Annotated in this window: 54 protein-coding genes and 1 other RNA gene (1 of these 55 running past the window's edge); 35 read left to right on the top strand and 20 right to left on the bottom strand. The window is 60.9% G+C overall.

Annotated elements, in window-relative coordinates; genetic code table 11:
• A protein-coding gene (locus AC1DTN_RS24390) for a serine hydrolase domain-containing protein (RefSeq protein ID WP_477922966.1) crosses the window boundary here: on the top strand, positions 1–1199 show its 3' portion. The gene continues 205 nt to the left of window position 1, outside the view; 1199 of the gene's 1404 nt are visible here — the last part of the coding sequence; its start codon lies off the left edge, out of view; its stop codon occupies positions 1197–1199.
• Positions 1200–1226: 27 nt separating this feature from the next.
• Here AC1DTN_RS24390 and AC1DTN_RS24385 read toward each other — a convergent pair whose 3' ends face one another.
• The 3 genes from AC1DTN_RS24385 to AC1DTN_RS24375 all read right to left on the bottom strand — a co-directional run bounded on the left by AC1DTN_RS24385 (position 1227) and on the right by AC1DTN_RS24375 (position 4216).
• Positions 1227–2195 (bottom strand): transglycosylase SLT domain-containing protein, encoded by a 969-nt coding sequence (locus AC1DTN_RS24385; RefSeq protein WP_439015944.1) that lies wholly within the window; start codon positions 2193–2195, stop codon positions 1227–1229.
• A gap of 116 nt (positions 2196–2311) precedes the next feature.
• On the bottom strand, positions 2312–2947 hold the full coding sequence (locus AC1DTN_RS24380) for a LysE family translocator (protein ID WP_439015943.1): 636 nt from the start codon (positions 2945–2947) through the stop codon (positions 2312–2314).
• 57 nt (positions 2948–3004) lie between these two features.
• Complete coding sequence (locus tag AC1DTN_RS24375) at positions 3005–4216, bottom strand: pyrophosphate--fructose-6-phosphate 1-phosphotransferase (protein ID WP_439015942.1); 1212 nt, start codon at positions 4214–4216, stop codon at positions 3005–3007.
• 468 nt (positions 4217–4684) lie between these two features.
• Here AC1DTN_RS24375 and AC1DTN_RS24370 point away from each other — a divergent pair, with 468 nt between their 5' ends.
• The 17 genes from AC1DTN_RS24370 to murB all read left to right on the top strand — a co-directional run bounded on the left by AC1DTN_RS24370 (position 4685) and on the right by murB (position 22992).
• Positions 4685–5392 (top strand): TerB family tellurite resistance protein, encoded by a 708-nt coding sequence (locus AC1DTN_RS24370; protein WP_113322237.1) that lies wholly within the window; start codon positions 4685–4687, stop codon positions 5390–5392.
• The gene (locus AC1DTN_RS24365; protein ID WP_113322236.1) at positions 5389–6150 is read left to right on the top strand and encodes an N-acetylmuramoyl-L-alanine amidase; all 762 of its coding nucleotides are present in this window, start codon (positions 5389–5391) and stop codon (positions 6148–6150) included. The genes AC1DTN_RS24370 and AC1DTN_RS24365 overlap by 4 nt, the downstream gene beginning before the upstream one ends.
• Before the next feature lie 263 nt (positions 6151–6413).
• Entirely contained in the window at positions 6414–7031 is a 618-nt protein-coding gene (locus AC1DTN_RS24360) for a lytic transglycosylase domain-containing protein (RefSeq protein WP_439015941.1), read from the top strand.
• Between the two features lie 81 nt (positions 7032–7112).
• The gene (locus AC1DTN_RS24355; protein ID WP_439015940.1) at positions 7113–8288 is read left to right on the top strand and encodes an NAD(P)/FAD-dependent oxidoreductase; all 1176 of its coding nucleotides are present in this window, start codon (positions 7113–7115) and stop codon (positions 8286–8288) included.
• A gap of 58 nt (positions 8289–8346) precedes the next feature.
• Positions 8347–8740, top strand: an RNA gene (rnpB, locus tag AC1DTN_RS24350) — RNase P RNA component class A.
• A 430-nt stretch (positions 8741–9170) separates the two neighbouring features.
• Positions 9171–9608: a division/cell wall cluster transcriptional repressor MraZ gene (gene mraZ / locus AC1DTN_RS24345; RefSeq protein WP_439015939.1), complete on the top strand. Its 438-nt coding sequence runs from the start codon at positions 9171–9173 to the stop codon at positions 9606–9608.
• Positions 9609–9625: 17 nt separating this feature from the next.
• Positions 9626–10651 carry a 16S rRNA (cytosine(1402)-N(4))-methyltransferase RsmH gene (gene rsmH / locus AC1DTN_RS24340; protein WP_113322232.1) on the top strand — a complete coding sequence of 342 codons (1026 nt, stop codon included), beginning with the start codon at positions 9626–9628 and terminating at the stop codon, positions 10649–10651.
• A gap of 1 nt (position 10652) precedes the next feature.
• Positions 10653–11078, top strand: a complete 426-nt coding sequence (ftsL, locus tag AC1DTN_RS24335; RefSeq protein ID WP_113322231.1) for a cell division protein FtsL — start codon at positions 10653–10655, stop codon at positions 11076–11078.
• Complete coding sequence (locus tag AC1DTN_RS24330) at positions 11078–12826, top strand: peptidoglycan D,D-transpeptidase FtsI family protein (protein WP_113322230.1); 1749 nt, start codon at positions 11078–11080, stop codon at positions 12824–12826. Before ftsL ends, AC1DTN_RS24330 begins: the two co-directional genes overlap by 1 nt.
• A gap of 64 nt (positions 12827–12890) precedes the next feature.
• The gene (locus AC1DTN_RS24325) at positions 12891–14351 is read left to right on the top strand and encodes a UDP-N-acetylmuramoyl-L-alanyl-D-glutamate--2,6-diaminopimelate ligase (RefSeq protein ID WP_477922964.1); all 1461 of its coding nucleotides are present in this window, start codon (positions 12891–12893) and stop codon (positions 14349–14351) included.
• Complete coding sequence (locus AC1DTN_RS24320) at positions 14348–15781, top strand: UDP-N-acetylmuramoylalanyl-D-glutamyl-2,6-diaminopimelate--D-alanyl-D-alanine ligase (protein WP_477922963.1); 1434 nt, start codon at positions 14348–14350, stop codon at positions 15779–15781. The genes AC1DTN_RS24325 and AC1DTN_RS24320 overlap by 4 nt, the downstream gene beginning before the upstream one ends.
• A 20-nt stretch (positions 15782–15801) precedes the next feature.
• Positions 15802–16902, top strand: a complete 1101-nt coding sequence (mraY, locus tag AC1DTN_RS24315) for a phospho-N-acetylmuramoyl-pentapeptide-transferase (RefSeq protein ID WP_113324358.1) — start codon at positions 15802–15804, stop codon at positions 16900–16902.
• 7 nt (positions 16903–16909) lie between these two features.
• The gene (gene murD, locus AC1DTN_RS24310; protein WP_477922962.1) at positions 16910–18322 is read left to right on the top strand and encodes a UDP-N-acetylmuramoyl-L-alanine--D-glutamate ligase; all 1413 of its coding nucleotides are present in this window, start codon (positions 16910–16912) and stop codon (positions 18320–18322) included.
• A gap of 1 nt (position 18323) precedes the next feature.
• Entirely contained in the window at positions 18324–19478 is a 1155-nt protein-coding gene (ftsW, locus tag AC1DTN_RS24305; protein ID WP_007824016.1) for a putative lipid II flippase FtsW, read from the top strand.
• Between the two features lie 6 nt (positions 19479–19484).
• Entirely contained in the window at positions 19485–20609 is a 1125-nt protein-coding gene (gene murG, locus AC1DTN_RS24300) for an undecaprenyldiphospho-muramoylpentapeptide beta-N-acetylglucosaminyltransferase (RefSeq protein WP_477922960.1), read from the top strand.
• Complete coding sequence (gene murC, locus AC1DTN_RS24295; RefSeq protein WP_113324355.1) at positions 20606–22021, top strand: UDP-N-acetylmuramate--L-alanine ligase; 1416 nt, start codon at positions 20606–20608, stop codon at positions 22019–22021. Before murG ends, murC begins: the two co-directional genes overlap by 4 nt.
• Positions 22018–22992, top strand: coding sequence for a UDP-N-acetylmuramate dehydrogenase (gene murB, locus AC1DTN_RS24290; protein WP_477922958.1), 975 nt, complete (start codon positions 22018–22020; stop codon positions 22990–22992). Before murC ends, murB begins: the two co-directional genes overlap by 4 nt.
• Before the next feature lie 3 nt (positions 22993–22995).
• On the opposite strand, the gene AC1DTN_RS24285 is transcribed toward murB, so the two are convergent.
• Both AC1DTN_RS24285 and AC1DTN_RS24280 read right to left on the bottom strand, forming a co-directional pair.
• Positions 22996–23925: a UDP-glucose 4-epimerase family protein gene (locus tag AC1DTN_RS24285; RefSeq protein WP_477922956.1), complete on the bottom strand. Its 930-nt coding sequence runs from the start codon at positions 23923–23925 to the stop codon at positions 22996–22998.
• 114 nt (positions 23926–24039) lie between these two features.
• Positions 24040–25350 carry an MFS transporter gene (locus AC1DTN_RS24280; RefSeq protein ID WP_310389342.1) on the bottom strand — a complete coding sequence of 437 codons (1311 nt, stop codon included), beginning with the start codon at positions 25348–25350 and terminating at the stop codon, positions 24040–24042.
• 276 nt (positions 25351–25626) lie between these two features.
• Here AC1DTN_RS24280 and aqpZ point away from each other — a divergent pair, with 276 nt between their 5' ends.
• From aqpZ to ligA, 10 genes are all read left to right on the top strand, one after another.
• Positions 25627–26313: an aquaporin Z gene (gene aqpZ, locus AC1DTN_RS24275; RefSeq protein WP_477922955.1), complete on the top strand. Its 687-nt coding sequence runs from the start codon at positions 25627–25629 to the stop codon at positions 26311–26313.
• Positions 26314–26590: 277 nt separating this feature from the next.
• A complete protein-coding gene (locus tag AC1DTN_RS24270) occupies positions 26591–27517 on the top strand; it encodes a D-alanine--D-alanine ligase (protein ID WP_477922954.1) in 927 nt (308 codons plus the stop codon).
• Positions 27505–28437, top strand: coding sequence for a cell division protein FtsQ/DivIB (locus AC1DTN_RS24265; RefSeq protein WP_113324937.1), 933 nt, complete (start codon positions 27505–27507; stop codon positions 28435–28437). Before AC1DTN_RS24270 ends, AC1DTN_RS24265 begins: the two co-directional genes overlap by 13 nt.
• Positions 28434–29765 (top strand): cell division protein FtsA, encoded by a 1332-nt coding sequence (ftsA, locus tag AC1DTN_RS24260; RefSeq protein ID WP_113324938.1) that lies wholly within the window; start codon positions 28434–28436, stop codon positions 29763–29765. The genes AC1DTN_RS24265 and ftsA overlap by 4 nt, the downstream gene beginning before the upstream one ends.
• A gap of 56 nt (positions 29766–29821) precedes the next feature.
• Positions 29822–31534, top strand: a complete 1713-nt coding sequence (gene ftsZ, locus AC1DTN_RS24255; RefSeq protein ID WP_477922952.1) for a cell division protein FtsZ — start codon at positions 29822–29824, stop codon at positions 31532–31534.
• Positions 31535–31794: 260 nt separating this feature from the next.
• A complete protein-coding gene (gene lpxC, locus AC1DTN_RS24250; RefSeq protein WP_477922951.1) occupies positions 31795–32751 on the top strand; it encodes a UDP-3-O-acyl-N-acetylglucosamine deacetylase in 957 nt (318 codons plus the stop codon).
• A gap of 274 nt (positions 32752–33025) precedes the next feature.
• Complete coding sequence (locus tag AC1DTN_RS24245) at positions 33026–33895, top strand: outer membrane protein assembly factor BamD (RefSeq protein WP_310389354.1); 870 nt, start codon at positions 33026–33028, stop codon at positions 33893–33895.
• Positions 33896–33900: 5 nt separating this feature from the next.
• A complete protein-coding gene (recN, locus tag AC1DTN_RS24240) occupies positions 33901–35574 on the top strand; it encodes a DNA repair protein RecN (protein WP_477922950.1) in 1674 nt (557 codons plus the stop codon).
• 71 nt (positions 35575–35645) lie between these two features.
• A complete protein-coding gene (locus AC1DTN_RS24235; RefSeq protein ID WP_477922948.1) occupies positions 35646–36164 on the top strand; it encodes a DUF6886 family protein in 519 nt (172 codons plus the stop codon).
• A 74-nt stretch (positions 36165–36238) separates the two neighbouring features.
• The gene (gene ligA / locus AC1DTN_RS24230; RefSeq protein ID WP_477922947.1) at positions 36239–38395 is read left to right on the top strand and encodes an NAD-dependent DNA ligase LigA; all 2157 of its coding nucleotides are present in this window, start codon (positions 36239–36241) and stop codon (positions 38393–38395) included.
• Positions 38396–38428: 33 nt separating this feature from the next.
• Here the strand turns inward: ligA and AC1DTN_RS24225 are convergent, their stop codons facing one another.
• On the bottom strand, positions 38429–38959 hold the full coding sequence (locus tag AC1DTN_RS24225; protein ID WP_477922945.1) for a GNAT family N-acetyltransferase: 531 nt from the start codon (positions 38957–38959) through the stop codon (positions 38429–38431).
• Between the two features lie 272 nt (positions 38960–39231).
• Between AC1DTN_RS24225 and AC1DTN_RS24220 the strand changes: the two genes are divergently transcribed.
• Together AC1DTN_RS24220 and AC1DTN_RS24215 are read left to right on the top strand one after the other, a co-directional pair.
• Positions 39232–39822 carry a 3'-5' exonuclease gene (locus tag AC1DTN_RS24220; RefSeq protein WP_310389361.1) on the top strand — a complete coding sequence of 197 codons (591 nt, stop codon included), beginning with the start codon at positions 39232–39234 and terminating at the stop codon, positions 39820–39822.
• A 66-nt stretch (positions 39823–39888) separates the two neighbouring features.
• Positions 39889–40380 (top strand): CreA family protein, encoded by a 492-nt coding sequence (locus tag AC1DTN_RS24215; protein WP_310389362.1) that lies wholly within the window; start codon positions 39889–39891, stop codon positions 40378–40380.
• 48 nt (positions 40381–40428) lie between these two features.
• Here AC1DTN_RS24215 and AC1DTN_RS24210 read toward each other — a convergent pair whose 3' ends face one another.
• Together AC1DTN_RS24210 and AC1DTN_RS24205 are read right to left on the bottom strand one after the other, a co-directional pair.
• Positions 40429–40899 (bottom strand): chemotaxis protein CheW, encoded by a 471-nt coding sequence (locus tag AC1DTN_RS24210; RefSeq protein ID WP_037099584.1) that lies wholly within the window; start codon positions 40897–40899, stop codon positions 40429–40431.
• 2 nt (positions 40900–40901) lie between these two features.
• A complete protein-coding gene (locus tag AC1DTN_RS24205) occupies positions 40902–42866 on the bottom strand; it encodes a methyl-accepting chemotaxis protein (protein WP_477922943.1) in 1965 nt (654 codons plus the stop codon).
• Positions 42867–43242: 376 nt separating this feature from the next.
• Between AC1DTN_RS24205 and AC1DTN_RS24200 the strand changes: the two genes are divergently transcribed.
• Together AC1DTN_RS24200 and AC1DTN_RS24195 are read left to right on the top strand one after the other, a co-directional pair.
• Positions 43243–43845 carry an SCO family protein gene (locus tag AC1DTN_RS24200; protein WP_442206176.1) on the top strand — a complete coding sequence of 201 codons (603 nt, stop codon included), beginning with the start codon at positions 43243–43245 and terminating at the stop codon, positions 43843–43845.
• Between the two features lie 59 nt (positions 43846–43904).
• Positions 43905–44783, top strand: coding sequence for a 50S ribosomal protein L11 methyltransferase (locus AC1DTN_RS24195; RefSeq protein WP_477922942.1), 879 nt, complete (start codon positions 43905–43907; stop codon positions 44781–44783).
• A 170-nt stretch (positions 44784–44953) separates the two neighbouring features.
• Here the strand turns inward: AC1DTN_RS24195 and AC1DTN_RS24190 are convergent, their stop codons facing one another.
• Positions 44954–45127, bottom strand: a complete 174-nt coding sequence (locus AC1DTN_RS24190; RefSeq protein WP_007814367.1) for a hypothetical protein — start codon at positions 45125–45127, stop codon at positions 44954–44956.
• Positions 45128–45405: 278 nt separating this feature from the next.
• On the opposite strand from AC1DTN_RS24190, the gene AC1DTN_RS24185 reads away from it, so the two are divergent.
• Entirely contained in the window at positions 45406–47241 is a 1836-nt protein-coding gene (locus AC1DTN_RS24185; protein WP_113324957.1) for an aminopeptidase P family protein, read from the top strand.
• A gap of 24 nt (positions 47242–47265) precedes the next feature.
• On the opposite strand, the gene AC1DTN_RS24180 is transcribed toward AC1DTN_RS24185, so the two are convergent.
• Together AC1DTN_RS24180 and AC1DTN_RS24175 are read right to left on the bottom strand one after the other, a co-directional pair.
• A complete protein-coding gene (locus AC1DTN_RS24180; protein ID WP_442206174.1) occupies positions 47266–47574 on the bottom strand; it encodes an AzlD family protein in 309 nt (102 codons plus the stop codon).
• 1 nt (position 47575) lies between these two features.
• Positions 47576–48307, bottom strand: a complete 732-nt coding sequence (locus AC1DTN_RS24175) for an AzlC family ABC transporter permease (RefSeq protein WP_113324951.1) — start codon at positions 48305–48307, stop codon at positions 47576–47578.
• Between the two features lie 134 nt (positions 48308–48441).
• On the opposite strand from AC1DTN_RS24175, the gene AC1DTN_RS24170 reads away from it, so the two are divergent.
• Positions 48442–48693, top strand: coding sequence for a DUF2164 domain-containing protein (locus tag AC1DTN_RS24170; protein ID WP_439015921.1), 252 nt, complete (start codon positions 48442–48444; stop codon positions 48691–48693).
• Here AC1DTN_RS24170 and pncA read toward each other — a convergent pair whose 3' ends face one another.
• From pncA to AC1DTN_RS24150, 4 genes are all read right to left on the bottom strand, one after another.
• On the bottom strand, positions 48694–49320 hold the full coding sequence (pncA, locus tag AC1DTN_RS24165; protein ID WP_113324952.1) for a bifunctional nicotinamidase/pyrazinamidase: 627 nt from the start codon (positions 49318–49320) through the stop codon (positions 48694–48696).
• A gap of 207 nt (positions 49321–49527) precedes the next feature.
• Positions 49528–50037, bottom strand: coding sequence for a GNAT family N-acetyltransferase (locus AC1DTN_RS24160; protein WP_477922941.1), 510 nt, complete (start codon positions 50035–50037; stop codon positions 49528–49530).
• A gap of 261 nt (positions 50038–50298) precedes the next feature.
• Complete coding sequence (locus tag AC1DTN_RS24155) at positions 50299–50808, bottom strand: hypothetical protein (protein WP_477922939.1); 510 nt, start codon at positions 50806–50808, stop codon at positions 50299–50301.
• Positions 50809–50969: 161 nt separating this feature from the next.
• Complete coding sequence (locus AC1DTN_RS24150) at positions 50970–53462, bottom strand: ATP-dependent helicase (RefSeq protein ID WP_477922938.1); 2493 nt, start codon at positions 53460–53462, stop codon at positions 50970–50972.
• A gap of 172 nt (positions 53463–53634) precedes the next feature.
• Here AC1DTN_RS24150 and AC1DTN_RS24145 point away from each other — a divergent pair, with 172 nt between their 5' ends.
• Positions 53635–53904 carry a hypothetical protein gene (locus tag AC1DTN_RS24145; protein WP_439015915.1) on the top strand — a complete coding sequence of 90 codons (270 nt, stop codon included), beginning with the start codon at positions 53635–53637 and terminating at the stop codon, positions 53902–53904.
• 9 nt (positions 53905–53913) lie between these two features.
• Here AC1DTN_RS24145 and AC1DTN_RS24140 read toward each other — a convergent pair whose 3' ends face one another.
• The 5 genes from AC1DTN_RS24140 to AC1DTN_RS24120 form a co-directional block, all read right to left on the bottom strand.
• Entirely contained in the window at positions 53914–54591 is a 678-nt protein-coding gene (locus AC1DTN_RS24140; RefSeq protein ID WP_439015914.1) for a YoaK family protein, read from the bottom strand.
• Between the two features lie 27 nt (positions 54592–54618).
• The gene (locus AC1DTN_RS24135) at positions 54619–55500 is read right to left on the bottom strand and encodes a VOC family protein (RefSeq protein WP_439015913.1); all 882 of its coding nucleotides are present in this window, start codon (positions 55498–55500) and stop codon (positions 54619–54621) included.
• 40 nt (positions 55501–55540) lie between these two features.
• On the bottom strand, positions 55541–56362 hold the full coding sequence (locus tag AC1DTN_RS24130) for an alpha/beta fold hydrolase (protein WP_007814395.1): 822 nt from the start codon (positions 56360–56362) through the stop codon (positions 55541–55543).
• A gap of 129 nt (positions 56363–56491) precedes the next feature.
• A complete protein-coding gene (locus AC1DTN_RS24125) occupies positions 56492–56920 on the bottom strand; it encodes a DoxX family protein (RefSeq protein ID WP_477922936.1) in 429 nt (142 codons plus the stop codon).
• A gap of 11 nt (positions 56921–56931) precedes the next feature.
• A partial coding sequence (locus AC1DTN_RS24120) for a hypothetical protein (protein ID WP_477922934.1) occupies positions 56932–57113 on the bottom strand: 182 nt, incomplete at its 5' end.

Here is a 57113-nt window from a genome sequence, read left to right as displayed (position 1 = left end):
ACCCGCTGCTCAGGCTGATGCGCGTCGAGATCGATCGTGACAGCGGGCGGGTGACTTCGCGTTTCATGGGCCTGTTTGCGCCGAGCTACGCGCTTTATCGCGGTGCTCTGGGCTGCACGAGCGTGCCTGATGGCGATTTCGATGCCGCCGCCAGGGCCGCACCGCTGGTGCCGGCGCCTCAGGTGGGTGAAAATGACGCGGTCTGGCCGGACGGCGACGGCGTTGATCCTGCGACCGGCAATGCCAAAGTCGCGGCCCTTCTCGCCGACGCCAAGCTTGCTGGGCCTGCCATGCGGGCGATGRTCGTCGTGCAGGATGGTCGCATCATTGCCGAAAGCTACGGGCCGGGCTTCAACGCCGATACGCCGCTGGTCGGCTGGTCGATGACGAAGACCGTCAATGCGGCGCTGATCGGCAGGCTGATGCTGTCGGGCAAGATCTCCTTCGATGACACGCATCTCCTGCCGCAATGGGCGAATGATCCGCGCGGCGACATCAAGCTCTCCGACTTGCTCGGCATGGAAAGCGGGCTCGCTTTCAACGAGGATTATGGCGCAGTTGCCGATGTGACGCGCATGCTCTACCTCGACCCCGATATGGTTTCCCTGCCGGCCGGTGCGCCTCTGGTGGCTGCTCCGGGCTCAGTTTTCCGGTATTCCAGCGGTACGGCCGTGCTTCTGTCACGTATCTGGATGAACAAGGTCGGCGATCCGCGGGCGGCGTTCGATTATCCCCGCGATGCGCTGTTTTCTCCACTCGGGATGACGAGCGCTGTCTTCGAGGCCGATGAGCGCGGTACGTTTACCGGCAGTTCCTATCTCTATGCCACGGGGCATGACTGGGCGCGTTTCGGCCAGTTCCTGCTTCAGGATGGCGTGTGGAACGGCCAGAGGCTTTTGCCGGAAGGGTTTGTTGCGATGATCCGCACGCCGACGGCAAGTTCGGGCGGCAAATATACGCAAGGCCAGGCCTGGCTTGCGGGGCCGGGGGGCGGCACGAGCGCGGAATTCGGCCTGCCGCAGGATACGTTCTGGATGCAGGGCCATGACGGCCAGACGGTGGCAATCATTCCTTCGGCCAATCTCGTTTTCGTCCGCATGGGGTTGACGCCGAGCTGGCTGGGCTACAGGCCGCAGATCGTGCTGAAGGAAATTCTCAATACGCTTCAGTCGGCGAAGCCGGCTGAGGCCCGTCACTGATGGTGTTTTGTATCAGTAATTGGACTATCAGTAATTGCCTTGGGCAATGTCGGTCATGCCCTTGCGCTTGGCGTCATAATAGTAACCGCGGGCATAGAGACGAACGGCGTCGTCTTCCTTCTTGTCGGCTACCTGCCAGGCGCCCTGCAGGTACTTGCCTGCATATTTGATATTGGTTTCGGCGTCGAAGAGGCCGGCGGGATTGCCGCCGTAACCCATCGACTTTGCGGTGTTGTACTTGATCTGCATGAGACCGAAGTAGCCGCGCTTGTTGTAGGCCTTGGAATTGTAGCGGCTCTCGCGATGAACGACGCGGTGGAGCAGCGATTCCGGAATTTCGTAAAGCTTCGAATATTTGCTGATGAGCTTGCTGACGAAGCTCTTTTCGACGGTCGGCGCATCGTCGCGGTCGTCATCGCTGAACATCGGCGGGGCGGCCGGCGGATCGATCGGACCGGACTCGTCGAAGCCGTAGTCCATGGTGAAGCGCGGTGTGGTGTCGACGGCGGCAAGCGCTGCGAGCGCGCCGTTCTGCGGTGTGGTGGCGGCGAAGGCAAGCTGCGTGGAGGGGCTTGCCGGCGAGCCCGGACGCGGCGTCGGAACGACGGACTGGATCGCCGTCATTTCGGGCGTGAGCGGAATGGGAGCATAGCCGTTGACGGCAACCTGCTGGACACCGCCCTGCATGGCAAAATCGCCAGCCTGCTGCTGCACGGGGGAGACGACATTCGGCATTGCGGCTGCAGTGAGAACAGGTGCGGCAGTTGCTGCCTGGGGATTGAGAGTGGCGACGGCCGGGCCGTTTGCGCCTTCAGCAGTCGGGATAGCAGCCAGCGTTGCATCTTCACCCGGCTTCGGCATGGGAATCACGGTCTGTGCGGCGGTCAGTTCCGCCTGAGAGGTATATTCGACGCTCGCGCATCCGGAAATGACACCGCAGAGCATGGTAGAGACCACAAGACTGCGTTTCAGGCCGGAAAATCCGATCGCTACCATTCTCTCACTTTCGTGAATCCCGCCGCCCCGGCAGCGTCTTAAAAGTTACTAAATACCTTAAGCCCCGGGGATAGCCATTAACCTATTCGTGGCTTTCCAGCAACCACGGAATATTACTAGGCTGCAATACGACGATACCCGGCGGTTACGGCGCCGGCAGCGATGAGGAGAGTGCCACCGGTGCGGTTGACCGCGCGCTGCACGCTGGCCTTACGAATCAGGCCTCGGGCGGCATGCGCGGCCATGGCGTAGCAGGACGCATTAATGGTGGCGAGAACGAGGAATGTCGCTTCCATGATCAGCATCTGATCGAAGAAGGGAAGGGCGGGGTTGAGGAACTGCGGAACGAAGGCGACGAAGAAGACAATGCTCTTCGGGTTCAACGCCGTCACCATATAGGCGTGCAGGAAGATCCGCAGCGACTTTTCTTCCGGCAGGTTATCGTTGTCCGCGATGTGTTCGCCGACGATCGGAGCCCGCCAGAGCTTGATTCCGAGCCAAATCAGGTAAGCGCCGCCGATCCACTTCAGCACGGTGAACAGTGTCGCGGATGCGGCGAGCAGTGCGCCCAGTCCAAAAAGCGACGCCGTCATGGCCGTGAAATCGCCGAGCGCCACGCCCGAAACGGTCGCCAGCGCCGTTTTCCGGCCATGACCCAGCGCATAGGAAACGACCAGAAGAATGGTCGGTCCCGGTATGGCGAGCATGATGGCGGATGCGGCTGCAAAAGCGAGCCAAGCTTCAAGCGACATGGAATCTCCTCCTATTCCTAGAGAACAAGCAAAGACACCATATTAGCCATCCGTCAATCATGCCGCCCTGTATTTTTGCCCGATCTGGCTCATTACTTCACCAAACCATGCGGTTGCAAGATCAAATGGCTTGCCACCCTTGATGCGCGGAAATTCTATTGTGCGCAACTTGCCGTTCTGCGCTTCATCATGGCCGGTTACACCCGAGATCTTGTTGAGAGCGCTTTCGACTGCGAGGTCTACCATGCTCTGGATCAGGCGCAGATCGTCGCCGTTTGCCGGTGCTGAACGGGCGAAATAACCGGATTTCTGGACGAGCGAGCGCTCGGCATCGAGCAGGCTTGCGAACTGCTTCTGGAACCAGGCGCCGACATTGATCGTGTCGATCTTCACATGTCCGAAGGCATCGCGCTTGACCGTCTCGCCGGCGGCCTCGCGTTCGGCAACGATGGCATCGAGGCAGGCGCCTTCCGATACGAAGACCGTGGCATGGCCGGTGCGGTCCATGATCTCCTTCAGGCGCGCGGCCTCGGCATCGAGATCGAAGGCCATTTCCGGCAGGTAGACGGCGTCGATGCTCTTCATATGCGCGTTCATCATCAGGCCATCGACATATTCATTGCCTTTGGTGCGCTGGAGATAGGCGCGGGCGGTAGCGGCCGTCAGCCAGCCGCAGTGGCGGCCCATGACCTCGTGAATGACGAGCGTGCGCGGGGCGGCGGTCTGTTCGTTGCTGACATTGTCGAAGAAGTGGGCGCCGACTTCGGCGGCCGTCCAGGCGCCGAGCGACTGGCGGATCGGCACGACGTCGTTGTCGACGGTTTTCGGCAGGCCGACGACCGTGAGATCATAACCGTTTGCCGCAAGATAGGCGGCCAGATCCGCGGCTGTCGTATTCGTGTCGTCGCCGCCGATCGTATGCAAGATGGTGACGCCGTCATTGGCAAGGCGCTCCGCGGCGACCCGCAACGGATTTTCGCCTTCCTTGACGAGACCGCGCTTCACGCAGTCGGCGGCATTGGTGAGCTTCACGCGGCTGTTGCCGATCGGCGAGCCGCCATAACGGTGCAGGCGCGGCGCCTTCTCGCGCATTTCCTTGTTGATCGCGACGCTGTCGCCGAGCAGCACGCCCTGATAACCGGACTTGTAGGCGATGAGCTCGATATCGGGTGCAACGTCGCTATATCGTTCGATGAGGCCGCCGACGGCGGATGAGAGGCAGGGCGCGAGGCCTCCGGCGGTCAGCATTGCGACTTTCTGTTTGGCCATAATCCCTCCTTTGGCGCCCGATGCGCGACTACGTGCAGCCTAAAGCGTGTCACGATTTTTCAGATCCGTCTGCCACGCGTTAAGTCTTTGTTTTCCGCATGTCGTGACCGCAAAACCGCTGTACAGTTTTGCGCGACATGCTTCAGGTAACGCATGGATGCGGCAGGGAAAGTGGCCTGTAAAGTAAAGAATTTACGAAAAACGCGCCTTTCTGCGGAGCGGGTGCCGGAAGCGGCGATATAATCGGTTCAATGCCAGTCCACCTATCCATAAGTGTTGTGGAAATCGCCGGCCGCTGTGTGGATAATACAGGAAATGGCGGACACAGCGGATGGTCGCGGCATCAGCGACCATTACCGAATTGTGAAAACTGTTTTCAAACCTACGACCAATAGCCGCCTTGCAATGGCAACGATTATTTGGTCAAGGTGTTTCTTCTAGAACTTGCTGCATTGCGAGAAGATGACGATGTCTTTCTGGGAAAAACTGGTGAATGCCATTGGCAATGCGGCGGGCAATGCGCTCTCCGCGGTGGTCGAGGCTATTCGCACGGTTTTCGAAGGTGATCCGGAGACGCGCCGCAAGGTTGCTTTCTCCGTAGCTGTCATTGCGCTTTCGGCCAAGATGGCAAAGGCTGACGGTATCGTCAGCGAAAAGGAAGTGCAGGCTTTCCGCGATATCTTCGAGTTTCCTCCGAGCGAGGCGAAGAATGTCGCGCGCCTCTATAATCTCGCCCGCCAGGACGTTGCCGGTTACGAGGCCTATGCAGCGAAGCTGTCTACGCTCTGCTCGACCTGCGCCGCCAATTGCCCGGTTCTGGAAGACGTTCTTGATGGTCTGTTCCATATTGCCAAGGCGGATGGGCTGATCCACGAGAATGAAATGAATTTCCTGCGCCATATCGCCGAGATCTTCCAGATGAGCGAGGCCCGTTTCGATCAGATCGCTGCGCGTCACGTTTCCGATGGACGCGACCCCTACAAGGTTCTCGGAGTTTCGCCGGCAGATGATTTCCCGACGATCCGCCGCCACTACCATGTGCTCGTCAGCGAGCATCATCCGGACCGGCTGATCTCGCGCGGCGTGCCGGAAGAGTTTCATGCGATTGCCAATGAACGTATGGCAGCGCTGAACGACGCCTATGCGGCGATCGAAAAGGAACGCCGCGCCGCATGACCTCATTCGAGGCCGATTACAAGCAGGCGTGCGTCCAGCCTTCGCCGAACCATGGCGAGCGCGCTGACGGACGCAAGCCTGATATGATCCTGCTGCACTATACCGGCATGCCGAGCCCGGAAGGAGCACTCGAGTGGCTCTGTCGGGACGAAAGCCAGGTCTCAAGCCATTATTTCGTGCACCCGGACGGCGAGATCGTGCAACTCGTGCCTGAGAATCGGCGCGCATGGCATGCGGGCAAGAGTTTCTGGCACGGCGAGACGGATATCAACTCACTGTCAATCGGCATCGAGATCGCCAATGCCGGCCATCCGGGCGGGCTTCCGGATTATCCGAAAAAGCAGATTGCGGCGGTGATCGAATTATGTCGCGATTGCGGCGATCGCTGGTCAATCGCGCCTGAAAGGGTGCTCGGCCACTCCGACGTCGCCCCTGTGCGCAAGGTCGATCCGGGCGAAAAATTCCCCTGGCGCGAGCTGTATCGGGCCGGCATCGGCCATTGGGTGGAACCGGCCGCTATTACCGGCGGGCGCTTCTTCCAGCGCGGTGATCGCGGGCAGCCGATCGAGGCACTGCAGTCCATGCTGTCGCTCTATGGTTACGGCACTGAGATCACAGGCGAATTCAGCGATAAGACGGCCGGGGACGTGGAAGCCTTCCAGCGGCATTTCCGCCCCGAACGGGTAGACGGGATCGCCGATTTCTCGACGATCGATACGCTGCATCGCCTGCTTTCGGCGCTGCCGCGGTATTCCTGACCTTTCATAGTTTCTGACATTACCGATTTTCCATGTTCAGACGCGAAATTCGGACTGCCACATCATTTCCCTATTATCTCCTCATTGCGATGGTCTAAGAGCTTCCGCTAAGCGGCGCCGATGGTTGTTCCCAAGTTAAATCGAAGGCGTCATGTGAAACGATAAGAATTGCTGCGAAACCTGATCAGTTCTTGGTCAGGTATTCTCCATACTGGCGAGGCGCGCAGCCCGGCAATTCTTTGGGTCGGAGTGATCAAGACTACATGAGAAAATTGATTGTTGTTGCTGCAGCATGCGTTGGCATGGTGCTGGCGGGAAATAGCTTTGCCTTTGCGAATGACTGGGGCGTACGAGCCGATGCGCCCGTGAAGAAAGTGGAGCGTCCGCAGAAGACAGCGGAGCGCGTGCATAAGAAAGAACGCCCGCAGAGAACGGCGCAGCGTGTACAGAAGAAAACAGAGCGTCCGCTGAAGACGGTCGAGCGCCAGAGTGGCTATCCCGTCGCCGATGTTTCCGGCAATTCCTATTCCGCATTGATCAGCAAATATGCCAATCAATATGATGTGCCGGTGGCTCTTGCGACTGCTGTCATCCGTGTTGAAAGCAATTTCAATCCGATGGCGCGCGGCAGCCACGGCGAAATCGGCCTGATGCAGATCAAGCCGGCGACGGCCCGCATGATGGGCTATTCCGGCGGTGCCAAGGGTCTGTTCGATCCGGAAACCAACATCAAATACGGCATGAAGTACCTGGCGGCCGCCCACGATCTCGGTGGCGGGCAGACCTGCAATACCATCCTCAAGTACAATGCCGGTCACGGCGCGACGCGCATGAACCCGGTCTCCAAGTCCTATTGCGGCAAGGTTCTTGCGATGCTCTGAAACGGAAACGCTTGTCTCTGACAGGGGCCGGATGATTCAGAACGATTGCCATGTTATCGCTAGCCTTTAGCGAGGTGAGATATGGCAGTCGATTTTAAATTCATCGTCATCGGCCGCGGCATGATGGGTGCCGCGGCCGCAAAATATCTGGCGCGCCAGACGGACGGCGTTGCCGTCATCGGCCCGGACGAGCCTGAAGACCGCAAGGCGCACGACGGCGTCTTCGCCAGCCATTATGATGAAGGACGCATCACCCGCACCATCGATCCGGATCGCGACTGGGCCCTGCTCGCCAATCGCTCCATCGCCCGCTATGGCGAGATCGCCAAAGAAAGCGGCATCGATTTCTATACGGAGGCAGGCTGTGTCGCCGTGGCGCCTTCCGAAAGCGATTATCTCAACGATACAAGGCGGGCAGCGATCTCGCTCGGTGTGGAGACCGCCTCCCTCGATGAGGTTGGCCTGAAGAGACAGTTTCCCTATTTCGCCTTTCCCTCCGGCAGTACCGGCATTTTCGAAGCGAAGGGAGCGGGGCATATCAGCCCGCGCAAGCTTGTAAGGGCGCAGTCGCTGCTTGCCGAGAAGGCAGGTGCGGCGGTGATCCGTGATCATGTCATCTCGATCCGGGAGGAGGGCGGTGCGGCTGTCGTCACAATGGCGGGCGGCGAGGTCTATCGCGCCGAGAAAGTGCTGCTTGCGGCCGGCGGTTTTTCCATTTCGCAGAATCTCTTGCCGCAATCCGTTGATATGACGGTTTACGGGCGCACCGTGACACTTTTCGAAGTGGCGGAAGAGGATGCGCATCGCTTTGCCGGCATGCCGTCGCTGATCCTCGATGCACCCGGCATCGACATCTACCTGCTGCCGCCGATCCGCTATCCCGACGGCAGGCTTTATCTGAAGATCGGCGGTGATCCGGACAATCTGGTGCTGAACAATGATAAAGACATGCGTGCCTGGTTCCGCACCGACGGGCGCGAGGTTGCGCGCGAACACTTCGAGGGCATCGTTGCACGCATCGTGCCGGAACTCGAGGCACGGTCCATTTCGAGTGCATCCTGCGTGGTCTCCTATACCAAGAGCCGCTATCCGATGATTGGCTATACCGCTTCGCCGCATATTGCCGTTCTGACCGGCTGCTCGGGAACGTCTGCCAAGAGCTCCGACGAGATCGGCAGGCTGGGGGCTGAACTGCTTCTGGCAGGCAGAATCAAGGATCAGGGCTACGCCACGGATTTCACACCTTATTTCCGTTAAGCCTACCACCCCATATTTCGTTGGCATTTGCGGGCTTCCTCGTTTAAGGGAGCCCCTGCCAGTTGGCCGGGCAGCCGCGCTTTACCAATGCCGAAAGGCGGTAGGGTGAGGAAAGTCCGGGCTCCACGGAAACACGGTGCCGGATAACGTCCGGCGAGGGCGACCTCAGGGAAAGTGCCACAGAAAGCAAACCGCCTGTCTTGACAGGTAAGGGTGAAAGGGTGGGGTAAGAGCCCACCGCATCTCCGGCAACGGATATGGCACGGTAAACCCCACCGGGAGCAAAACCGAATAGGGATGACGCGGTTGGCGAAAGCCTTCCGGCCTGTTTCTGGGTCAGTCATCCGGGTGGGTTGCGTGAGGCAGCGTGCAAGCGCTGTCCCAGATGAATGGCTGCCACGTTCCGGTTCGCCGGAGCCATACAGAACCCGGCTTACAGGCCAACTGGCGATTACCTTTTCCGGCGTCCGCTTTGCCGCAAAATCCAATATCCTTCCTATCAAGCCATTGAAATGTCTGAAATGGAGGCGAGGTCTCACGGATCTTGCTTGGCCGGATCTCCCGTTCGCTCAGTGTGCTTCGGGTGGCGTTTGAGAATCGCTTTCCTAACCCTTTGTTAAACTTAACAGCTTATAAATGTTTGATACTGCGCCCGCCTCAAAATGGGCTCATCCCATTGACGCCCATATGGTCCCATGCTATCCCAAATGCGCACTGCATCAGGGCAATCATCTGCCCATCAATCGCAAAGCAAAGGCGCCTTCCGGATCGGAAGCGTCGGGAGGGCCTTGGTTCTTTCGGCTTGCGAAGCTGTGCCTGACTTTGAGGGTTTCGGGCGGCCAATGGCATTCCGGGCTCTTTCGGAAACGGATGTTTCGTGTCATGAGCCGCTTCCTTTCGAATGCGACCAACAGGATCGATACCAAGGGCCGGGTTTCCGTGCCGGCGGCGTTTCGTTCCGTGCTGGCGCAGCGCAACGTTCAGGAGCTTTATTGCTTTCAGGACTTTGTGTTTCCGGCGATCAGCGTCGGCGGTTTGGATCTTCTGGAAAGGTTCGAGCGGCAGATTGCGGCGGAGGATCCGTTTTCGCCGGATGCAAACGAGATGTCGCTTCTCATTCATGGGGGCGGGGTCTTCATGAAGCTCGACGCCGAGGGGCGGTTGATGGTCACGGATTTCATTCGCGGCTTCACCGGTATTTCGGACGAGGTGACCTTCGTGGGTCGGGCGGATCACTTTCAGCTCTGGCAGCCGCAAGCATTCGCGGCCGCACAGGCGCAGGCACGAGGGGAGCGCAAGCTGGCGGGCAAGCGTTCCTGAACGAACGAGGGAACGGAATGGCGGCGAATCCTGGCGGAGGTTCAACTGAAGCCGGTGGCGGACCGGTTCGCCACATTCCGGTTCTTCTCAAGGAAGTGCTTGCGGCGCTGGAGCCTTTTTCCGGCAAGGTCATCCTCGATGGCACCTTTGGTGCGGGTGGCTATACCTCCGCCATTCTCGACGCAGGTGCCGATGTGATCGCGCTCGATCGCGATCCGACGGCGATTGCCGCCGGCCAGGCGCTCGTCGCCGCCCATAGCGGTCATCTCAAGCTCATCCATTCGCAATTTTCGCAACTTGCCAATCATGCGCCCGGTGGCGGGCTTGATGGCGTGGTGCTCGATATCGGTGTTTCCTCCATGCAGATCGATGAGGCCGAGCGCGGCTTCTCGTTCCAGAAGAGCGGGCCGCTCGACATGCGCATGTCGGCTGCCGGTGTTTCCGCTGCCGATGTGGTCAATCGCGCCAAGGTCGCCGATCTCATCCGGATTTTCCACTATCTCGGCGAAGAGAGCCAAGCGCCACGCATTGCGCATGCGATCGAAAAGCGCCGCGTCGAAAAAACTTTCGAGACGACGCGCGATCTCGCCGGCCTGATCGAGCTGGTGACGCCGCGCAAGATGAAGGACAAGATCCATCCGGCAACGCGCGTCTTCCAGGCGCTGCGCATCTTCGTCAATGACGAGCTCGGCGAGCTGGCGCAGGCGCTGTTTGCTGCCGAGCGGGCGCTGAAGCCCGGCGGCCGTCTCGTCGTCGTCACCTTCCATTCGCTGGAAGACCGTATCGTCAAGAAGTTCTTCTCCGACCGTGCCGGCAAGGCTTCCGGCTCCCGTCATCTGCCCATTGCGCATGAGCGCGCCGCGACCTTCGAGCCGGTCGGCAAGTCGATGGTTTCTGCCAGCGAAGAAGAAGCTCAGGCCAATCCGCGCGCCCGTTCCGCCAAGCTGCGCGCCGGCCAGCGCACCACCGCCCCCGCTGAATCCGAAGACATGTCGCTCTTCGGATTCCCAAATCTTGCCAGCCTCGGAAAGCTTGGAGGTTGATATGCTGAGAACGTTCGATCTTGTGCTCATCGGCATCATGACAGCGGCAGCCGCCGTCACCTATACGATCAAGCACCGCGCGGAGCTTAAGCTCGAGGAGGTTCATCGCCTCGAAGCGGAGATCAAGCTGGAGAAGGACACGATCGATCTCCTGAAGGCCGACTGGGCGCTGCAATCGCAGCCGAACCGACTGGAGCGGCTGGTCAATGCCTATAACAGCGAGCTGCAGCTGCAGCCGACGGATTCGACCTCGCTTGCCCATGCGCGCGAGCTGCCGATGCTGAAGTCGCAGGTTCCTCCGCCTGATATCACCGAAGCCAAGGCGGGCGCCAAGCCGGGTGCTGCCGCCAAGGCTCAACCGATCCCGATGCCAGCGCCCCGCGAAGCCGAAGACGCGGACCAGATCGAAACGGGAGCGGTGGAATAATGTCCTTCCTTTCCCGCATCATGGTGCTGAAGAGCCAGGCGCATTTTTCCGCCGGCGTCTACGACCGTTTCGGCGCCCCCTCGGGCATGGCGATCGAAGGCTCGCGCAAGCGCAGGGCCGGGCAGGCCAGGAGCCGCGTCGGCCTGCTGATCGTCGGCTTTACCGCCCTCTATGCGGTTATCGGCGCCCGTATGGTCGAATATGCGATGAAGGAACCGGAATCGGTCTCGTCCATCCTTCCGCCCGATCGGCTGATGGCGTCGCGCCCCGATATTGTCGACCGCAACGGCGAAGTGCTGGCGACCGATATCCGAACCGTTTCGCTCTTTGCCGAGCCGAACAAGATCGTCGATACCGACGAGGCCGTAGAGAAGCTGCAGACGGTGCTTTCCGACCTCGACGTCAAGGATACCTACAAGAAGCTCTCGAGCCGCACCTCGCATTTCGCCTGGCTGCGCCGCCAGCTGACGCCGAAACAGCAGAGCCAGATCCTGGCGCTTGGTATTCCCGGCATAGGTTTCCGTCCGGAAAAGCGCCGCTTCTATCCGGGCGGCGCGACGGCCGCGCATATCCTCGGCTATGTCAACATCGACAACCGCGGCGTGGCCGGCATGGAAAAATATATCGACGACCAGGGGCTTGCCGATCTCGCCTCGGTCGGCATGACGAGCAACCAGCCGCTGGAGCCGGTGCGCCTTTCGATCGATGTGCGCGTGCAGGCGATCGTGCGCGATGTCGTCGCCAATGCGGTGGTCAATTACAAGGCAAAGGGTGCGGGGGCCGTCGTGCTGGATGCCCATACCGGCGAAGTGCTCGCCATGGCGTCTGCGCCGGATTTCGATCCGAACAATCCGCAGGAAGGCTCCAAGGACGGCTGGCTGAACCGCATGTCGAACGGGACGTTCGAGATGGGCTCGACCTTCAAGACCTTCTCGACCGCAATGGCGATCGACAGCGGCAAGGTCTCGCTGAAGGATAGTTTCGACGCGACCAACCCGATCCGCATCGGGGGCTTCACCATTCACGACTTCCACGGCCAGCGCCGCTGGCTGACCGTTCCGGAAATCTTCGAATATTCCTCCAACATCGGCACGGCGAGAATGATCGATATCGTCGGCATGGAGATGCAGAAGGACTATCTGACGCGTTTCGGCCTGCTGACCAAGATGCAGACCGAGCTGCCGGAGGTGAAGATGCCGAGCCAGCCGCGCGTCTGGAAAAAGATCAATTCCATCACGATCTCCTTCGGCCATGGTGTGGCGACGACGCCGCTGCAGACGGCTGTCGCTGGTGCTGCGCTCATCAATGGCGGCAAGCTGATCGAGCCGACTTTCCTGCCGCGCACCCGCGACCAGGCTGATGACGTGGCCGAGATGGTCGTCAAGAAGGGGACGAGCGACGACATCCGCTATCTCTTCAAGCTGAATGGCCAGAAGGGCTCCGGCCGCAACGCCGACGTGCCGGGCTTCAATGTCGGCGGCAAGACCGGTACAGCCGACAAGGTCGTCAACGGCCGCTACGCCAGCAACCTCAATTTCAACGCCTTTCTGGCGGCTTTTCCGATCGACAATCCAAGATATGTGGTGCTGACCTTCTGCGACGAACCGCTTGATGGCGAGCAGCACCAGCGCATCGCCGCCTATACGGCGGCGCCCATGGTCAAGAACATCGTACGCCGTGCAGCGCCCATCCTCGGCGTCGAGCCTGAATTTGGCGAAGACGGTTCGGCCTTGTTGGTGTCTTATTGAGTGTGAATCAATGTCGGTGTCGATTCGTAAGGGGCGGTCGACCTGAACCAGAAAAGTGCATTCGATGAAATTGCGGGACCTCGCCGGAAATGCGTTTCCGGAACTCAAAGCTGAACTTGAAGGACCGGCCGGCGCGCTGGATATATCAGGATTGTCTTCCGACAGCCGGAAGGTCGCGCCCGGAATGGCTTTCGTGGCGATTGCCGGCTCCAAGGCCGATGGTGCGGGTTTCATCGCTGATGCGGTTGCCAAAGGTGCTGCCGCCGTCATCGCATCGCATGCGGCCGAGACCCCCGTACCGGTTCTGGTCGTTGCCGAGCCGCGCCGTTTCCTCTCCGTTGCCGCTTCGCATTTCTACGGCCGCCAGCCGGCGACGATGGTTGCGGTGACGGGCACGGCCGGCAAGACCTCGGTTGCTTCCTTCACCCGACAGATCTGGGCGCATGCCGGCCACGCGGCCGCGATGATCGGCACGACGGGCGTCATCTCGCCGACACGCAATGAATATGGCTCGCTGACGACGCCTGATACTGTATCGCTGCACGAGCTGCTCGCCGAACTCGCCGATGAAGGCGTCACGCATGCCTCGATGGAAGCTTCCAGCCACGGCCTCGACCAATATCGCCTCGACGGCGTGAAGCTCGCAGCTGCCGCCTTCACCAATCTCGGCCGCGACCATATGGATTACCATCCGACGGTCGAAGACTATATGGCTGCCAAGATGCACCTCTTCGACCGGGTGCTGCCCAAGGGCTCGCCCGCCGTCATCTTCGCCGACGATCCGTGGTCGGAGGAGGCGATCAAGGCGGCGGCTGCTGCCGGTCATGATGTGCGCACGGTTGGGCGCAAGGGTGCCTATCTGACGCTGAAGCGTGTCGAGCATTTCCGTCACAAGCAGGTTGCGGAAGTCCATGCCGAAGGTGAGATCTTCGAAGTCGATATTCCGCTTGCCGGGGATTTCCAGATCGCCAATGCGCTGGTTGCTGCGGCGCTCGCCATGTCGACCGGCGTTCCGGCAAAGATCGCGATGGCGGCACTCGAAAAGTTGCAGGGCGCTTCCGGCCGTCTTGAGCTGGTCGGCCATACCAAGGACGGCGCGCTCGCCTATGTCGATTACGCCCACAAGCCGGACGCGCTGGAAAATGTGCTAAACTCGGTGCGTCCGTTCACGACGGGCCGCGTCATCGTGGTGTTCGGCTGTGGCGGCGACCGCGACCGCGGCAAACGGCCGATCATGGGAGAGATCGCCTGCCGGCTTGCCGATGTCGTGATCGTCACCGATGATAATCCACGCTCGGAGGAGCCGGCTGCGATCCGTGCCGAGATCATGGCGGCGGCCAAATGCGCTTCCGAGATCGGCGACCGCGCCCAGGCGATACGTGAGGCGGTTCTGCAGCTGAAATCCGGCGATACGCTGATCGTTGCCGGCAAGGGACATGAAGAGGGGCAGACGGTCGGCAGCGTCACGCTGCCGTTTTCCGATCATGCCGAAGTGCGCAAGGCTTTGGAGGAGCGGGTACCATGAACTGGCTCTGGACCACCGAAGACATGATCGCCGCGATGGCGGGCCGTCCGTTCGGCTCGCTGCCGCAGGGTATTACCGGTATTTCCATCGACAGCCGCTCGATTGCGCCCGGTGAGGCCTTCTTCGCGATCAAGGGCGACCGCGTGGATGGGCACGATTATGCTTCGATGGCGATGGCAAACGGCGCGTCGCTGCTGGTCGTCAGCGAGGCCCGCCTGCCGGCCATGGGGCGCCTGACGGTGCCGATGATCGTGGTCGAGGATGTGCTTGCTGCGCTTGGCCGTCTGGGGCTTGCGTCGCGTGAGCGTTCGCGGGCGAAGATCATTGCCGTCACCGGATCGGTCGGCAAGACGACGACCAAGGAGATGCTGCGCCATGTGCTGTCTCCCTCCGGCAAGGTGCATGCGTCCGTTGCTTCCTTCAACAATCATTGGGGCGTGCCGCTGACGTTGGCACGCATGCCGATCGACACCTATTTCGGGGTGTTCGAGGTCGGCATGAACCATCCGGACGAGATCCGGCCGCTTGTGAAGATGATCCGACCGCATGTCGCTGTCATCACGACGATCGCGCCGGCCCATCTCGGCAATTTCCAGAGCGTTCAGGAAATTGCCGCCGCCAAGGCGGAAATCTTCGAGGGGCTTGAGCCGGGCGGCGACGTCGTTCTCAACCGCGACAATGATCAGTTCAATTTCCTGGAGCAGGCAGCCCAGGCGCTCGGCATCACGAAGATCCATTCCTTTGGCCAGCATGCCAAGGCGGAGTTCCGTCTCGCTGAATTCAACGGCTCGGACGAAAGCTCGACGCTCTGGATGACGGTTGGAGGCGATACCAAGGAAGTGCGCATCGGCGCGCCGGGCCGCCACATCGCTGAGAATGCGCTGGCTGCATTGGGTGTCGTGACGATCGTCGGCGCCAGCCTCGACAAGGCAATCGAAGCACTTGCGACGCTGAAGCCGGAAAAGGGCAGGGGCAAGCGCTACAGGCTTCCGATCGGCAATGGCAGCCTCACGCTGATCGATGAGAGCTATAACGCCAATCCGGCCTCCATGCGCGCGGCGATCGCGTTGCTTGCGACAGCCGAACCGACCGGCCGGGGACGCCGCATCGCCGTGCTCGGCGACATGCTGGAAATGGGCGAATTTGCCGAGCAGGTCCATGCGGATCTTGCCGGCCCGCTACTGGCCGCCGGTCTCGAACATGTCTGGCTCGCGGGGCCTGAGATGGTGGTGCTGAAAGAATCGCTTCCCGACAGCGTCGCAGTCGAGCATCGCGAGAAGACGGAAGAATTGTTGGAATTCGTATTGAACTCGATCGCACCTGACGACGTGTTGATGGTGAAGTCGTCTCTGGGGATCGGTTTCGGCAAGATTGTCGCCGCGCTCCTTGACAAGTACCCGCCAGTTTCAGACACGCAACGCGAACTATGATCGGGTAAAAGGGGCCTTGAATGCTGATTTGGCTAGTCGAACTGTCGGAATATTTCAAATTTCTGAATTTGTTCAGGTACATTACCTTCCGGGCGGGTGCCGCTCTTTTTACCTCCGCTCTGATCGTCTTCCTCTTCGGGCCTGCTATCATCAACTCGCTGCGCATCCGGCAAGGCAAGGGCCAGCCGATCCGCGCCGACGGGCCGCAAACGCATTTCAAGAAGGCCGGTACGCCGACCATGGGCGGCCTGATGATCCTTGCCGGCATCGTCGGCGCGTCGCTGCTCTGGGCCGATCTTTCCAATGTCTATGTCGTGGCGACGCTGCTCGTGACGCTCGGCTTCGGCGCCATCGGCTTCTATGACGATTATCTCAAGGTCACCAAGCAGAGCCACAAGGGCTTTTCGGGCAAGGCGCGTCTCGGCATCGAGTTCATCATTGCCGGCATCGCCGTCTATTTCATGATGCGCACGGCGCTCGTCTCGGGTCCGGCAGGCTCCACCTTCGGCTCCTCGATTGCATTTCCCTTCTTCAAGGACTTCCTGATCAATATCGGCATCATGTTCGTCGTCTTCGGCGGCTTCGTCATCGTCGGCGCCGGCAATGCCGTGAACCTGACTGATGGCCTCGACGGCCTTGCTATCGTGCCGGTCATGATTGCCGCCGCCGCCTTCGGCATCATCGCCTATCTCGCCGGTAATGCGGTCTTTGCCAATTACCTTCAGATCAATTTCGTGCCCGGTACTGGCGAGCTTGCCGTCGTGCTCGGCGCCGTTATCGGCGCGGGCCTCGGCTTCCTTTGGTTCAACGCCCCCCCGGCGGCGATTTTCATGGGGGATACCGGGTCGCTGGCGCTCGGCGGCACGATCGGTACGGTTGCCGTCGCCACCAAGCATGAGATCGTCATGGCGATCGTCGGCGGCCTCTTCGTCATAGAAACCCTGTCGGTCATCATCCAGGTCGGCTTCTTCAAGATGACTGGCCGGCGCGTCTTCCTCATGGCGCCGATCCACCACCATTTCGAAAAGAAGGGCTGGACTGAGAGCCAGGTGGTGATCCGCTTCTGGATCATCGCCGTCGGCCTTGCCATGCTCGGCCTTTCCACCCTGAAGCTGCGGTGAGGCGGTCATGATCCCGGTCACGACGCTTGCAGGAAAGAAGGTCGCTCTCTTCGGTCTCGGCGGCTCCGGCTCAGCGACCGCCAAGGCGCTGATCGCTGGCGGTGCTGATGTCACAGCTTGGGACGACAATCCTGACAGCGTTGCCAAGGCCGCATCGGAAGGCATTACTACCGCCGACCTGCACACGATCGACTGGAGCGCGCAGGCGCTCTTCGTGCTTTCTCCCGGCGTGCCGCTCACCCATCCGAAGCCGCACTGGACCGTTGATCTCGCGCGTGCGGCTGGCGTCGATATCGTCGGCGATGTCGAGCTCTTCGTGCGGGAGCGCCGCGCGCATGCTCCCGATTGCCCCTTCATCGCCATCACCGGAACGAACGGCAAATCGACCACGACGGCGCTGATTGCACATGTCCTGAAATCGAGCGGCCGCGATACGCAGCTCGGCGGCAATATCGGCACGGCCGTGCTGACACTCGATCCGCCGAAAAGCGAGCGCTATTTCGTCGTCGAATGCTCCTCCTACCAGATCGATCTTGCGCCGACGCTCAATCCGTCCGCCGGCATCCTGCTCAACCTGACGCCCGATCACCTCGATCGGCATGGCACGATGCAGCACTATGCCGATGTCAAGGAACGGTTGGTTGCTGGCAGTGATGTCGCTGTTGTCGGCGTCGATGACAGCCATTCGGCGCTGATTGCCGACCGCATCGAGCGGGCAGGGGTGAAGGTGGTCAGGATATCCCGCCGCAATGTGCTGGCCGACGGTATTTATGCCGAAGGCACGAAGCTCATCCAGGCAGCGGGTGGTGCCATGCTGCCCTTCGTCGATCTCGACGGCATCCAGACGCTGCGCGGCAGTCACAATGCACAGAACGCTGCTGCCGCGGTCGCCGCCTGCCTTGCGGTGGGTGTCTCCGCCGAGGACATCCGTGCGGGTCTTGCATCCTTCCCGGGCCTCAAGCATCGCATGCAACCGATCGGCCGGCGCGGTAATGTCGTCTTCGTCAACGATTCCAAGGCGACGAATGCGGATGCTGCGGCTCCGGCACTTTCGAGCTATAACAGGATCTATTGGATTGCCGGCGGATTGCCGAAGGCGGGTGGTATTACGACGCTTGCGCCCTATTTCCCGCGGATCGCCAAGGCCTATCTGATCGGTGAGGCGGCGGCAGAATTTGCCGCGACGCTCGGCGAGGCGGCACCCTACGAAATATCAGGCACGCTGGAACGGGCCGTGGCGCATGCCGCAGCTGACGCCGAAAAGGATGAAACCGGTCCCGTGGCCGTGATGTTATCCCCGGCTTGCGCAAGCTTCGACCAGTACAAGAACTTCGAAGTCAGGGGCGATGCCTTTGTCGGCCATGTGGCCGCCCTTGACGGCGTGACCATGCTGATCAATTCGGCAACAGGAGACAAATGACATGGTGAGCCGCGCGGAACGTGGAGCATTGGCCGATTGGTTCTGGACCATCGACCGCTTTTTCCTGGCCTTGTTCCTCTTCCTGATGGGCATCGGCTTCATGCTCTCCTTTGCGGCTTCGCCGGCAGTTGCCGAGCGCATCGGCCTGGAGCCCTTCCATTTCGTCAAGCGCCACGCCGCCTTCATGATCCCGTCGATTGCGGTCATGCTTGGCCTCTCGTTCCTGACGCCGCGCCAGGTGCGGCGCACCGCAATCATCCTGCTGATCGTGGCACTCGCCATGATGCTGCTGGTGCTGTTCTTCGGCCAGGAGGTCAAGGGTGGAAGGCGCTGGATCTGGATCGCCGGCCTTTCCATCCAGCCGTCGGAATTCATGAAGCCGGCCTTCGTCGTGGTCTGCGCCTGGCTCTTTGCCGAACATGCGCGCCAGCCGGAGATACCGGGCAATCTCTTCGCCATCATCCTGTTCGGCATCGTCGTCGCCCTGCTCGTGGCACAGCCTGACCTTGGCCAGACGATCCTGACGACGGCTGTCTGGGGAGGGATGTTCTTCATGGCTGGCATGCCGTGGCTCTGGATCATCGTGCTGGGTGTCGGCGGTGCCGGCGGCCTTGTGACCGCCTACTACGTTTTCCCGCACGTGGCGGGCCGAATAGACAAGTTCCTTACCGGCGAAGGCGATACGTTCCAGATCGATACCGCTCGCGAGGCGATCATCCGCGGTGACTGGTTCGGGCAGGGGCCGGGCGAAGGCATCGTCAAGCGCATCATTCCGGATGCGCATACCGATTTCATCTTTTCGGTCGCGGCCGAGGAATTCGGCATCGTCTTCTGCATCGCGCTCGTCGTCATCTTCACCGTGCTGGTGCTGCGCGGCCTGTCGCATGCCTATCGCGAACGCAACGACTTCAATCGCTTTGCCGTCGCAGGCCTTGTGCTGCAGATGGGCATCCAGTCGATCATCAATATCGGCGTCAATCTCGAACTGCTGCCGGCCAAGGGCATGACGCTGCCGCTGATTTCCTACGGCGGTTCGTCGATGGTGGCGATCTGCGTGACGGCCGGCTTCATTCTGGCGCTGACGCGCCATCGCCCGGAAAAACGTGCGCAGGACCGGAGCCTCTTCCGCGTGCCGCACGGCATGCCGGCGGAGTAGGGCATTATGAGCAAGGGCATCGTCCTTCTTGCCGCCGGCGGAACTGGCGGCCACGTCTTTCCGGCAGAGGCGCTGGCCTTCAAGCTGAAGGAGCGCGGCTATTCCGTGCATCTCGTCACCGACAGTCGTGCCGAGCGATATGCCGGTAAGTTTCCGGCCGACGAGATCCATGTCGTGCCGTCGGCGACGATCAGTTCCAAGAACCCCGTGGCCGTTGCCCGTTCTCTGTGGAAGCTCTGGACCGGAATGCGCGCCGCAAAGCGGCTGATCCAGCGGTTGAAGCCCGTGATCGTCGTTGGCTTCGGCGGTTATCCGACAGTGCCGCCGCTGCTTGCCGCCAGCCGCCTCGGTGTGCCTTCCATGCTGCATGAGCAGAATGCCGTCATGGGGCGTGCCAACAAGGCGCTTGCGCCGCGCGTCAGGGCGATTGCCGGCGGCTTCCTGCCCGAGAGCGGCGGCACGTTTTCCGACAAGACGATTGCGACCGGCAATCCTGTGCGGCCGGCGATCCTTGCCGCGGCCGAACAGCCTTACATACCGTCGCATCCGGGCGAGGATTTCAATCTCGTGGTCTTCGGCGGCAGCCAGGGCGCACAATATTTCTCCAAGGCGATGCCGACGGCGATCAGCCTGCTCGACGACGCGCTGCGCGCGCGGCTCCGGGTAACCCAACAGGTTCGCTCGGAGGATATGGAGACGGTGCGCGGGTGTGTAGTGCAGTTGCAGATGGCTGCGGATATTGCGCCGTTTTTCAACGACATGGCGGAGCGTCTTGCCAAGGCGCATCTGGTCATCTGCCGCTCCGGCGCCTCGACGGTTTCGGAAATCTCGGTCATCGGCCGTCCGGCCGTGCTGGTGCCTTATCCGCATGCGCTGGACCACGATCAGGCGGCTAATGCCGCAGCGCTGGCGGCGACCGGCGGAGCCAAAGTGATCGCCCAATCCGAGCTTTCGCCCGAGCGTATCGCCTCTATCCTGACGCATGTCATGAACGATCCGGAAAAGCTTGCAACCATGGCGGCTGCCGCCAAGCTTGCAGGAAAACCGGATGCAGCGAACTTGCTTGCCGACATGGTTGAGGCTATTGCCGCCGGTAAGACAGTTGCAGAATTCAAGGGGGCACGCGTATGAAGCTGCCAAAGGCGATCGGCCTTGTCCATTTCATCGGCATTGGCGGTATCGGCATGAGCGGTATCGCTGAGGTGCTGCATAACCTCGGCCACAAGGTGCAGGGATCGGATCAGTCCGACAGCGCCAACGTTCAGCGCCTGCGCGATAAAGGCATCGAAGTCTTTGTCGGCCACAAGGCGGAAAACCTCGGCGATGCCGAAGTCGTTGTCGTGTCGACCGCGATCAAGAAGAGCAATCCGGAACTCATTGCCGCACGCGAGAAGCTGCTGCCTGTCGTGCGCCGCGCTGAAATGCTGGCCGAGCTGATGCGTTTTCGCAATGCGATTGCCATTGGCGGCACGCATGGCAAGACGACGACCACGTCGCTCGTCGCCACGCTGCTCGAAGCCGGCGGGCTGGACCCGACCGTCATCAATGGCGGCATCATCAATGCCTACGGCACGAATGCGCGCATGGGCGAGGGTGAGTGGATGGTGGTCGAGGCGGATGAGTCCGACGGCACTTTCCTGAAGCTGCCGGCCGATGTGGCCGTCGTCACCAATATCGATCCTGAACATCTCGATCATTACGGCAATTTCGACGCGGTTCGCGCCGCCTTCCGGCAGTTCGTCGAGAACGTTCCCTTCTACGGCTTCGGCGTCATGTGCCTCGATCATCCCGAGGTTCAGGCGCTGGTCAGCCGGATCGAAGACCGCAAGGTCATCACCTACGGCGAAAACCCGCAGGCCGATGTGCGCTTCATGAATGTGCGCATCGACGGCACGCGCTCGATCTTCGACGTTGAAATCCGCCGCCGCCGCACCGGCGAGGTCATCAGGCTTGACGATCTCGTCATGCCGATGCCCGGCCGTCACAACATCTCGAATGCAACTGCGGCCATCGCCGTCGCCAACCGCCTCGGTATGTCCCGCGAGGATATAGCCAAGGGGCTTGCCTCTTTCGGCGGCGTGAAGCGGCGCTTCACGCTGACCGGCGAATGGAACGGCGTGCAGATCTTCGACGACTACGGCCATCATCCGGTCGAGATCAAGGCGGTGCTGCGCGCCGCCCGCGAGGCCTGCAAGGGCCGTATCATCGCCGTGCACCAGCCTCACCGCTATACCCGCCTGTCGAGCCTGTTCGAGGAATTTGCCGCCTGCTTCAATGATGCGGACAGTATTTTCATCGCGCCTGTTTATGCTGCGGGCGAGGAGGCCATCGAGGGCGCGGATTCGGAATCGTTGGTTTCCCGCATCAAATCGGGTGGTCATCGCGACGCGCGCTTCCTTCCTTCGGCGGAAGCTCTACCGCAGATGGTAGCAGAGATTGCAAAACCCGGGGACTTTGTAGTTCTGTTGGGTGCTGGTAGCATTACATATTGGGCAGCGGCGCTGCCGAAGCAGTTGCAAGACCTTTCAGGAAAATCCGCATGAAACAGGTTAATGGGGAAAAACTTCTTGCCTCTCTCGGAGAGGGCGTAAAGGACATTCGCGGCCGACTGACGCCGGATGCCCCCATGGATCGCGTCACCTGGTTCCACGCCGGCGGTCTGGCCGAGCTGATGTTCCAGCCGCATGACGAGGACGACCTTATCGCCTTCCTGAAGATCCTGCCGGATGAAGTGCCGCTGACGGTGGTCGGCGTCGGCTCGAACATCCTGGTGCGCGATGGCGGAATTCCGGGCGTCGTTTTGCGCCTGTCGGCCAAGGGCTTCGGCTTTGTCGAACTCGCTGGCGAAAACCGCATTCACGCTGGCGCCATCTGCCCGGACAAGCATGTTGCCGCCATGGCGATGGATAATGGCATCGGTGGCTTTGCTTTCTATTACGGCATCCCGGGTGGCATCGGTGGTGCTGCCCGCATGAATGCCGGCGCCAATGGCTCCGAGACGAAGGATCGCGTCGTCGAGGTGCGGGCAATCGACCGCAAGGGCAACAAGCATGTGCTGTCGAATGCCGAGATGGGCTATTCCTATCGCCACTCTGACGCCGCCGAAGATCTGATCTTCACCTCAGTACTGTTCGAGGGCTATCCCTACGACCGCGCGAAGATCCGTGCCGAAATGGATGCCGTGCGCAACCACCGCGAGACGGTCCAGCCGATTCGCGAAAAGACTGGTGGTTCGACCTTCAAGAATCCCGAGGGCCATTCGGCCTGGAAGCTGATCGACGAGGCGGACTGCCGCGGTCTCGTCATCGGCAGCGCGCAGATGTCATCGCTCCACTGTAACTTCATGATCAACATGGGGCAGGCGACGGGCTACGATCTCGAATATCTGGGCGAGGAAGTGCGCCGCAAGGTTTTCGAAACCTCAGGCATCAAGCTCGAATGGGAAATCAAGCGTCTCGGGCTCTTCATGCCTGGCCGCGAGGTTCGCCCCTTCCAGGGCGTCACATCAGAATAAGCGCTATTTTACCGCAAGCCTTAAACCTTCGCGCGGCGTGACGACGGGCGACCAGCCCAGCATGTCGCGCGCGTGGGATATATCGACCTGCAGCGAACCGCAGAGGCGCTGATAGACGGCTCCCTTTCCTGTGATCCTGGCTGCCATGTGCATCAGGGACGGCGGGAAGGGGAGGAGCATCGGTTTGACGCCGAGGCCCGCAGCGATGCCCTCGATCAATCCCGGCGTCGACAGGTCTTCACCATCTCCTGCAAGGAATATTTCGCCGGCTGCCGCCGGATGCTGCATGCAGGTGATGATCAGGTCGACGAGGTTCTGCACCGCGACCAGTGTGCGGCGGTTTTTCAGTGACGCGAAGGGCAGGGGCAGCTTCTTGCGGACAAGGCCGACGAGCAGGGCGAAGTTGCCGCGCGCGCCGGGGCCATAAACCAGCGGCGGTCGGACGATGACGACGTCCATGCCGGTGCGGGCGGCGATCTCCCGAAGGCCGATTTCGCTTTCCATTTTCGAAAGGCCGTAGGGATCGATTGGCTTCGGCTGATCGTCGTGCCGGAACGGCCGATCGTTTTCTTCGCCGTTGACCTTGATGGTGCTGATGAAGACGAAACGCTTCACGCCGGCGCGCGCCGCCTGTTCGGCAAGGTTGAGCGTCGAGGCTGTGTTGACCCGGCGGAAATCCGCCAGCGGATCGGCCGAGCGATCGTTCATGATGTGAACGCGGGCGGCGAGATGGACGATGACATCGACGCCTTCGAGTGCTGTCGTCCAATCAGTCTTCTCGGTGATCTCGATTGGGAAATGCCTGATATCCGGCGGGAAGGCTGATGTCGGGGATCGTGTCGTGACCGCTACGTCGCAAATCTGCTCCCTGTACAGCCGTTCGACAAGAGGAGCGCCGACGAAGCCGGCTGCACCGGTGACGAGGCATCGCATGATCTTCTCCCTGTTCCGACCGTAGAGGTCTTCGCTAGCCGGAACTGCCGATCGCATCAATAAAAAAAGCCGCGACGGTGAGCGTCGCGGCTTCTTGTTCAGGAAGTATGAGGTTCAGACTTCTTCGCGGCCCGACAGCCGGATGCAGATCAGCGAAATCGCAGCCGAGGCGGCGAGGTAATAGCCGACATAGTTGAGGCTGTAGTTGGTTGCGAGCCAGGTGGCGATATAGGGGGCGAGCGAAGCCCCGAAGATGCCGCCGAGGTTGAAGGTCATTGAGGCGCCGGTGTAGCGCACCATGGTCGGGAAGGGAGCTGCCAGGGCAGCGCCGATCGGACCGTAGGTGAAGCCCATCAGGCCGAGGCCGATGATCGAGCAAAGGAAGGCGCCGGTCAGGCCCGCCGTCAGCAGGCTCGCATAGAAGAAGCCGAAGATCGCAATCGCGATCGTCGTCAGGGTCAGGATCAGGCGACGCGAGTAACGGTCCGACAGCCAGCCGGAGAGCGGGATCGTCAGGCCGAAGAAGACGACGCCGACGAGCTGGACGACCAGGAACTGCTCACGCGAATAGCCAAGCCCCCCCTTTTCCAGAGGTGTGGTGCCCCAGGACAGCGTGAAGACCGTCATCAGGTAGAAGAGCACGAAGGTGGCAACGGCGATGAAGGTACCGAGAATCAGGCTGCGCAGATGACCGCGGAAGACGGTCGCGACCGGAACGGCGACGCGCTCGTGCTTCTCGACGGCCTTCTGGAATTCCGGCGTTTCGGCGATCTTCAGGCGGACATAGAGACCGACGGCGACGAGCGCGAGGCTGGCGATGAAGGGAATGCGCCAGCCATAGGCAAGGAAGTCCTCGTTGCTCATGGTTTCCGCGAGAATCAGGAAGAAGCCGGAGGAAAGGATGAAGCCGATCGGCGCGCCGAGCTGCGGGAACATGGCGTACCAGCTGCGCTTGCCGGGAGGTGCGTTTTCGGTGGCGAGCAGCACAGCGCCGCCCCATTCGCCTCCGAGGCCGAGACCCTGGCCGAAGCGGCACAGCGCAAGCAGCAGCGGCGCGGCGATGCCGATCGAGTCGTAGCCGGGCAGAATGCCGATCACCACGGTCGACAGGCCCATGGTCATCAGGGCTGCCACCAGCGTCGCCTTGCGGCCGACCTTGTCGCCGAAATGGCCGAAGACCACGGCGCCGAAGGGGCGGGCGAAGAAGGCGATCGAGAAGGTCACCAGCGACTGCAGCAGTGCAGAGGTCGGATCGCTCGACGGGAAGAAGAGGTGCGGGAAGACGAGGACGGCTGCCGTCGCATAGACGTAGAAGTCGAAGAATTCGATCGTGGTGCCGATGAGGCTGGCGATCAGGACGCGTGCGGGGGAATTGACTTGCGTGCTGCTCGAAGGGCTCGGCGATACGGAGATCGCTTCTGTCATGTTCATTCCAATCAGTATTTTTATCGATTTGCTTGGGAGGTGTCGCTCTTAACGCAATTTTAAGGCTGAGAAAATGCCCGGGCACGCAAGAATATGACGCAAGCGACATTATGCGCTGGTGTGACTGGGCTGCGCCGATGTCGGGTATTCGTCTCCCAGCCTCAGCGGTTCTCAACCTTGCGCCAAGCTTGCCGGGAGGTGGCCCCGAACTTGACCGGAATCAAATTGCAATTGATTGATAAAGTGTTCTCTGGTTGAGAGAATGGAGGGGCATACATGCAAAAAAGTCTTGCTGCCGAGTTTCTCGGCACGTTCTGGTTGGTCTTCGGCGGATGCGGTAGTGCCGTGCTCGCGGCCGCCTATCCCGAACTTGGAATCGGTTTTGCCGGCGTGGCGCTGGCGTTTGGTTTGACCGTTGTCACTATGGCCTATGCCGTGGGCGGTATTTCCGGCGGTCATTTCAATCCCGCCGTTTCTCTTGGTCTTGTTGTTGCGGGACGGTTTCCTGCGGCGCGACTCATTCCCTATATCGTCGCACAGGTGATCGGCGCCATTGTTGCTGCTGCAGCGCTCTATCTCATCGCCAGCGGCAAGGCGGGTTTCGAGCTCGGCGGGTTTGCCGCCAACGGATATGGCGAACATTCTCCCGGTGGTTATTCGCTGCTTTCGGCGCTGCTGATCGAAATTCTGCTGACCATGTTTTTCCTGATCATCATCCTCGGATCGACAAGCAGCAGGGTGCCCGYCGGCTTTGCACCGCTTGCGATCGGCCTGGGACTGACGCTGATTCACCTTGTCGCGATCCCCGTAACGAACACCTCCGTCAATCCGGCGCGTTCGACGGGGCAGGCGCTTTTCGTCGGCGGCTGGGCGCTGCAGCAACTCTGGCTGTTCTGGATCGCGCCGCTTGCCGGAGGTGCGATTGGCGGCCTCGTCTGGAGGTTCTTCGGCGATAAGGACTGACTGCAGAACATCTGTGCATGCCATTGAACCCGCGTGGTTTTTCCGCGCGGGTTTTTCGTTCTTCATCGTGCTTGCGGCTTATTCGCTGTGATATTCGAGCGATCATAGTCGCAGAAAAATGAAGTATGCGGCAAGGCGGAGTTAACGAAAGTAAACGATTCGTTAACCATAATGATGCTCTAATGCACCCAAGTCAGACAAAGGACACGAACCGCGCAGACCAGCTCCGCGCAAGCCTCGGTTCGGCAGAGTGGAAGTTATTTTTTTGGGGGTGTTGATGAGTCGCGAGCACGTAGCTGTCCTGATGGGCGGATTTTCTTCGGAGAGGCCTGTCAGCCTTTCTTCGGGGAAGGCGTGTGGCGATGCTCTCGAAGGTGAAGGCTTCAAGGTGACGCGCATCGATGTCGAGCGCGACATTTCCGAAAAGCTCTCCGCCCTGAAGCCCGATGTTGTCTTCAATGCCTTGCATGGGCCTTTCGGCGAGGACGGCACCATCCAGGGCATTCTCGAATATCTGCAGATCCCCTATACGCATTCGGGCGTGCTTGCGTCTGCGCTTGCCATGGATAAGGCCCGAGCGAAGCGTGTGGCTGCCGCCGCCTGTGTTCCGGTTGCCGAATCGCAGGTGCTGAATCGCTTCTCGTTTCCGTCGGAGCATCCGATGAAGACGCCCTATGTGGTCAAGCCGGTGCGCGAAGGCTCCAGCTTCGGCGTCGTCATCGTCGGTGAGGATCAGGCGCACCCGCCGCAGGTCATCGGCTCGGCCGAGTGGCGTTATGGCGAGGAAGTCATTGTCGAGCGCTACATCCATGGTCGCGAGCTGACCTGTGGTGTGATGGGTGATCAACCCATGGATGTCATCGAGGTGGTGCCGCAGGGCCACAATTTCTATGATTACGACTCCAAGTATGCGTCGGGTGGCTCAAAACATGTCTTGCCGGCTAAAATTTCACCGAAAATTTACCAAAAAATACAAACATTGGCATTAAGGGCGCATCAAGCAATCGGTTGCCGCGGCGTCAGTCGGTCCGACTTTCGTTACGACGATCGTTTTTCCGAAGACGGCGAGATCATCTGGCTGGAGGTCAATACCCAGCCAGGCATGACTCCAACCTCCCTTGTGCCCGAAATGGCCGGCCATGCCGGATATTCCTTTGGTGCATTTCTCCGGTGGATGGTGGAGGACGCGTCTTGTTTGCGTTGACGGTCAAAAGGATAGGGCGCCCCAGCCGTTATGCCGAGCTTCCCGTTATGGAAGCCGACGAACGCCGCGTGCTGCCGCGTCCGCTGCGCCGCGTCGTGCGCTTCCTCGTAAGCCTCGGTAGCGGCCGCATTCATATCCCTGTCCACACGGGTACGGTTTCCGCGCTTGGCTTCCTGGCTGCGACCGGCCTCTATGGCATGTCGCTTGGCGGTCATACGGAAGCCGTCGCGCAAGCGACGACCAGCGCTGTCGGCTTTGCCATCGAGGACGTGAAGGTTTCCGGAAACAATCAGACCTCCGAAATCGAGATTCTGCAGCTTCTCGGCCTCGATGGCGCGACATCACTCGTCGCCCTCGATGTCGATGCTGCGCGCCAGAAAATCGCGCGCCTTCCCTGGGTCGAAAATGTCGAAGTCCGCAAGGTCTATCCGAAGACGATCGAGGTGAAGCTCTCTGAGCGCGCCGCCTATGCCATCTGGCAGCACGGCCAGGAGCTTTCGCTGATCGAGAAGAGCGGCAGCGTGATCGCGCCGCTTCGCGATAACAAGTTTTCGGCTCTGCCGCTGGTCGTCGGCCGTGACGCCGAAACGGCTGCGGCCTCCATCGAGGATGCCTTCGCCAAGTGGCCTGATGTGAAGGCTCGCGTGAAGGCTTACGTCTGGGTTTCCGGCCGCCGCTGGGACCTGCACATGGACAATGGCGTCGTCGTCAAGCTGCCGGAAGATGATCTCGACCAGGCGCTGGCGACGCTTTCGAAATTTGACAAGGAACAGCAGCTTCTGGAGCGCGATATCGCTGCAGTCGATCTCAGGCTGCCGGATCGCACGACGATCCAGCTAACGCCCGAGGCGGCAGCACGCCGTCAGGCGGCGGTTACGGCGCGCACCAAGGATTTGAAGAAGGCGGGGCAAAATATATGAGCTTGTTCGGTTCATCCCATTTCGGATTGCCGCGCCTGAAGCCGCTTTCGTCGAAGCGGTCGCATATCGTTTCGGTGCTGGATATCGGCTCGACCAAGGTCGTCTGCATGATCGGTCGGCTGACGCCGCGCGAGGAAAGCCAGATCCTGCCGGGCCGCACGCACAATATCGAGATCATCGGCATCGGCCATCAGCGTTCGCGCGGGATCAAGACCGGCGTCATCGCCGATCTCGACGCGCTGGAAAGCGTCATCCGTCTCGCCGTGGATGCGGCAGAGCGTATGGCGGGCCTGACCGTGGAAAGCCTGATCGTCAACCTGACGGCTGGCCGTCTCGGCAGCGATATTTACACCGCGACCATCGATCTCGGCGGCCAGGAAGTCGAGCTGAACGACCTCAAGAAGGTGCTCTCGGCCGCCTGCCAGCAGTCGCTGCGCCAGGATCGCGCCGTGCTGCATTCGCTGGCAACCGGCTTCTCTCTCGATGGCGAACGCGGCATCCGCGATCCGTTGGCAATGTATGGCGATGCACTCGGCGTCGATATGCATGTGGTGACGGCGGAGCGCTCGGCGCTCAAAAATCTCGAGCTCAGCGTCAACAGAGCGCATCTTTCGGTGGAAGGAATCGTTGCAACACCGTATGCATCCGGTCTTGCCGCACTCGTCGACGATGAAGTCGAACTTGGCTGTGCGGCCATCGACATGGGCGGCGGCACGACGACGATTTCGGTCTTTGCCGAAGGCAAGCTTGTCCATACCGATGCTGTCGGCCTCGGCGGTCATCATGTGACGACCGACCTCGCACGCGGCCTTTCCACACGGATCGAGGATGCTGAACGTTTGAAGGTGGTCCACGCTTCGGCGCTGACCAATTCTTCCGACGAGCGTGAGCTGATCTCCATTCCGCCGATCGGCGAGGATGATCGTGATCAGCCGAGCCAGGTGCCGCGGGCTCTGGTGTCGCGCATCGTTTCAGCGCGCATCGAAGAGACGATGGAACTCATCCGCGACCGGATCCAGCGTTCGGGCTTCAGCCCGATCGTCGGAAAGCGTGTCGTGCTGACGGGTGGCGCCAGTCAGCTGACCGGCCTTGCCGAAGTGGCGCGCCGCATCCTGGCCCGCAACGTTCGTATCGGCCGTCCGATGGGTGTCTCGGGTCTTCCGACGGCGGCCAAGGGCCCGGCCTTTTCGACGGCCGTCGGTTTGATGATCTATCCGCAGGTCGCGGACATGGAAACACATGCGTCACAGAGCAGTCTGCTTCTGTCGCTTGGGGGTAATAACAGCCGCATCGCCCGTATGGGCCAGTGGCTGAAGGAAAGCTTTTGAAATTGAGTGAATTGGCCGGCGTGGCGATGCGGCCAGAGAGAGAAGGAACTGGTACCATGACTATCAAGCTGCAAAAGCCTGACATCACCGAACTGAAGCCGCGCATCACCGTGTTCGGCGTCGGCGGCGGCGGCGGCAATGCCGTCAATAACATGATTTCCGCAGGCCTCCAGGGCGTCGACTTCGTCGTTGCCAACACGGATGCCCAGGCACTGACGATGACGAAGGCCGAACGGATCATCCAGCTCGGCGCCAGCGTCACGGAAGGTCTCGGCGCCGGCTCGCAGCCGGAAGTCGGCCGTGCAGCCGCCGAAGAGTGCATTGACGAGATCGTCGATCACCTGAACGGCACGCATATGTGCTTCGTCACCGCCGGCATGGGCGGCGGCACCGGTACGGGCGCTGCTCCTGTCGTCGCACAGGCGGCCCGCAACAAGGGCATCCTGACGGTCGGCGTCGTCACCAAGCCGTTCCACTTCGAAGGCGGGCGCCGCATGCGTCTGGCCGAATCCGGTATTCAGGAACTGCAGAAGTCTGTCGATACGCTTATCGTCATTCCGAACCAGAACCTCTTCCGGATCGCCAACGACAAGACGACCTTCGCCGACGCTTTCGCTATGGCCGACCAGGTTCTCTACTCGGGTGTTGCCTGCATCACCGACCTGATGGTGAAGGAAGGTCTCATCAACCTCGACTTCGCCGACGTCCGCTCGGTCATGCGTGAAATGGGCCGCGCAATGATGGGTACGGGTGAAGCTTCCGGTTCGGGCCGCGCCATGCAGGCCGCCGAAGCGGCGATTGCCAACMCGCTGCTCGACGAAACCTCGATGAAGGGCGCACAGGGCCTGCTGATCTCCATCACCGGCGGTCGCGACCTCACGCTCTTCGAAGTCGACGAAGCTGCAACGCGCATCCGCGAAGAAGTCGATCCGGACGCCAACATCATCCTCGGCGCAACATTCGACGAATCGCTCGAAGGCATCATCCGCGTCTCGGTCGTCGCCACCGGCATCGACCGCGCGATGAACCAGGCTGCCGACCGTTCGTTCCAGCCGGTCGCAAAGCCGGCTATCCGTCCCTCCGCGGCCGTTGCTCCGGCACCGGCCGCAGTTCAGCCTGCTCCGGTAATGCAGGCACCGAAGGCCGACCAGATTGCGCAGACCATCCGTATGGCTGAAGCCGAGATGGAACGTGAGCTGGAAATCCCGGCTCCACGTGCCGCTGCTCCGATCCAGCAGCAGCCGGTGATGCAGGAGACCTTCCGTCCGCAGAGCAAGATTTTTGCTTCTGCGCCTGAAGCAGCCCCGGTCATGCGCCAGGCTCCGGTACAGTCGGCTCCCGTCATGCAGCAGCCGGCTCCGCAGCCGATCATGCAGCAGCAGCCGGTCCGTCATGAGCCGGTGATCCGCCAGGCTCCTGAGCAGGTCCGCATGCCGAAGGTCGAGGACTTCCCGCCGGTGGTCCAGGCTGAGATCGACCATCGCTCGCAGCCTGCTGCTTCGCACGTGCAGGAAGAGCGCGGCCCGATGGGTCTACTCAAGCGAATCACCAATTCGCTCGGCCGCCGCGAAGAGGAAGTCGCTCCGGAAATGACCTCCGCGCCGGCTGCATCCTCGCAGCAGCGCCGTCCGCTATCGCCGGAAGCAAGCCTCTACGCACCGCGTCGCGGCAATCTCGACGACCAGGGCCGTGCCGTGCCGCAGGCCCGCATGATGCAGGAAGACGACCAGCTGGAAATCCCGGCCTTCCTACGTCGCCAGTCGAACTGAGAAGAGCACTTCTCCACAGAAAACGCCCGGGGCAGAAATCCCGGGCGTTTGCGTTTCTACATGCTTGAATTCTAAATGTTTTTCGCGTGGTAGATTTCGTAACAAAGCGAAAGAAACAGTGATTTGGATTGCAGCGCGCGTCCACGTAAGTATGAAGCAAGCGAACTGCCCTTAGAGTCCGCTTCGAACGGTTCGGGCAGTGTAGAAGAACGATCCGGTCGGTTGGCAACAACGGGTACGGAAGAATAAAGGCAGATTTTATGGGACTTGGCTTGCTGGGCTTTCAGACGACGGTATCACGTCCGGTGACTCTTTCGGGCATCGGCGTTCATTCTGGTGCCGACGTTTCGATCACCTTCAATCCGGCCGAAGCCGGCACCGGCGTTATTTTCCAGCGCATCCATGACAATGGTGACGTCACCGAACTGAAGGCTGTTTCCTCGCAGGTCGGCAATACCGATCTCTGCACCGTTCTCGGCTTCTCGCCTGCCCATTCCGTCGCGACGATCGAGCACGTGATGGCAGCCGTTTACGCTCTCGGCCTCGACAATGTCGTGATCGAAGTCAGCGGCGCCGAAATGCCGATCATGGATGGCAGCTCGGTTCCCTTCGTCGAAGCCATCGAACAGGTCGGCCTCGTTTCCCTCGGCGTCAAGCGTCGCTACATCCGCATCACCAAGCCGGTTCGTATCGAGCATGGCGGTTCCTGGAGCGAGTTCCGCCCCTATGACGGCACGCGCTTCGAAGTCGAGATCGATTTCGAATGCCCGCTGATCGGCCGCCAGAAGTGGGAAGGCGATCTCACCGCAGCCGTCTTCAAGACCGAGCTGTCGCGTGCGCGCACCTTCGGCTTCATGCGTGATGTCGAGCGTCTCTGGGCTTCGGGCCATGCTCTCGGCTCCTCGCTTRAAAACTCGGTCGTCATCTCCGACGACAATGCCGTCATCAATGTCGAAGGCCTGCGCTATGCCAAGGACGAGTTCGTGCGTCACAAGACGCTCGATGCCGTCGGCGATCTGGCGCTTGCCGGCGCACAGTTCATCGGCTGCTACCGTTCCTATCGCGGCGGCCACAAGATGAACGCCAACGCTCTCAAGGCACTGCTCAGCGATGCCTCGGCCTATGAAGTGGTCGAGACTTCGACGCCGCGCCAGCGCGTTGCCGTTCGCGAATTCATTGCAGTCAGCGCTCCGGAATTCGCCCCCTGGTCGGCATGACCTCCAGTATAGCAATTAAGGCCAGGGCCGCCTCCTAACGGGGGCGGTTTTTTTATGGGCAAGGGGCGCACAAGCGCGTCGATAGATGTTTTGCGGCATATATTTAGCCGCTGCCGCTTCGAATGCCGGTGAAAAGCCCGACATTCTCGGCGGTGCTGCCACAAAAATGCGTTAATGCGTGATCATTGCGTTGCTCTTGACAGGTATTTGTGGCTAGAAACGCCAGCTAGGCGTGGCTGCTGTGGAGTGGACGGCAGCGGTGGGATTCTTTCGAATGGCTTATGCAAGGTCTGACATGATGATGAAGACAGCGCGCGCTTTGCTCGCATCCGTGATGGTGCTGAGCGCAGGTGCCTTGATTTCCGGCTGCCAGTCGGACCCTGATATCGACATCACCAAGCTCGGCCTCGAAACCGATCCGCCAGATGTGCTTTACACCCAGGGCCTCGCCAACATGAAGGCAGGCAACATGGCCGAGGCGGGGCGCAAGTTCGACGCGATCGATGCGCAGAACCCCTTCTCGGAATGGGCGCGCAAGGCGCTCGTCATGAGCACCTTCGTCAAATACCGCCAGGGCCGTTTCGACGACGCGCTTGCATCGGGCAACCGTTACATGGCGCAATATCCGAAGTCCAAGGATGCCGCTTACGTGCAGTATCTCGTGGGCCTGACCTATTCCAAGCAGATCGTCGACGTGACGCAGGACCAGCGCGCCTCGCAGAAGACGATCGAGGCGATGCAGGCCGTCGTCGACAACTATCCTGACTCCGAATATGTGGATGACGCGCAGGCCAAGATGCGCTTTGCGCGCGACCAGCTGGCCGGTAAGGAAATGCAGGTCGGCCGCTATTACATGGAGCGCAAGGAATATCTTGCCGCGATCTCGCGCTTCCGCATCGTCGTCGAGAAATACCCGAACACGAATCAGGTGGAGGAGGCGCTCGCCCGTCTCGTCGAAGCCTATTATGCGTTGGGCGTCGTCGAGGAGGCGCAGACTGCCGCTGCCGTTCTCGGTCACAATTATCCCGACAGTCAGTGGTATGCTGATTCTTACAAGCTGCTGCAGTCGGGCGGCGCGGAACCGCGTGAAAACAAGGGTTCGTGGATCGCTGCAGCGGGCAAGAAACTCCTTCTCGGTTCCTGAGGCCAATGCTGATCCAGCTTTCGATCCGCGATATCGTTCTGATCGAGCGGCTGGATCTTGCCTTCGAGACCGGCCTCTCCGTGCTGACGGGTGAGACGGGCGCCGGCAAATCCATCCTGCTCGACAGTCTGTCGCTGGCCCTTGGCGGGCGCGGCGATGGCGGTCTCGTGCGCCATGGCGAGGATAAGGGCCAGGTGACCGCCGTCTTCGATGTCGGCTTGGATCATGGTGCCCGCAAGCTCTTGCGCGAAAACGGCATCGATGACGAAGGCGACTTGATCTTTCGCCGCCAGCAATCCTCCGACGGGCGCACCAAGGCCTATGTCAACGACCAGCCTGTCAGCGTTCAGCTGATGCGCCAGGCTGGCCAGATGCTGGTCGAGATCCATGGCCAGCACGACGACCGCGCGCTTGTCGATACCAATGCCCACAGAACGCTGCTCGACGCCTTTGCTGGTATCAGCGAGGACGTGCAGGGCGTGGCCGCGCTTTACCGCCAGTGGCGCGATAGCGAGCGCACGCTGAAGAAGCACCGCGAGAAGGTCGAGGTAGCTGCCCGTGAGGCGGATTATCTGCGCTCCTCCGTCGAAGAGCTCGAAAAGCTCTCGCCACGCGATGGCGAAGAGGATGAGCTTGCCGACCGTCGCCAGAAGATGATGAAGGCGGAGCGCATCGCCGGCGATATCGCCGAGGCCTCCGAATTCCTCAACGGCAATGCCTCTCCCGTGCCGCATATCGCCTCGCTGGTGCGCCGTCTCGAGCGCAAGAGCCATGAGGCGCCCGGCCTGCTGGAAGACACCGTAGCCCTGCTTGACGCCGCGCTGGACCAGCTTTCCAACGCGCAGATGGAAGTCGAGGCGGCACTGCGCAAGACGGAATATGATCCGAAGGAACTGGAGCGCGTCGAAGAGCGGTTGTTTGCGCTCCGCGCTGCCTCCCGCAAATATTCTGTTCCCGTCACCGAGCTTCCGGCGCTCGCCGTGCGCATGATCAACGATCTTGCCGATCTCGATGCCGGCGAGGAGCGTCTCTCCAAGCTCGAGGCGGAAGTTGGGGTCGCCAAGGCGAATTACGATGCGGCCGCCCGCTCGCTTTCGGAGAAGCGTCAGCATGCCGGCGATGCACTGGCGCAGGCCGTCATGGCTGAGCTGCCGGCGCTGAAGCTCGAGCGCGCCCGCTTCATGGTGGAGATTACCACCGATGCGGAAGAGGCGACGGCCGAGGGCATCGATGTCGTGGAATTCCACGTCCAGACCAATCCGGGCACGCGTCCCGGCTCGATCATGAAGGTCGCCTCGGGCGGCGAACTCTCGCGCTTTCTGCTGGCGCTCAAGGTGGCGCTTGCCGACCGCGGCTCGGCGCCGACGCTCGTCTTTGACGAAATCGACACAGGCGTCGGCGGGGCAGTGGCGGATGCGATCGGCCAGCGGCTGAAGCGGCTTTCCGAGCGCGTGCAGGTTCTCTCCGTCACCCATGCGCCGCAGGTGGCAGCCCGTGCCGCCACACATCTCCTGATCTCCAAGGGACCGTCCGGCGAAGGCTCCGACAAGATCGCCACACGCGTTGCCACCATGGCCCAGAAGGACCGCACGGAAGAGATTGCCCGCATGCTTGCCGGCGCGTCCGTGACGGAAGAGGCGAGGGCGGCTGCGGCACGGTTGCTGGCGGGTAACGGCTAGCATAAGCCGCCAGTGACTAATCTCGGCGGCCAGGCTATGGGACGTCACCCACCGGTGAGGTTCAGCCATTCATGCGGCTTTTCCATTTCAGTGATGATCCCACTATTGCGGTCTTTGAGCCGCGCCCCGTGCGCGCTCCCTCGGAGCGTCTGGCGGGAATGGAATGGCTGAACGGCCCGCTCGTCTGGGCGATCGATGACATCCACGACTTCATGTATCTCTTCCCGCGCGATTGCCCGCGTATTCTGATCTGGGCGACGCCCGAGACATCAGACGAAGATCGCCGCTTGCTCGGCGACTGGCGGGGTGCCGCCTATATCGAGCGTGGCTGGCTGGCGCGGCTGCAGGCCGAAAGCATCCACCGCTACGAGATGCCGGCCGATGGTTTCGAGGACCTGCAGGACGCGGGAATGTGGGTGTCGCGCAGGACGGTTCTGCCGCTCGCACTCACCGCAATGTCCGGCCTCGATCGCGAATTTGCGCCGCGCGGCATCGAGCTCCGTGTCGTTGGCAGCCTCATGCCGCTGAAGGCTCTGCGGGACAGCACGCTACACGTCAGCGCCATCAGACTGCGCAACGCGCGGCCATAATTCAAAACATTGGTGCTATTTCAATCGCGGAATTTTGCTCTAAAACCATTGCAGATTCTCTGGAGTGAAGCTGCATGTCGACCGAATCCGTCGCTGTTGAGGACCTGACCCTTGAAGACGCTGCCATCGAACTGGAACGGCTGGCCAAGGAGGTTGCGCGTAACGATGCGCTCTATCATGGCAAGGACCAGCCGGAGATTTCCGATGCGGATTATGACGCGCTAAAGCGCCGCAACGATGCGATCGAGGCACGCTTCCCCGAGCTCATCCGCGAAGACAGCCCGTCGCGCCGGGTCGGTGCAGCCCCTTCCGTCACTTTTGCGCCGGTCGTTCATTCCCGGCCGATGCTGTCGCTCGACAATACTTTCTCGCAGGAGGACGTGCGCGATTTCGTTGCCAGCGTCTATCGCTTCCTCGGCCGCCTGCCTGACAATTCCATCGCCTTTACCGCCGAACCGAAGATCGACGGGCTTTCCATGTCCATCCGTTACGAGAACGGCAAGCTTATAACGGCTGCCACGCGCGGCGACGGCACGACGGGCGAAAACGTCACGGCCAATATCCGCACTATCAAGGAAATCCCGAACGAGCTGCCGAAGGGCGTTCCATCCGTCGTGGAAGTGCGCGGCGAGGTCTATATGGCCAAGAGCGATTTCATGGCGCTCAACGCCCAGATGGAGGCCGAAGGCAAGCAGACCTATGTCAATCCGCGCAACACGGCGGCAGGATCGCTGCGTCAGCTCGATGCGAAGGTGACGGCGAGCCGCAAGTTGAAGTTCTTTGCCTATGCATGGGGCGAGATGTCGGACATGCCTGCCAATACGCAGATGGGCATGGTCGAAAAGTTCAGGGAGTGGGGCTTCCCGGTCAATCCGCTGATGAAGCGGCTGAACTCGGTTGACGATATCCTTGCCCATTACAGCGAGATCGGCCTCGAGCGGCCGGACCTCGATTACGATATCGATGGCGTCGTCTACAAGGTCGATAGCCTCGAGCTGCAGCAGCGTCTCGGCTTCCGCTCGCGCAGCCCGCGCTGGGCGACGGCGCACAAGTTTCCGGCTGAGCAGGCTTTCACCATCGTCGAGAATATCGACATCCAGGTCGGYCGYACSGGCGCGCTGACGCCGGTSGCGCGGCTGACGCCGATCACCGTCGGCGGYGTSGTTGTCACCAATGCGACCCTGCACAACGAGGATTATATCAAGGGCATCGGCAATAATGGCGAGCGCATCCGTGAGGAGGAGCATGATATCCGCATCGGCGACACCGTCATCGTGCAGCGTGCCGGTGACGTGATCCCGCAGGTGCTCGATGTCGTCATGGAAAAGCGTCCTGCTGAGGCGCAGCCCTATCAGTTTCCAAAAGTGTGCCCGGTCTGCGGTTCGCATGCGGTGCGTGAGCGGCACGAGAAGACCGGCAAGCTCGATTCCGTCACCCGCTGCACCGGCGGCTTCATCTGCCGCGCGCAGGCGACGGAAGAGCTGAAGCATTTCGTTTCGCGCAATGCCTTCGATATTGAAGGACTTGGCTCCAAGCAGATCGACTTCTTCTTCGAGAGCGAGGATCCTGCGCTGCAGATCCGCACGGCGCCCGATATCTTCACGCTGGAGAAGCGTCAGCAACAGTCGATCACCAAGCTGGAGAATATCGACGGTTTCGGCAAGGTCAGCGTCGGCAAGCTCTATGCTGCAATCAATGAGCGGCGCAGCATCGCCCTTCACCGCTTCATCTACGCGCTCGGCATCCGCCACGTAGGCGAGACGACGGCGAAGCTCCTGTCGCGCTCCTACAATACCTACGAGGCCTTTGCGACGGCAATGAAGGAGGCGGCAACGCTTTCGGGCGATGCCTGGAACGACCTCAACGCCATCGAGGGCATCGGCGAGGTCGTGGCGCGCGCCATCGTGGAATTCTACAAGGAGCCGCGCAATATCGAGGTGATCGGCCGCTTGCTCGACGAGGTGACGCCGCAAGAGGCCGAACAGCCGGTGACAGTGGGTAGCCCGGTCGCGGGCAAGACGGTCGTCTTCACCGGTTCACTGGAGAAATTCACGCGCGAAGAGGCGAAGGCGAGGGCTGAAGGCCTCGGGGCAAAGGTGGCAGGTTCCGTCTCCAAGAAGACCGATATCGTCGTTGCCGGCCCCGGCGCCGGCTCCAAGCTCGACAAGGCTCGCGAACTCGGCGTTCAGACCATGGACGAAGACGAGTGGCTGGCCCTGATTGGGGGGTAACGGAGAGCCGCCAACAACACCAGCCTCTTTGTTTCAGGCCCTCAGCCGCGCCATCGTATAGGCATCGACATATTGCCCGTCGCGATAGCCGAATGATCGGAGGAGCCCTTCCTTTTCGAAGCCGAATTTTTCGTAGAGGCGGATAGCTGCCGCGTTATCGGTATAGACAGTCAGTTCCATCCGCTTGATATCCTGCCAATTGTCGGCGGCATCGACAAACGCGGCCATCAGGGCGGTTCCGACGCCGCGACCGGTGAAATCGTCATGGACACCCATGCCGAGGCTCGCGGCGTGCTGGCGCCGTCCTTCGAAGCGGTTCATGCCACCATTGGCGACGATCCGGCCGTCGAGTTCGACAACGAGGTTGAGGGCGTTAGGTGAGGGGGATTCCATGCGCTTGCGCACCGCATCGATGCTTTGAAAAGGCGGGCGCAGCGTGCCGGCACGATAGCCCGGCAGGTTCATCAGTTCGGTAACGGCTTCAACATCGCTCATGCGCAAAGCGCGAACATTGAGGCCTTTCAACGAAGGCTTTTCGGGTGGGGTATCCTGATTGGCTGACATCATGCTCTCCTTGGGTTTCTAAAAGAGGAGAGCGGAGTTTCGGAAAACCCTGCTCGCCTCGGCAGGGTTTTCGGGGATGATCGGCTGCTAGTGGCGCACCATCTCTCCCGCGTACCCTGCATGGGTCGTGGTGATAAGATGAAGGGTGTGGGCCACTGAGTTGATCATGGACGGAAGTTTCGCCATTTGCGTGCAGATGTCAACAGGTGAGAATTTGCCTTCGGATACGGCTAAGATTATTCCGGAAGAGCAGACGATTCGGATATTTGCCCGTGAAGACTATCGCCATCGATTTCGAGACAGCCAACGAACAGCGCGGCAGCGCCTGCTCCGTCGGCCTTGCTTGGATCGAGGACGGGCAGGTGACGCGGGTCGAGGAGCGGCTGATCCGGCCACGCGACATGCGCTTCTCCGGCATGAATATCGCGATCCACGGCATTCGCCCTGAGCATGTCGAGGATGCGCCGGAATTTCCTGAAGTCATGGACGAGTTCCTTGAGGATTTCCGGGGCGCGACGATGATCGCTCACAATGCCGCCTTCGATTTCAGCGTCTGGCGGGCGAGCCTCGATCTTTACCGGCAGTCCTATCCGGAGCTCAGCTATCTCTGCAGCCTGAAGATGGCGCAGCGCATCTGGCCGCATTTCCTGTCGCACCGGCTGAACCTGATTGCCGAACATCTCGGCTTGCGTTTCGTCCACCACAATGCGGCTGAGGATGCTGCCGTCTGCGCGGCAGCGGCAATCGAGATGGCGAAGGCTGTCAAGGCTGCGACGGTTGCCGCCATTCCGGCGCTGATCGGCATGACACCAGGTAAGCTGATGGCCGCCGGCTACGCGCCCTGCACCTGCCGCAAGGGCTGAGCCTCGCTTTCTTGCAAAGGGTTTGGCCATTCTTATCTTAGCTTCCGGATCAACACGGGAGTTGCCATGTCCGCTTTCCGCAATCTTTTCCTCTCTGCAGCATTCCTCGCCGTTTCCGCAGGCGCGACATCTGCGGAAGTCGTCGGCAAGGTCGGGGTCGACTGGATCGGCAACGACATCATTATCGAGGCGGTCTCCGACCCTGAGGTGAAGGGCGTGACCTGCCATGTCACCTATTTCGACCGCAGCCTCATCGACCGTTTCAAGAACGGCAACTGGTTCGAAGATCCCTCGAACAACTCCATCGCCTGCCGCCAGACGGGGCCGATCGAGATCGGCAATATCGATCTTTCCAAGGATGGCAGCGAGGTGTTCCGGCAGGGCATGTCGCTGATCTGGAAGACGCTGGCGGTCAACCGTATCTACGACAAGGCCAACAATACGCTGATCTATCTCGCCCATTCGCGGGAGCTTACGGATGGCTCGGCGAAGATGTCGATCTCGACCATTCCGCTCTACGGGCAGGATGTGGTGTGGAAGAACGGGAAACCGCAATGAAAAAGGCCCGGACAAGCCGGGCCTTTGAATTCCGAATATGAAGAGCGATCAGGCGGCTTCGCGGGACAGTTCGTCGGCGATGACGGTGTCGAGGTTGAGGAAGCAGACCATGGTCTTTTCGAGCGCGACGATACCGCGGCAGAAGGCGCGCTGGGCTTCCGGGATGATTTCCGGCGGCGGCTGAAGGTCTTCGCTCTTGATGGTCATCATGTCGGAGACCTGTTCGACCAGCAGGCCGACGAGTTTGCCGGCGATGTCGGTGACGATGATGGCGGAACGCTCCGACGGTTCCGTCATCTTCATGCCGAGGCGGCAGGCCATGTCGATAACCGGGATCACGGCACCGCGCAGGTTGATGAGGCCGAGGACGTAGGGCGGGGTGTGCGGCATGGGGGTGACCGGCGCCCAGCCACGGATTTCGCGGATCGCCATGATATCGATGCAGAACTCCTGGTCGCCCAGGTGGAACGAGACGATTTCGAGGTAGGCGCCCGACTGCTTGATGGCATTGTTGTTCATGGTCAGAATTCTTCCCAGTTGTCTCCGGCCGGAGAGGCGAGTGTCCTGGCGGCGCCGCCGCCTGTGAATGCGCCCGCGACCTTGCCCATGAGGCGCCGTGCGGGTGAAGGTTTCGGATGCGAGGCTGCGGGGGCTTCTCGCGGCGTTTGACGGGCGCTCATGCCCTCGCCGATATTGAACTGCCGAACCAGCTGCGTCAGGTTTTCCGCATCGGTTGCGAGAGTGTGGCTGGYGGCGTTCGTTTCTTCCACCATGGCCGCATTCTTCTGCGTCACCTGATCCATCTGGCTGATGGCTGTATTGATCTCGTTCAGTCCGACTGATTGTTCGCGCGCAGAGGTTACGATTGATTTAACATGACCGTCGATACGCAGAACATCTTCGCCGATCTGGCGCAAAGCCTCGCCGGCAGCCGTCACTAATTCGCCGCCGATCTTAACTTCGGCGCCGGATTTTCCGATCAAGGTCTTGATATCCTTGGCTGCTCCTGCTGCGCGGCCGGCAAGTTCGCGAACTTCCTGTGCAACGACCGCAAAGCCCTTGCCGGCTTCGCCGGCACGCGCGGCCTCGACGCCGGCGTTGAGTGCCAGCAGATTCGTCTGGAAGGCAATCTCGTCAATGACGTTGATGATCGTGCCGATCTCGCGGGAGGCGCCTTCGATTCGCTCCATCGCGGCCATCGCATCGCCGACGATGGCGTCGGATTTCTCGGTATTCTGGCGAGTATGAGCGACCATGTTGCCGACTTCCTCGGCGCGGCTGGTGGCGTTACGGACGGTAGCGGTGATCTCGTCCAGCGCCGCTGAGGTCTCTTCCAGCGAGGCGGCCTGTTGCTCTGTGCGCTTGGCAAGGTCGTCGGCGGCGGCGCGCATCTGGTGGCTGTTGGCCTGGATGGACGTGCTGTTCAGGGCAATATCGCCCATCGCCTGACGCAGGCGTAGGGCCGTCTGGTTGAAATCCTGACGCAGCCTTTCCAGCTCGTCGCGGAAGGGCTGGTCGATGCTCGCTGTCAGGTCGCCGTTGGCAAGGCGGGTGAGGCCCTGAGCGAGCGCCGTGACGGTGGTGTTCAGCGCTTCCGTATCGGCAAGCTTGGCAGATTCGCGCTCGCGGCGTTCGGCATCGCTGCGCTGGCGGTCGGTCTCGGTGCGGGCTTCCAGATCGATCTTTTCGATGGCTGCAAGGCGGAAGCTTTCGGCGGCACGGGCCATTTCGCCGATCTCGTCGCCGCGCTCCTTGCCGGCGACGTTGCTTGTCAGGTCGCCGTTCAAGATGCGCAGCATGCTTTCGCGCACGGTGACGATGCCGCGGCGGATGGAGCCACCATGGATATATTGCAGCGCAGCCATTGTGAGGATGGCGATGACGCCAAGCGCGATCTGGATGACAAGCGAGCTGCGGGAGGTCTCGTTGGCGCTTTCGATGCGCTTGCGGGCAACGACGGTGCCGTCACTGGCGAACTTGTCGAGGGTGGCGGCGAGCTTTTCGCCTTCAGAGTCGATGCGATCGTCGATCTTGTCGAATTCGGCATCGGACGCGCCTTGTTCGACGAGCGCCTTGAGATCCACCTGAATGGCCTGGCGAAGTGCGCCGACATCGGAATCGTAGCTCTTCAGCAGGTCGCCGGCCTTTAGCTCCTCGGCGATCATGCCTATTTCCTTCGAGCCGCTGGAGAGGGTTGCCAGCGAATCGGCAACGATCTTCAGGCGGTCGGGCTGGATGATCTTCTCTTCCCGGTCGACGATCGAGTCCATGGCGGCGAGAACCAGCGTCAGATTGGCGACGCGCATGTCGTTGATGATGTCGATGCTCTGCTGGATCTCGTCGGCGCGGCGCAGGCCGGTATCGACCTGCATGTTCTCGTACCAGCCGATGCCGAGCATCGAGCTAAAGCCGATGAGAGCAGCCCCGCCGAGCGTCCAGAGCCGCTGGCCGACCGAAAGCTTTCTGCGAACCGTCGAATTTGTCATAAAGCCACCCTCCGCCCCAGGCGGTTTTTAGTTCCCTCGATTTTATGCTGATCCGGTTCATGCTCCGGCCGACATCATGTCGGAACAGCGCCGAAGCACTGTGTGCATTACTAAATATAGATATCCGCAATTAAGCCTTTCCTAACGATGTATTTCTTCGGGCTGCTTCGAGGCCTCCGCGGCAAGCCGTTAGAAAGGTGCGATAATTCGTCTTTGTACGACTTTTTCGCAGGACGTTTGCCCGCATCTGGCATTCATCAAGGTGGGGCAATTAATCACGGGTGAGAAAACGCATTCTTGAATTGCGCGCTTGCGATCGCGAATATAATCACACGGGCGAGACGGATGGGGGCATCCGCGCATCGAGGAAAGTACCATGAAGAATTTCCGTATCGCCGTCTGGATCGCAGTGCTGCTGCTTGCCGGCGTGCTCGGCTGGTTCACGCTAGACCAGAGCCGGACGAGGGAAGTGGTGGCCGAGGGGCCATTCGGCGTTCCGTTCACGCTGGTATCGCAGAGTGGCCAGCCGATCACGGAGCAGGCCCTGCGCGGTAGGCCGACGGCCCTGTTTTTCGGCTTTACGCATTGCCCCGAAGTCTGCCCGACGACGCTCTTCGAGCTCAACGGCTGGATGGAGAAGGTCGATCCCCAGGGTAACAAGCTGCAGGCCTATTTCGTGACCGTCGATCCCGAGCGCGATACGCCCGAGATCATGAACGAGTACGTCTCCAACGTTTCCAAGCGCATTACGGGCATTTCTGGTCCGCCGGACAAGATCGCCGACGTCATCAAGGGCTTCCGCGTCTATGCCAAGAAGGTGCCTGTGGACGAGAACAATCCTGACGGAGATTACACGATGGACCATACGGCCTCGGTCTTCCTGCTCGATTCGGAGGGGCGTTTTTCGGGAACGATCTCCTATGGCGAAAACCCCGATACGGCGATAAAGAAGCTTGAGAATCTCGTCGCCAAGGGATGACCGGCAGCTGAAAGCATCGCAACCGGTAGCGGGCGACGCAACCGGAAAGATTGCCTATCGTGAGTGAAATCCGCCTTTACGTGTCGACGACTGAAAAGCAGGCCGAGGAAATCCTCGACCTTCTGAGCGAGGTCTTCGGCGAAGAAGATTTTGCCATCGGCACGACCGAGATCGACGAGAAGAAAGATATCTGGGAAGCCTCCGTCTACATGATGGCGGAGGACGAGGCCGATGTACGCTCCCGCGTCGAAGAGGCGTTGGCGCAGGCATTTCCCGATGCGGCGCTGTCGCGTGAGGTCATTCCTGACGTGGACTGGGTGACGAAATCGCTTGAAGGGCTGAAGCCCGTCCGGGCAGGGCGCTTCCTCGTGCATGGCTCGCATGACCGCGACAAGGTGCGCATGGGGGACATTGCCATCGAGATCGATGCCGGCCAGGCTTTCGGCACCGGCCATCACGGCACGACGGCCGGCTGCCTTGAAGTGATCGACGGCGTGGTCCGGTCACGCAAGGTGCGCAATGCGCTGGACCTTGGTACCGGCAGCGGCGTGCTGGCGATTGCGGTGCGCAAGCTGCGCAACATTCCGGTGCTCGCAACCGATATCGACCCGATCGCCGTTCGTGTCGCGGCTGAAAATGTCCGTCGCAACGGCATTGCCAGCGGCATCAGAACGGTGACTGCACCGGGCTTCCACTCGACTGCCTTTTCCGAGAACGGACCTTTCGACCTCATCATCGCCAATATTCTGGCGCGGCCGCTGATCAGAATGGCGCCGCAGCTCGTCACCAATCTGGCGCCGGGTGGATCGGTGATCCTGTCCGGCATCCTTGCCAGCCAGCGCTGGAAGGTGATTGCCGCCTATAATGGCGCGAAGCTTCGCCACGTGCGCACGATCTGGCGCAATGGCTGGGTGACGATCCATCTCGATCGTACGTAATCTCGGGGAATTCCGAACAAGAAAAAAGGCGGTGCCTGAGGCACCGCCTTGGACCGGCATTTAAATCCGGTCTTGCCCGCGAGCTCGAAGGAGGAGGATGCTCGAGCGGGCACTACTGCATTCCGATAGGCCTGTCCGGTGGAGGGAGGAGGATCGGAAGGGCTTTAAGCTCAGAATGCGTAGCTCGGTGCGCCCTTGTGGCGCGTGGAACGCTGGCCTGCTGCGAGCACCTTGAGGCTATCCTCATTCTGCGGGCGGCGGGCGCCAATGACGTGACGCACAGTCTGGCGTTCGCCAGCCTGTACCGGGCTGCTGTAAGCGAAGCGCGAGAGAGAGGCGGTCATTTCAAAAAATCCTTTGTTGATGGTTCGTCGTGAACCGTTCGATGCGCTCTATATAGCTATTCCGTCATGCGGTGGCAGAGGGTTTGTTTCATTGCAGCCATGCGCGTAATGCATGAAGCGTGCCAGTTTCCCACATCGAGACACATTTCTGCCAAATTATTGGGCTGCCGCTACCTTCCAGGCGCTTCGCGTCGCTTTTTCTCCCCAATGACTGAAAATTCGCTAACATGGCCGTTATCCCATTAACCGGATTCGTTTCATTCATTCGGGTTTCCAGCATGTTCCAGTCTTTCGAAGTCACCTCCACGCCGCAGTTCGGCAGGGAACGGGTTTCCGCACTGCGCGCCAGTTTCGATGCGCTCGGCATCGATGCTTTCCTCGTGCCGCGCGCCGATGAATATAACGGCGAGTACGTGCCTGCCTGTGCGGAGCGGCTCTCCTGGCTGACGGGCTTCACCGGCTCTGCGGGCATTGCGCTGATCACCCGGACGGAAGCGATCGTCTATGTCGACGGGCGCTACGTGACGCAGCTTGCCGAGCAGGTCGATGGTTCCGTCTTTACCGGCGGCGATCTGGTCAACGAGCCGCCGCATGTCTGGCTGCCTGCGCATGGCAAGAAAGGGCTGAAGCTCGGCATCGATCCGTGGCTGCATTCGGGTGCCGAAGTGCGCAAGCTCGAAAAGGCGCTCTCGGAGATCGGTGGCGCACTGGTTTTCCTGCCGCACAATCCGCTCGACAAGCTCTGGGCAGACCGGCCGGCGGAACCGCTTGGGCCTGTCACCATCCAGAACGTGGCGCAGGCCGGAATTCTCGCCAAGGACAAGATCGCGACCATCGCGGATGATCTCGCCAAGAAGAACCTAAAGGCAGTGCTCATCGCCGATCCGTCTTCCATTGCCTGGATCTTCAACATCCGCGGCGCCGACGTGCCGCACACGCCGCATCCGCTGGCGCGCGCCATCATTCATGCCGACGGCAAGGCGGAGATCTTTCTCGACAAGCGCAAGACCGGCATCGAGCCGGAAGCCTATCTCGCGCAGATCGCCACCCAGCTTGCGCCCTCGCTGCTGGATGAGAAGCTTGCTGCGGTCGCCAAGGATGGCGGCCGCATCCTCATCGATCCCGATATCGCCTCCTATGCGCTCGCCGAGATCATCCGCAAGGCTGGCGGCGAAGTCGTGGAAGGTGTCGATCCGGCAAAGCTGCCGCGGGCTGTGAAGAACAGCGTCGAGATCAATGGCTCGGCCGCTGCCCATCTGCAGGATGGTGCGGCCATGGTGGAATTCCTCTACTGGCTGTCGCAGAGCAAGCCCGGCACGATCACCGAAATTGGCGCCGCTGAACGGCTGGAAGCGGCTCGCGCAAAGCTGGGTCAGAGCATGCAGAACCCGCTGAAGGATATTTCCTTCGACACGATCTCGGGTGCCGGCGAACATGCGGCCATCATGCACTACCGGGTGACGACGGCCACTGACCGGCATATCCAGCCGGGCGAACTCTTCCTGATCGATTCCGGCGCGCAATATATCAACGGCACGACCGATATCACCCGCACTGTCGGCATCGGTGCTGTCGGCGAAGAGCACAAGCGCTTCTTCACACTGGTGCTGAAGGGCATGATCCAGATCAGCACGGCGCGTTTCCCGAAGGGCACGCGCGGCTGCGATCTCGATCCGCTGGCGCGTATCGCGCTATGGCGGGCAGGGGCCGATTTCGCGCATGGCACGGGCCATGGCGTCGGCTCCTACCTCTCGGTTCACGAGGGACCGCAGCGCATTTCGCGGCTTTCGACGCAGGAGCTGCTGCCGGGCATGATCCTCTCCAACGAGCCGGGTTACTACCGGCCGGGCCATTTCGGCATCCGCATCGAGAACCTGATCTATGTGCGGGAGGCTGAAGCCGTCGACGGCGGCGACATGTCGATGCTCGGCTTCGAGACGCTGACCTTCTGCCCGATCGATCGCAGCATCGTCATCCCCGAATTGCTGACGCATGACGAGCTGCACTGGTTCAACGAATACCACCGCCAGACGCGCGAGGCGCTGATGCCGCTGATCCACGACCATGACGTCAAGGCATGGCTCGAGAATGCGACTTTGCCGTTGGAATACTGAGCGGCCGGCTATCCGGCCTTCGGTTCAGAGGCCGATCGTGTGTCGCCAGGTCATCACGATGATCCAGGCGGCCACGAGCATCCAGGTGTGCGAGAAGCGCAGACCGATGATGAGGGCGATTGCGAGCGCCAGTTTCGAATCCCAACCACCGATGAAGAAGGCAGGTGCGACGAGCGTCGTCAGGACCGCGGCCGGCACGGCATTCAATGCCGCCTCCATGCGCGGTGGGATGCGCTTCATCTTAGTGATCATGACGTAGCCGCCGATGCGGGTCGCGAAGGTCGCGGCTGCGGCGGCCAGAATCACGAGAGCCATGTGGAGATCGAACTGCATCTCAGACCTCGTGGTTTTCGGTGTTGAGGGCGTCGGCTTCGAGATCCGGCTCCTCCGCGGGAAGGGGTAAGAGGGCGGCAAGCAGGATGCCGGCCGCAGCACCGAGGCTCACATGCCAGGGGGAACCCACGAAATGATAGGCGATGACCGAGGCGACGGCGCTCGTCAGCGCCACAGCCAGGAAGTTGTCACGCTTGCGGAAGCCGAGCACGATAGCGAGGAAATAGGCCGGCAGCAGGATATCGAGGCCGATCGTCTTCGGATCGCCAATGAGGGATCCGAGCATGCCGCCGATCAGGCTGATCATGACCCAGGGAATGTAAATGATGATGCCGAAGCCGAGATACCAGGTGAAGGTAACGGGCTGACCTGCCTCACCGCGTCTGACGGTCTCGGCAAATTGCGGATCGACCAGCAGGAAGAAGGTGAAGAACTTCTGGATCGCCGTGAAATGCCTGATGTAGCGGGCAATCGCTGCCGAATAGAGCACGTGGCGGAAGTTGACCGCGAGGATCGACAGCACGATCACCCAAGCCTGCACATTGTGGCCGAAAAGCTCGATGCCGACCAGCTGACTGGCGCCGGCATAGACGGTGGCGCTCATGAAGGTGAGTTCGGAGAGCGACATGCCCTGCTCGGCGGCAAGTGCGCCGAACAGTGCTCCGAAGGGGGCAGAAGCGAGCGCCACGGCAAAGCCGCCCCGCAAACCTTCGACAAAGTCGGCGCGATTCATGGGATTAGGTCCTGTTGGAATTGAAATTTCCCTCTATGGTGTCTCACCTGCTGCGGCAATTGAATTTCCTTGATTCACCAATCGATTTTGCTGAAGCGTTACCGGTTTACGTCACCGGCAAGGCGAGGGAGACAATGAAAAAGATCGAATTTACAAAAGAGGAAAAAGCGGAAATCGTTTCGCGCATCCGGCAATATTTCGACCGCGAACTCGATCCGATCGGCGCGCTGCCGGCGGAATTCCTGCTCGACTTCTTCTCCGAGCATATCGGACCCTATTTCTATAATCGCGGCTTGAGGGATGCCCACGCCGCCTTCCTGAAGAAGATGGAGGATTTCGGAGAGGAGATCTATCTCTTGGAGCGCGAGGGCGAGAAAAACGGCTGATTAGGCAGCCAGAATATCGGCGCTGTTGACGATCTCAATGCCGTTCTGGCGCATCTCGTCGATGGCCGCGGCGACACCTTCGGGCGTTATGCCCCGGCTCGCGTCCTCGATGAAGCGGACCTTGACGCCAGGGATCAGCTCCAGCGCATCGAGCGCAGAGAATTTTACGCAATAATCCGTCGCAAGCCCGCAGACGTCGAGTTCGGTGACGCCCTGATCCACCAGGAAATCGGCAAGGCCGGTCACGGCATACTGATCGTTGTCGCGGAAGGCGGAGTAGCTGTCGACGTTCTTGTTTTCGCCTTTCTGCTGGATGAGATCGATTTGGGCAGCGTGGAGCTCGGGGTGCAGCTCGGCGTCGCGCGTATATTGCACGCAGTGATCCGGCCACAACATCTGCGGCTTGCCGGAGAGTTCGCCCATTTCGAAAGGGTTCTTGTCGGGATGAGAGGAGGCGAAGCTTCCGTGGTCCGCCGGGTGCCAGTCCTGTGAGGCGACTATGAGATCGTATTTGCCGCTGTCGATGAGGCTGTTGGCGACGGGAACGACTTCATGGCCATCCAGAACCGGCAGGTTGCCTCCGGGACAGAAGCCATTCTGAATATCGACCAGCAGCAACGCCTTCATCAAGCTATCCCTTACGCATTCCGCGTCGCAAAATGCCGACCAGTGCCGGCACAATCAACTAGTGGATTTCCGGGGGGCAGGGCGCAAGTGCTATTTCTCGTATCGAGAGTGGCAAATGGCTGCATCAACGTATTTTTCTGTTGCCGTTCGCGTTATACGCGAAAGCGGCAAGTATTTCGCGTTTTATATTAGGGTTTATGCATGCAGCTATGGAGCCGGATGCCTGAAGACCAGATCATCGGCATCACCCTCCTGGCGCGCCGCCTTTATATCCGGCACGGCGCCCAGCCGCTCAGCGAGCCGAATCGACCTCACATTGGGAGGAGCGATATAGCTCACCAGGGTCTTCAGGCCACGCACAGTAAAGGCCCAGTCGCGCAAAGCAACGGCAGCTTCATAGGCGTAACCTTTGCCCTCGGCCTGCGGATAGACGAGCCAGCCCAGTTCCTTCTCGGGAAAAAGCGGGCCGTGATTGATGCCAACCTGGCCGAGGCATTGTCCTGTGGCGCGGTCCTCCATCATCAGGGCGCCGTGGCCCATCAGCTCCCATAGGGCGACGTCATGGCAGAACATGCCCCAGGCGGCTTTGGTCGAATGCGGGCCGCCCATATAGAGCGCACGATCGGAGATCATCAGCGCATGATAATCCGGCCAGTCTTCCATCATGGGAGGCCGCAGAATCAGGCGCTCGGTTTGGAGCGTCGGTATTGCCGTCATCGGAAATCTCGCTGGAAAATCGGATGAAATCTGGAATGAGAACCGGCAGGTGCAGGTCATTCGGCAATGTCATTTACAGGGGATTCGTGCGATCGAAAAGCCAATGAGGGGAGCGTGGTCCGGAAGTTGACGGAAGATGAAGACGTGCTGTCGAACCAATACGGATGCTGCCCCGCCGTGAAGAGGCGCTATCAGGCAGCGAGGCGGCAAAAGTCAGTCACGGCCCGTTCAGCGAGGCTCCCCCGGCGGAGCCTCATTGCATCAGGCCGTCTGGTCGCTATCGCCGGTAGCGACGGGCGAGGTGCCATAAGTCGTCTGGTATGCGCGAAGTGCAGTCTGCATGTCGGTCAGGACCTTCGCCATTAGGCCGCTGTCATCATCGTCGCTGCCATCAGCGGCAATTTTCTGCGGATCGGCGGCAAGAATTTCCGACGTTGTGAGCCTGCTATCGCCATTCGTATCAAGGGCAGAGAGTGCGCCCTTGGAGCCGTCACCCTTGGCATCGGTGCTGGACTGGCTGTCGCTGTCATCGGTCCTCTGGAGCGAGAGCATGAGCGCCAGAATATCGGCTGCGATCTTCTGGACGACATCGGAGCCGGAGGAATCGTCATCGCCGGCGGACGTACTGGCGGTCGAGGCGCTGGCTGTTGAGGATTGGGAAGCGGCGGCGATCTCGTCTGCCGAGACGACGCCGTCACCGTTCTTGTCGAGTGGGTTGAGGGGGGCTTGATACTGGGTCAGCGTGCTGCCCAGGGCTGAAACACTGGTCACTTGAACCTCCTTTGAAGGTCTTGTGAAGCCTGCCTTTCATGGGCGGGCAATGACCGGGCTAGGCTGATTTGCGAGTCGGGTCAAAGCGGCGTTTTGTCATCTGGAGAAGCGCGTGCGGCTGGGCCTGTGATTCCTGGCGACGCGCCAAGGCAGTGGAGCGGTCAGACTCGCTCCACAAAACCGTCGAGCACACGCTTCTGGCCGGCTCGGTCGAAGTCGATCGTCAGCTTGTTGCCTTCGATGCCTGATATGGAGCCGTTGCCGAATTTGATGTGGAAGACGCGGTCGCCGAGTGCGAAGCGCGAGGGTTCGGTCGCAGTGGATTTCGCCACCAGTTCGCCCTCGATGGTGCGGCCGCGCGGGCCGCTTTCACCGTAGCCGATGCGCTCCACGGCATGGCCGGAGCGGCTGCCCCAGTTGTCGCGGGTGGCGTCGGTCTTGTTTTGCTGGGCGCGTTTCCAGCCGGGCGTGGAATAGGAATTGGAGAAGGGATCGGCCTTGTCGAAGCGCGACTGGCCATAACCGCCGCCGCGGCCGTAGCCACCGTAATTCTGCTCCATCTCGGCGACTTCCACATGGGTCTCCGGCAGTTCGTCGAGGAAGCGCGAGGGAATGGTCGATTGCCAGAGACCGTGGATGCGGCGGTTGGAGACGAACCAGATGTGGCAGCGGTGTTTGGCGCGGGTGATGCCGACATAGGCAAGGCGACGTTCTTCTTCGAGGCCGGCGCGGCCGGATTCATCGAGGGAGCGCTGATGCGGGAAGAGGCCTTCCTCCCAGCCGGGCAGGAAGACGGTGTCGAACTCCAGGCCCTTGGCCGAATGCAGCGTCATGATGGAGACGGCATCGAGATTTTCGTTCGTCTCGGCATCCATGACAAGCGAGACGTGCTCCAGGAACCCCCGCAAGGATTCGAAGCTATCCATGGAGCGGATGAGTTCCTTGAGGTTTTCGAGGCGACCCGGCGCTTCCGCGCTCTTGTCGTTCTTCCACATATCGGTATAGCCGGACTCTTCGAGGATCTGCTCGGCAAGCTCGGTATGTGGTGTGTTTTCAAGCAGTTCCTGCCAGCGGCGGAAAGATTGAATCACATCGAAGAGGGCCTTGCGGGCCTTGGGCTTAAGTTCGTCCGTCTCGATCATATCGGCGGCGGCCGCGAGCATCGGGATGTCGCGGGCGCGGGCATAATCGTGGAGTGCGCGCACCGTCGTATCACCGAGGCCGCGCTTCGGCGTGTTGATGATGCGCTCGAAGGCGAGATCGTCGGCCGGCTGGGCGACGAGACGGAAATAGGCCATGGCATCGCGGATTTCGAGGCGCTCGTAGAAGCGCGGGCCGCCGATGACGCGGTAGTTCAGGCCGAGTGTCACGAACCGATCTTCGAATTCGCGCATCTGGAAGGAGGCGCGCACGAGGATCGCCATGTCGTTCAGCAGATGCTTCTTTCCGTCGGCATCGCCGCGCTGCAGGCGCTCGATCTCCTCGCCGATGGCACGCGCCTCTTCCTCCGAATCCCAGGAAGCGTGGACCTGCACCTTGACGTCGTCAGGATCGGAGCGATCGGTGAAAAGCGTCTTGCCGAGGCGGCCTTCATTGTGGGTGATGAGATGGGCGGCAGCACCGAGGATATGGGCCGTCGAGCGGTAATTGCGCTCAAGCTTGATGACCTTGGCGCCTGGAAAATCCTTTTCGAAGCGCAGGATATTGTCTACTTCCGCACCACGCCAGCCATAGATCGACTGGTCGTCGTCGCCGACGCAGCAGACATTCTGCGGCTCGCCCTTGGGGCGCTGGGCGAGAAGCCGCAGCCACATATATTGGGCGGTGTTGGTGTCCTGATACTCGTCTACGAGGATGAAGCGGAACTTCTGGTGATATTCCTTGAGCAGGTCCGGCTGTTTGCGGAATATCGCGATCGGATGCATCAGGAGATCGCCGAAGTCGCAGGCGTTCAGCGTCGAGAGGCGGTTCTGATAGGCGAAGTAGAGATCGCGGCCGCGGCCATTGGCGAAGGCGCGAGCGTCTCCCTCCGGAATATCGGCGGGGCCGAGACCTTTGTTCTTCCAGGTATCGATCATGCCGGCGAATTGCTTGGCCGGCCAGCGCTTGTCATCAAGGCCTTCGGCCTGGATGATCTGCTTGATGAGGCGGATCACATCGTCGGTATCGAGGATGGTGAAATCGGAACGCAGGCCGACGAGTTCGGCGTGGCGGCGCAGGAGCTTGACGCCGATCGAGTGGAAAGTGCCGAGCCAGGGCATGCCTTCGACGGCGCCGCCGACGAGAAGCGCGATACGCTCCTTCATCTCGCGGGCGGCCTTGTTGGTGAAGGTCACGGCGAGGATCTGCGAGGGGAAGGCGCGGCCGGTCTGAAGGATATGGGCAATGCGGGTGGTGAGTACGCGCGTCTTGCCCGTGCCTGCGCCCGCGAGCACGAGGACGGGGCCTTCGAGTGTCTCGACGGCTTCGCGCTGTTCCGGGTTGAGACCGCTGAGATAATCGGGGCGACCGCCATCGCGGGCCGCCATGGCGCGGGCAGCAATGCCGCCGCCGGCAGCGGGCGCCCTTGCGGGAGCAGCGGGCTGTTGCGGCTTGCGCGGCGCATCGCCCGGTTCTTCGTCGAAGAAGGGCATATCGTCGAAACTATTGCTCATGGCGCGTAATGTAGTGATTCGGGAAGGAAAGACCAGAAAAGATGTTCTGCTTTCATTCCCAGCGGCTGCGCTATCCTCAGCCGGTTTATTTGCCTGGTCGGGAAGCCTGCCCAGGAGTTGTGGTCCTCCTGGAGCTCAACTATGGTCTCGCGCCAACCATTGGGAGAGCCATATGCACGTCATCGCCATTCTTGCCAATCTGATCCTGCTGATCATCGTTGCTGCGCTGATCGCGGGGAATGGTTTGCCGGACAGTGGCGAGGGCCTCGGATTCTTTGTCGCTGCCATTGTGGCTCCCGTGTTGAGCACGATTGCCTTGCTGCGCCGCAATGGGTCGATTTCCGAACTCGTTTCGCTTGAGATCCGGGCGCGCAAGGCCACGCTGAGGCAACGTATTGCCGAGGCAGAGGCAAAGGCGGCCGGCAACGGCATCGGCCGCTAAGGGCTGCTCTCAAGCGGCCTGCGGGCCGGCAAAAGCCAAGCAGACCGAAACCAGCGCAAAGAGCGGCGGCAGGGCCAAGCACCAGACGCCAATGGTCGCAAAGAGCAAGGCGGCAAGGCCGCAGCCGAGGGCGAAGGCGAAAACGGCGACCGTCAAGCGCGACAGGCGCCCTTTCACGGTCTTTGTCTGATCGCCGAGGCTGCCATGGGCGAGGTCGCCGAGATCGATCATGATCTGCGTCGTCGTGCCGGTCATCAGCGTGCTCGGCGGTGAGGCGCCGAGATGGATGCGGTGAGCGGCGTTCTGGATCGCCATGGCGATGACGAGCAGCATGCCGGTCGCGACCAGCGGCAGGCCATCCGGATTGGTAAAGGGCGCAAGCCAGATGGCGCAGGCGCCGCCGGCAATCAGGAAGAGAAGCTTGATCACGAGCAGGATGCGCAAGCCCTTCTCATCGCCTGGCGGCACATTGTGGGTGAGGTAGCGCAGCAGAAGGATCGTCAGGCAGAACACCGGCAGCGCCAGCAACTTGGCGATGATGCCAGACGTGCCGTGAGTGAGCGCTGCGCCAAGCGTCACGAAGTTGCCGGTGACATGGGCGGGGAAGAGGCCGCCAAGCGCCAGGAAGCCGGCTGTATCAACATAGCCGCCGGTCAGGCTCAGGAGCACGGGCAGGGCTGGGCGCATTGTTTTTTCCTCTATGAATTCGTTTGCCTAGTGTGCCGCGACGGCGTGGATTTCGGCAATATAGCCGCCCGGGAATTCCACCATGGCGGCGCGGCGATCGCCGGACTGGTAGGGTTCGACGAGAATTTCAGCGCCGCTCTCCTTGGCTTTTTGAAGCGTCGCGTCAAGATCGGCGGTCTCGTAGCCAGTCATTTCGCGACCATAGGGGAAAGGCAGCTGGCCATCGGTGACGAGCACGGTCATGCGGCCGAAGACGGATTCGATGCGCAGGCGGTGAAAGGCCTTGTCCGGCAGGCCAATCTCGGTGCCGGGCGCCTTCTCATCGTCGGAGACGACCTTGCCATGCGAGAAGGCGAGAAAGGCATGGGTGAAGGCGGCCACGCGGTCGACGGACACGTAGACGCGGTTTTCCGGGATGGTCGTGAAGGCCGGATAGTTTGGCGTGGTCGTGTGCCAATAGAGCTGCATGTTGACACCGCCCGGCCACTGGATGACGGCATCGCGGCCGATCGGATCCGGGAAGGCGGAGACAATGACGTCGGCGCCGGCAGCCTTTGCCGCGGCTATGGCCTTGTCGAGATCGGTGACGAGATAGCCTGATCGTTCGGCGCCGAAGGGGTAGGGGATCGGCGTCTCGAAGCCGAAGAGCGAGATAGTACCGACGGGCGTCTGCAGAAGCTGCGACGTCGTGCTGCTCGGCGTCGGCGTAACGGTTGCCGTTACCTGCTTGGTGCTGGTGCCGCCGAAAGTGGCGAGGAAGCTTTTGGCGAAGGCGTCCACGTCGCCAGGAGCGACATAGACATGGGTCGTATCATATTGCGCGCCGACGCCGAATTGCGGCGAGGCGGCATAGGCCGGGGCACCGGCTAGGCCGAGAAGGGCAACAAGGGCTAACGATAGACGAAGCATTGCGTGATCTCCTTCGGCCTGGCCGGCCGCTACTCCCGGTTTACGCCTTGATGAAGGCGAGAACGTCGGCGTTGAACTTGTCGGCTTCGGTCTGGGCGAGGCCATGCGGGGCGCCCGGATAGACCTTCAGCGTGCCGTTCTTCAGAAGCTTGATGCCCTTTTCGGCGGCAGCCTGGATCGGCACGATCTGGTCGGCATCGCCATGGATGAGGAGCGCCGGAACGTCGATCTTCTTCAGGTCGTCGCTGTAATCGACCTCGGAGAATTCGCGGATGCAATCGTAGTGGCCTTTGATGCCTCCGGCCATGCCCATCAGCCAGAAGGTTTCGCGCAGGCCTTCATTGACCTTGGCGCCATCGCGGTTGAAGCCGTAGAAGGGCATGGTGAGGTCGCGGTAGAACTGCGAGCGGTCGCCGGCCGTGCCCTTGCGGATGCCGTCGAAGACTTCGATCGGCAAGCCTTCGGGATTGGCAGGCGTCTTCAGCATCAGCGGCGGAACGGCGCCGACGAGCACGACCTTGGCGACGCGGCTGGTGCCATGGCGGCCGATATAATGGGCGACTTCGCCGCCGCCGGTGGAATGGCCGATCATGATGAGGTTCTTCAGATCGAGCTTCTCGATGAGCTCGGCGAGGTCATCGGCATACTGGTCCATATTGTTGCCGTTCCACGGCTGCGAGGACTTGCCGTGGCCGCGGCGGTCGTGGGCGATGACGCGGTAGCCCTGCTGGGCGAAATAGAGCATCTGCACTTCCCATGCGTCGCCCGAGAGCGGCCAACCGTGGGAGAAGAGGATCGGCTGGCCGTTGCCCCAATCCTGATAGTAAATCGTCGTTCCGTCTTTGGTTGTGATCGTCGGCATTGAACTTGTCCTATGCTGAGGTTGGCAGGATCTACGCCCTGGGGGCGGATGGTTTGCACCGCGGTGCTGACAGGGTCAGGAAGCATTTTTGCAATGGTCAGCGGAAGTGATGCTTAGGTGCAGGTTGCCCTATGCTTTTTCCCTGAGATCGAGCCAGGCGACGAGCAGAAAACCGCCGACGAGGCCCAGATGTTCGAAGAAGGAATTGGCGGCCATGAAGCGTTCCATTCCATCAGGCAATTCCCAGAAACGCAGGGCGAGGAAGGTGGCCATCAGTGTGAAGCCACCGAGGGCGACTGCGCCCAGCCAACGGAAAAAGCCGGTCAGAATCATGAGTGAGGCGACAAGCTCCAGGATGATGACGAATACGGCAAAGAGCGGGGCAGGCGAGAGGCCAAAATGCGTCATCTCGCCGACAGCACCCTGAAAGTCCGTGAGCTTGTTGAGGCCGCCCTGCAGATAGGCGGCGCAGAGGCCGAGATAGGCGATGAAGCGCATGAAGGCGGCGCCGAAAAGAGGGCGGGCGCGGGACGCAAATCGGATTTCAAGGGCATGCATGGCATCGATCCTCAGACGGCCCAGCAGGCGCAGCCGAGCGCACCCCAGAAGCTCTTGAGATCGGAGACCGGTGCCTTCGAACCCCAGGCATTGGCGTGGGCATGGCCGTGGACATTGCAATCATTGGCGCAGCCGCAGGCGGAAATCAGGTGGCGGTGCAACGAGTTCTTGCCGGCGCCCTCAGGCTCACCCC

This window comes from Rhizobium sp. 01T444, assembly GCF_056398305.1.
This window is presented reverse-complemented; position numbering and strand designations above follow the sequence as displayed.

Coding starts and splice junctions, on each gene's coding strand:
- mraY (WP_113324358.1), top strand. CDS start 15,802: ATGCTGATTTGGCTAGTCGAACTGTCGGAATATTTCAAATTTCTGAAT.
- AC1DTN_RS24355 (WP_439015940.1), top strand. CDS start 7,113: ATGGCAGTCGATTTTAAATTCATCGTCATCGGCCGCGGCATGATGGGT.
- AC1DTN_RS24325 (WP_477922964.1), top strand. CDS start 12,891: ATGAAATTGCGGGACCTCGCCGGAAATGCGTTTCCGGAACTCAAAGCT.
- AC1DTN_RS24270 (WP_477922954.1), top strand. CDS start 26,591: ATGAGTCGCGAGCACGTAGCTGTCCTGATGGGCGGATTTTCTTCGGAG.
- AC1DTN_RS24190 (WP_007814367.1), bottom strand. CDS start 45,127: ATGACCGCCTCTCTCTCGCGCTTCGCTTACAGCAGCCCGGTACAGGCT.
- murC (WP_113324355.1), top strand. CDS start 20,606: ATGAAGCTGCCAAAGGCGATCGGCCTTGTCCATTTCATCGGCATTGGC.
- AC1DTN_RS24285 (WP_477922956.1), bottom strand. CDS start 23,925: ATGCGATGCCTCGTCACCGGTGCAGCCGGCTTCGTCGGCGCTCCTCTT.
- AC1DTN_RS24280 (WP_310389342.1), bottom strand. CDS start 25,350: ATGACAGAAGCGATCTCCGTATCGCCGAGCCCTTCGAGCAGCACGCAA.
- AC1DTN_RS24330 (WP_113322230.1), top strand. CDS start 11,078: ATGTCCTTCCTTTCCCGCATCATGGTGCTGAAGAGCCAGGCGCATTTT.
- AC1DTN_RS24210 (WP_037099584.1), bottom strand. CDS start 40,899: ATGAACAACAATGCCATCAAGCAGTCGGGCGCCTACCTCGAAATCGTC.
- AC1DTN_RS24215 (WP_310389362.1), top strand. CDS start 39,889: ATGTCCGCTTTCCGCAATCTTTTCCTCTCTGCAGCATTCCTCGCCGTT.
- murG (WP_477922960.1), top strand. CDS start 19,485: ATGAGCAAGGGCATCGTCCTTCTTGCCGCCGGCGGAACTGGCGGCCAC.
- AC1DTN_RS24160 (WP_477922941.1), bottom strand. CDS start 50,037: ATGACGGCAATACCGACGCTCCAAACCGAGCGCCTGATTCTGCGGCCT.
- ftsA (WP_113324938.1), top strand. CDS start 28,434: ATGAGCTTGTTCGGTTCATCCCATTTCGGATTGCCGCGCCTGAAGCCG.
- AC1DTN_RS24360 (WP_439015941.1), top strand. CDS start 6,414: ATGAGAAAATTGATTGTTGTTGCTGCAGCATGCGTTGGCATGGTGCTG.
- pncA (WP_113324952.1), bottom strand. CDS start 49,320: ATGAAGGCGTTGCTGCTGGTCGATATTCAGAATGGCTTCTGTCCCGGA.
- ftsL (WP_113322231.1), top strand. CDS start 10,653: ATGCTGAGAACGTTCGATCTTGTGCTCATCGGCATCATGACAGCGGCA.
- AC1DTN_RS24130 (WP_007814395.1), bottom strand. CDS start 56,362: ATGCCGACGATCACAACCAAAGACGGAACGACGATTTACTATCAGGAT.
- recN (WP_477922950.1), top strand. CDS start 33,901: ATGCTGATCCAGCTTTCGATCCGCGATATCGTTCTGATCGAGCGGCTG.
- AC1DTN_RS24145 (WP_439015915.1), top strand. CDS start 53,635: ATGCACGTCATCGCCATTCTTGCCAATCTGATCCTGCTGATCATCGTT.
- AC1DTN_RS24365 (WP_113322236.1), top strand. CDS start 5,389: ATGACCTCATTCGAGGCCGATTACAAGCAGGCGTGCGTCCAGCCTTCG.
- rsmH (WP_113322232.1), top strand. CDS start 9,626: ATGGCGGCGAATCCTGGCGGAGGTTCAACTGAAGCCGGTGGCGGACCG.
- AC1DTN_RS24175 (WP_113324951.1), bottom strand. CDS start 48,307: ATGAATCGCGCCGACTTTGTCGAAGGTTTGCGGGGCGGCTTTGCCGTG.
- AC1DTN_RS24235 (WP_477922948.1), top strand. CDS start 35,646: ATGCGGCTTTTCCATTTCAGTGATGATCCCACTATTGCGGTCTTTGAG.
- AC1DTN_RS24375 (WP_439015942.1), bottom strand. CDS start 4,216: ATGGCCAAACAGAAAGTCGCAATGCTGACCGCCGGAGGCCTCGCGCCC.
- AC1DTN_RS24140 (WP_439015914.1), bottom strand. CDS start 54,591: ATGCGCCCAGCCCTGCCCGTGCTCCTGAGCCTGACCGGCGGCTATGTT.
- AC1DTN_RS24180 (WP_442206174.1), bottom strand. CDS start 47,574: ATGCAGTTCGATCTCCACATGGCTCTCGTGATTCTGGCCGCCGCAGCC.
- AC1DTN_RS24245 (WP_310389354.1), top strand. CDS start 33,026: ATGGCTTATGCAAGGTCTGACATGATGATGAAGACAGCGCGCGCTTTG.
- AC1DTN_RS24225 (WP_477922945.1), bottom strand. CDS start 38,959: ATGTCAGCCAATCAGGATACCCCACCCGAAAAGCCTTCGTTGAAAGGC.
- AC1DTN_RS24135 (WP_439015913.1), bottom strand. CDS start 55,500: ATGCTTCGTCTATCGTTAGCCCTTGTTGCCCTTCTCGGCCTAGCCGGT.
- AC1DTN_RS24150 (WP_477922938.1), bottom strand. CDS start 53,462: ATGAGCAATAGTTTCGACGATATGCCCTTCTTCGACGAAGAACCGGGC.
- AC1DTN_RS24170 (WP_439015921.1), top strand. CDS start 48,442: ATGAAAAAGATCGAATTTACAAAAGAGGAAAAAGCGGAAATCGTTTCG.
- AC1DTN_RS24370 (WP_113322237.1), top strand. CDS start 4,685: ATGTCTTTCTGGGAAAAACTGGTGAATGCCATTGGCAATGCGGCGGGC.
- AC1DTN_RS24385 (WP_439015944.1), bottom strand. CDS start 2,195: ATGGTAGCGATCGGATTTTCCGGCCTGAAACGCAGTCTTGTGGTCTCT.
- AC1DTN_RS24320 (WP_477922963.1), top strand. CDS start 14,348: ATGAACTGGCTCTGGACCACCGAAGACATGATCGCCGCGATGGCGGGC.
- mraZ (WP_439015939.1), top strand. CDS start 9,171: ATGAGCCGCTTCCTTTCGAATGCGACCAACAGGATCGATACCAAGGGC.
- ftsW (WP_007824016.1), top strand. CDS start 18,324: ATGGTGAGCCGCGCGGAACGTGGAGCATTGGCCGATTGGTTCTGGACC.
- AC1DTN_RS24380 (WP_439015943.1), bottom strand. CDS start 2,947: ATGTCGCTTGAAGCTTGGCTCGCTTTTGCAGCCGCATCCGCCATCATG.
- AC1DTN_RS24125 (WP_477922936.1), bottom strand. CDS start 56,920: ATGCATGCCCTTGAAATCCGATTTGCGTCCCGCGCCCGCCCTCTTTTC.
- AC1DTN_RS24200 (WP_442206176.1), top strand. CDS start 43,243: ATGAAGAATTTCCGTATCGCCGTCTGGATCGCAGTGCTGCTGCTTGCC.
- murB (WP_477922958.1), top strand. CDS start 22,018: ATGAAACAGGTTAATGGGGAAAAACTTCTTGCCTCTCTCGGAGAGGGC.
- murD (WP_477922962.1), top strand. CDS start 16,910: ATGATCCCGGTCACGACGCTTGCAGGAAAGAAGGTCGCTCTCTTCGGT.
- AC1DTN_RS24185 (WP_113324957.1), top strand. CDS start 45,406: ATGTTCCAGTCTTTCGAAGTCACCTCCACGCCGCAGTTCGGCAGGGAA.